The sequence below is a fragment of the Pseudomonas sp. BR20 genome (genome assembly GCF_050780135.1).
Lineage (GTDB): Bacteria > Pseudomonadota > Gammaproteobacteria > Pseudomonadales > Pseudomonadaceae > Aquipseudomonas.
The window spans coordinates 5,155,092-5,212,636 of sequence record NZ_CP172012.1 but is presented as its reverse complement, the minus strand read 5'-3'; the positions used below and the strand labels follow the sequence as shown (position 1 = coordinate 5,212,636).

General features: G+C 60.7%; 46 protein-coding genes, 1 other RNA gene and 1 pseudogene (1 of these 48 only partly in view). 29 read left to right on the top strand and 19 right to left on the bottom strand.

Translation table 11 applies throughout. From position 1 onward, the window contains the following. From acnD to prpD, 3 genes are all read left to right on the top strand, one after another. Positions 1-33, top strand: the end of a protein-coding gene (gene acnD, locus ACHPFG_RS23955; protein WP_431700606.1) for a Fe/S-dependent 2-methylisocitrate dehydratase AcnD. It extends 2,562 nt beyond the left edge of the window; only the last 33 of its 2,595 coding nucleotides appear in the window; its start codon lies beyond the left edge, outside the window; it ends in the stop codon at positions 31-33. An 11-nt stretch (positions 34-44) separates the two neighbouring features. Continuing rightward, entirely contained in the window at positions 45-1,235 is a 1,191-nt protein-coding gene (gene prpF, locus ACHPFG_RS23950; RefSeq protein WP_431700605.1) for a 2-methylaconitate cis-trans isomerase PrpF, read from the top strand. A 130-nt stretch (positions 1,236-1,365) separates the two neighbouring features. Next, positions 1,366-2,850 (top strand): 2-methylcitrate dehydratase, encoded by a 1,485-nt coding sequence (gene prpD / locus ACHPFG_RS23945; RefSeq protein WP_431700604.1) that lies wholly within the window; start codon positions 1,366-1,368, stop codon positions 2,848-2,850. Between the two features lie 62 nt (positions 2,851-2,912). Here prpD and ACHPFG_RS23940 read toward each other — a convergent pair whose 3' ends face one another. From ACHPFG_RS23940 to ACHPFG_RS23920, 5 genes are read right to left on the bottom strand one after another with little or no spacing between them, the layout of a single operon-like run. After that, positions 2,913-3,641 (bottom strand): alanyl-tRNA editing protein, encoded by a 729-nt coding sequence (locus ACHPFG_RS23940; RefSeq protein ID WP_431700603.1) that lies wholly within the window; start codon positions 3,639-3,641, stop codon positions 2,913-2,915. Between the two features lie 2 nt (positions 3,642-3,643). Then, on the bottom strand, positions 3,644-4,636 hold the full coding sequence (locus tag ACHPFG_RS23935) for a serine O-acetyltransferase (protein WP_259193745.1): 993 nt from the start codon (positions 4,634-4,636) through the stop codon (positions 3,644-3,646). A 37-nt stretch (positions 4,637-4,673) separates the two neighbouring features. Beyond that, positions 4,674-5,588, bottom strand: a complete 915-nt coding sequence (locus ACHPFG_RS23930; protein WP_431700602.1) for a PLP-dependent cysteine synthase family protein — start codon at positions 5,586-5,588, stop codon at positions 4,674-4,676. Between the two features lie 15 nt (positions 5,589-5,603). Continuing rightward, positions 5,604-7,466, bottom strand: coding sequence for a molybdopterin-synthase adenylyltransferase MoeB (gene moeB / locus ACHPFG_RS23925; protein WP_431700601.1), 1,863 nt, complete (start codon positions 7,464-7,466; stop codon positions 5,604-5,606). Positions 7,467-7,489: 23 nt separating this feature from the next. Continuing rightward, positions 7,490-8,383 (bottom strand): DMT family transporter, encoded by an 894-nt coding sequence (locus tag ACHPFG_RS23920; RefSeq protein WP_167361139.1) that lies wholly within the window; start codon positions 8,381-8,383, stop codon positions 7,490-7,492. A 160-nt stretch (positions 8,384-8,543) separates the two neighbouring features. On the opposite strand from ACHPFG_RS23920, the gene ACHPFG_RS23915 reads away from it, so the two are divergent. Beyond that, entirely contained in the window at positions 8,544-9,968 is a 1,425-nt protein-coding gene (locus ACHPFG_RS23915) for a PLP-dependent aminotransferase family protein (RefSeq protein ID WP_431700600.1), read from the top strand. 129 nt (positions 9,969-10,097) lie between these two features. On the opposite strand, the gene ppsR is transcribed toward ACHPFG_RS23915, so the two are convergent. After that, the gene (gene ppsR / locus ACHPFG_RS23910; RefSeq protein WP_003175525.1) at positions 10,098-10,916 is read right to left on the bottom strand and encodes a posphoenolpyruvate synthetase regulatory kinase/phosphorylase PpsR; all 819 of its coding nucleotides are present in this window, start codon (positions 10,914-10,916) and stop codon (positions 10,098-10,100) included. A gap of 177 nt (positions 10,917-11,093) precedes the next feature. Between ppsR and ppsA the strand changes: the two genes are divergently transcribed. The 8 genes from ppsA (at position 11,094) to ACHPFG_RS23870 (ending at position 19,193) form a co-directional block, all read left to right on the top strand. Then, the gene (gene ppsA / locus ACHPFG_RS23905; RefSeq protein ID WP_131699689.1) at positions 11,094-13,469 is read left to right on the top strand and encodes a phosphoenolpyruvate synthase; all 2,376 of its coding nucleotides are present in this window, start codon (positions 11,094-11,096) and stop codon (positions 13,467-13,469) included. A 107-nt stretch (positions 13,470-13,576) separates the two neighbouring features. After that, a complete protein-coding gene (locus ACHPFG_RS23900) occupies positions 13,577-14,566 on the top strand; it encodes an alpha/beta fold hydrolase (RefSeq protein WP_431700599.1) in 990 nt (329 codons plus the stop codon). Between the two features lie 189 nt (positions 14,567-14,755). Further along, positions 14,756-15,247, top strand: coding sequence for a ribonuclease E activity regulator RraA (rraA, locus tag ACHPFG_RS23895; protein WP_431700598.1), 492 nt, complete (start codon positions 14,756-14,758; stop codon positions 15,245-15,247). A 25-nt stretch (positions 15,248-15,272) separates the two neighbouring features. Beyond that, complete coding sequence (locus ACHPFG_RS23890; RefSeq protein WP_027603685.1) at positions 15,273-16,268, top strand: zinc transporter ZntB; 996 nt, start codon at positions 15,273-15,275, stop codon at positions 16,266-16,268. Positions 16,269-16,354: 86 nt separating this feature from the next. Beyond that, entirely contained in the window at positions 16,355-16,600 is a 246-nt protein-coding gene (locus ACHPFG_RS23885; protein ID WP_015885347.1) for a hypothetical protein, read from the top strand. A gap of 2 nt (positions 16,601-16,602) precedes the next feature. Beyond that, complete coding sequence (locus ACHPFG_RS23880) at positions 16,603-17,427, top strand: mechanosensitive ion channel family protein (protein ID WP_431700597.1); 825 nt, start codon at positions 16,603-16,605, stop codon at positions 17,425-17,427. A gap of 87 nt (positions 17,428-17,514) precedes the next feature. Next, entirely contained in the window at positions 17,515-18,105 is a 591-nt protein-coding gene (gene sigX, locus ACHPFG_RS23875; protein WP_003175518.1) for an RNA polymerase sigma factor SigX, read from the top strand. A 107-nt stretch (positions 18,106-18,212) separates the two neighbouring features. Beyond that, entirely contained in the window at positions 18,213-19,193 is a 981-nt protein-coding gene (locus ACHPFG_RS23870) for an OmpA family protein (RefSeq protein ID WP_065873888.1), read from the top strand. 60 nt (positions 19,194-19,253) lie between these two features. Here ACHPFG_RS23870 and cobA read toward each other — a convergent pair whose 3' ends face one another. The 5 genes from cobA to ACHPFG_RS23845 form a co-directional block, all read right to left on the bottom strand. Beyond that, a complete protein-coding gene (cobA, locus tag ACHPFG_RS23865) occupies positions 19,254-19,997 on the bottom strand; it encodes a uroporphyrinogen-III C-methyltransferase (protein ID WP_431700596.1) in 744 nt (247 codons plus the stop codon). A gap of 27 nt (positions 19,998-20,024) precedes the next feature. Continuing rightward, positions 20,025-21,695 carry a protein kinase domain-containing protein gene (locus ACHPFG_RS23860; RefSeq protein ID WP_431700595.1) on the bottom strand — a complete coding sequence of 557 codons (1,671 nt, stop codon included), beginning with the start codon at positions 21,693-21,695 and terminating at the stop codon, positions 20,025-20,027. Continuing rightward, positions 21,695-22,906: a nitrate/nitrite transporter gene (locus ACHPFG_RS23855; RefSeq protein WP_053132785.1), complete on the bottom strand. Its 1,212-nt coding sequence runs from the start codon at positions 22,904-22,906 to the stop codon at positions 21,695-21,697. Before ACHPFG_RS23855 ends, ACHPFG_RS23860 begins: the two co-directional genes overlap by 1 nt. Positions 22,907-23,163: 257 nt before the next feature. Next, positions 23,164-23,739 (bottom strand): ANTAR domain-containing response regulator, encoded by a 576-nt coding sequence (locus ACHPFG_RS23850; RefSeq protein WP_027603690.1) that lies wholly within the window; start codon positions 23,737-23,739, stop codon positions 23,164-23,166. Positions 23,740-23,752: 13 nt separating this feature from the next. After that, positions 23,753-24,952 carry a CmpA/NrtA family ABC transporter substrate-binding protein gene (locus ACHPFG_RS23845; protein WP_431703515.1) on the bottom strand — a complete coding sequence of 400 codons (1,200 nt, stop codon included), beginning with the start codon at positions 24,950-24,952 and terminating at the stop codon, positions 23,753-23,755. Between the two features lie 333 nt (positions 24,953-25,285). Between ACHPFG_RS23845 and sctC the strand changes: the two genes are divergently transcribed. From sctC to ACHPFG_RS23820, 5 genes are all read left to right on the top strand, one after another. Beyond that, a complete protein-coding gene (gene sctC, locus ACHPFG_RS23840) occupies positions 25,286-26,680 on the top strand; it encodes a type III secretion system outer membrane ring subunit SctC (protein WP_431703514.1) in 1,395 nt (464 codons plus the stop codon). Positions 26,681-26,695: 15 nt separating this feature from the next. After that, positions 26,696-26,920 (top strand): FliM/FliN family flagellar motor switch protein, encoded by a 225-nt coding sequence (locus ACHPFG_RS23835; RefSeq protein WP_131699684.1) that lies wholly within the window; start codon positions 26,696-26,698, stop codon positions 26,918-26,920. A gap of 153 nt (positions 26,921-27,073) precedes the next feature. After that, entirely contained in the window at positions 27,074-27,472 is a 399-nt protein-coding gene (locus ACHPFG_RS23830; RefSeq protein ID WP_131699683.1) for a winged helix-turn-helix domain-containing protein, read from the top strand. Next, entirely contained in the window at positions 27,465-27,926 is a 462-nt protein-coding gene (locus tag ACHPFG_RS23825) for a transglycosylase SLT domain-containing protein (protein ID WP_259243360.1), read from the top strand. The genes ACHPFG_RS23830 and ACHPFG_RS23825 overlap by 8 nt, the downstream gene beginning before the upstream one ends. Before the next feature lie 86 nt (positions 27,927-28,012). Next, positions 28,013-29,062, top strand: a complete 1,050-nt coding sequence (locus ACHPFG_RS23820) for a quinone-dependent dihydroorotate dehydrogenase (RefSeq protein WP_431700594.1) — start codon at positions 28,013-28,015, stop codon at positions 29,060-29,062. Between the two features lie 217 nt (positions 29,063-29,279). Here ACHPFG_RS23820 and rmf read toward each other — a convergent pair whose 3' ends face one another. Continuing rightward, the gene (gene rmf, locus ACHPFG_RS23815; RefSeq protein WP_002553055.1) at positions 29,280-29,495 is read right to left on the bottom strand and encodes a ribosome modulation factor; all 216 of its coding nucleotides are present in this window, start codon (positions 29,493-29,495) and stop codon (positions 29,280-29,282) included. 532 nt (positions 29,496-30,027) lie between these two features. Between rmf and rlmKL the strand changes: the two genes are divergently transcribed. Further along, entirely contained in the window at positions 30,028-32,292 is a 2,265-nt protein-coding gene (gene rlmKL / locus ACHPFG_RS23810) for a bifunctional 23S rRNA (guanine(2069)-N(7))-methyltransferase RlmK/23S rRNA (guanine(2445)-N(2))-methyltransferase RlmL (protein WP_431700593.1), read from the top strand. 141 nt (positions 32,293-32,433) lie between these two features. After that, positions 32,434-34,833, top strand: coding sequence for a sensor domain-containing diguanylate cyclase (locus ACHPFG_RS23805; protein WP_431700592.1), 2,400 nt, complete (start codon positions 32,434-32,436; stop codon positions 34,831-34,833). A gap of 96 nt (positions 34,834-34,929) precedes the next feature. Here ACHPFG_RS23805 and dacB read toward each other — a convergent pair whose 3' ends face one another. Then, entirely contained in the window at positions 34,930-36,390 is a 1,461-nt protein-coding gene (gene dacB / locus ACHPFG_RS23800; RefSeq protein WP_131699678.1) for a D-alanyl-D-alanine carboxypeptidase/D-alanyl-D-alanine endopeptidase, read from the bottom strand. 237 nt (positions 36,391-36,627) lie between these two features. On the opposite strand from dacB, the gene ACHPFG_RS23795 reads away from it, so the two are divergent. Beyond that, positions 36,628-36,972, top strand: coding sequence for a YggL family protein (locus ACHPFG_RS23795; RefSeq protein ID WP_010208515.1), 345 nt, complete (start codon positions 36,628-36,630; stop codon positions 36,970-36,972). A 37-nt stretch (positions 36,973-37,009) separates the two neighbouring features. Here ACHPFG_RS23795 and ACHPFG_RS23790 read toward each other — a convergent pair whose 3' ends face one another. Next, positions 37,010-38,200 carry a benzoate/H(+) symporter BenE family transporter gene (locus ACHPFG_RS23790; protein ID WP_431700591.1) on the bottom strand — a complete coding sequence of 397 codons (1,191 nt, stop codon included), beginning with the start codon at positions 38,198-38,200 and terminating at the stop codon, positions 37,010-37,012. 245 nt (positions 38,201-38,445) lie between these two features. On the opposite strand from ACHPFG_RS23790, the gene ACHPFG_RS23785 reads away from it, so the two are divergent. Further along, positions 38,446-39,210 (top strand): GntR family transcriptional regulator, encoded by a 765-nt coding sequence (locus tag ACHPFG_RS23785; RefSeq protein WP_431700590.1) that lies wholly within the window; start codon positions 38,446-38,448, stop codon positions 39,208-39,210. A gap of 138 nt (positions 39,211-39,348) precedes the next feature. On the opposite strand, the gene guaD is transcribed toward ACHPFG_RS23785, so the two are convergent. The 4 genes from guaD to xdhA all read right to left on the bottom strand — a co-directional run bounded on the left by guaD (position 39,349) and on the right by xdhA (position 45,477). Next, the gene (gene guaD / locus ACHPFG_RS23780) at positions 39,349-40,653 is read right to left on the bottom strand and encodes a guanine deaminase (RefSeq protein ID WP_131699676.1); all 1,305 of its coding nucleotides are present in this window, start codon (positions 40,651-40,653) and stop codon (positions 39,349-39,351) included. A 7-nt stretch (positions 40,654-40,660) separates the two neighbouring features. Next, positions 40,661-41,518, bottom strand: coding sequence for a xanthine dehydrogenase accessory protein XdhC (xdhC, locus tag ACHPFG_RS23775; RefSeq protein WP_259243375.1), 858 nt, complete (start codon positions 41,516-41,518; stop codon positions 40,661-40,663). 118 nt (positions 41,519-41,636) lie between these two features. Next, positions 41,637-44,036, bottom strand: coding sequence for a xanthine dehydrogenase molybdopterin binding subunit (xdhB, locus tag ACHPFG_RS23770; protein ID WP_431700589.1), 2,400 nt, complete (start codon positions 44,034-44,036; stop codon positions 41,637-41,639). Further along, the gene (gene xdhA, locus ACHPFG_RS23765) at positions 44,029-45,477 is read right to left on the bottom strand and encodes a xanthine dehydrogenase small subunit (protein ID WP_431700588.1); all 1,449 of its coding nucleotides are present in this window, start codon (positions 45,475-45,477) and stop codon (positions 44,029-44,031) included. Before xdhA ends, xdhB begins: the two co-directional genes overlap by 8 nt. Positions 45,478-45,768: 291 nt before the next feature. On the opposite strand from xdhA, the gene ACHPFG_RS23760 reads away from it, so the two are divergent. From ACHPFG_RS23760 to ACHPFG_RS23730, 7 genes are all read left to right on the top strand, one after another. Further along, positions 45,769-46,428 (top strand): GntR family transcriptional regulator, encoded by a 660-nt coding sequence (locus ACHPFG_RS23760; protein ID WP_053132831.1) that lies wholly within the window; start codon positions 45,769-45,771, stop codon positions 46,426-46,428. A 2-nt stretch (positions 46,429-46,430) separates the two neighbouring features. Continuing rightward, complete coding sequence (smc, locus tag ACHPFG_RS23755) at positions 46,431-49,919, top strand: chromosome segregation protein SMC (RefSeq protein WP_431700587.1); 3,489 nt, start codon at positions 46,431-46,433, stop codon at positions 49,917-49,919. Between the two features lie 292 nt (positions 49,920-50,211). Beyond that, complete coding sequence (gene zipA / locus ACHPFG_RS23750; RefSeq protein ID WP_131699670.1) at positions 50,212-51,075, top strand: cell division protein ZipA; 864 nt, start codon at positions 50,212-50,214, stop codon at positions 51,073-51,075. Between the two features lie 86 nt (positions 51,076-51,161). Beyond that, on the top strand, positions 51,162-53,528 hold the full coding sequence (ligA, locus tag ACHPFG_RS23745; protein WP_431700586.1) for an NAD-dependent DNA ligase LigA: 2,367 nt from the start codon (positions 51,162-51,164) through the stop codon (positions 53,526-53,528). Between the two features lie 118 nt (positions 53,529-53,646). Continuing rightward, positions 53,647-54,813: a zinc-binding metallopeptidase family protein gene (locus ACHPFG_RS23740; protein WP_131699668.1), complete on the top strand. Its 1,167-nt coding sequence runs from the start codon at positions 53,647-53,649 to the stop codon at positions 54,811-54,813. A gap of 146 nt (positions 54,814-54,959) precedes the next feature. After that, positions 54,960-55,056: signal recognition particle sRNA small type (gene ffs, locus ACHPFG_RS23735), an RNA gene on the top strand. Between the two features lie 80 nt (positions 55,057-55,136). After that, entirely contained in the window at positions 55,137-56,543 is a 1,407-nt protein-coding gene (locus ACHPFG_RS23730) for a tyrosine-type recombinase/integrase (RefSeq protein ID WP_431700585.1), read from the top strand. A gap of 40 nt (positions 56,544-56,583) precedes the next feature. Here the strand turns inward: ACHPFG_RS23730 and ACHPFG_RS23725 are convergent, their stop codons facing one another. Next, complete coding sequence (locus ACHPFG_RS23725; protein WP_431700584.1) at positions 56,584-56,886, bottom strand: type II toxin-antitoxin system Phd/YefM family antitoxin; 303 nt, start codon at positions 56,884-56,886, stop codon at positions 56,584-56,586. A gap of 295 nt (positions 56,887-57,181) precedes the next feature. Here ACHPFG_RS23725 and ACHPFG_RS23720 point away from each other — a divergent pair. Next, positions 57,182-57,259: pseudogene (locus ACHPFG_RS23720) on the top strand (hypothetical protein); the annotation flags it as partial. Positions 57,260-57,545 lie beyond the last annotated feature (286 nt).

The window sequence follows — 57,545 nt, the reverse complement described above, 5'->3', positions numbered from 1 at the left end:
CAGGATTTCCTGGAATCGGCGACCACCGCCTGAAGAGGATGACCATGGCACACGCAGCGCAAATCAAGATCCCCGCCACCTATATGCGTGGCGGCACCAGCAAGGGCGTATTTTTCCGCCTCCAGGACCTGCCCGAGTCGGCGCAGGTGCCGGGAGCGGCGCGGGATGCCTTGCTGCTACGGGTGATCGGCAGCCCCGATCCCTACGACAAGCAAATCGACGGCATGGGCGGCGCCACATCGAGCACCAGCAAAACCGTAATTCTCGCCAAAAGCACCCGCGCCGATCACGACGTGGACTATCTGTTTGGCCAGGTCTCGATCGACAAACCCTTTGTCGACTGGAGTGGTAACTGCGGCAACCTGTCTGCGGCGGTGGGTTCGTTCGCCATCAGCGCCGGGCTGGTCGATGCGGCCCGCGTGCCCCGCAACGGTGTGGCCGTGGTGCGGGTGTGGCAGGCCAATATCGGCAAGACCATCATCGCCCACGTGCCGATCACCGACGGTGCGGTGCAGGAAACCGGCGACTTCGAACTGGACGGCGTGACCTTCCCGGCTGCCGAAGTGCAGCTGGAATTCATGGACCCGGCGGCGGAAGAAGAGGGCGGCGGCGGCTCGATGTTCCCCACTGGCAACCTGGTCGACGACCTCGAAGTGCCGGGTGTCGGCTCCTTCAAGGCCACGCTGATCAACGCTGGCATCCCGACGATTTTCATCAACGCCGAAGACCTCGGTTACACCGGCACCGAGTTGCAAGGCGCGATCAACAGCGACCCCAAGGCCCTGGCAATGTTCGAGACCGTACGGGCCCATGGCGCGTTGCGCATGGGGCTGATCAAACACCTCGACGAAGCCGCCCAGCGCCTGCACACGCCGAAGGTGGCGTTTGTGGCCAAGCCTGCGGATTACGTGGCGTCCAGCGGCAAGGCGATCAAGGCCGGCGATGTGGATTTGCTGGTGCGCGCCCTGTCCATGGGCAAGCTGCACCACGCGATGATGGGCACGGCGGCGGTGGCGATCGGCACGGCGGCGGCGATTTCCGGCACCTTGGTCAACCTCGCTGCAGGCGGCGTGGAGCGTAATGCCGTGCGCTTCGGGCATCCGTCCGGCACGTTGCGCGTGGGGGCTGAAGCCACCCAGGTGAACGGTGAATGGGTGGTGAAGAAAGCCATCATGAGCCGCAGTGCACGGGTGTTGATGGAGGGTTTCGTGCGCGTACCCGGCGACTCTTTCTAACGTCCAACACCAATCCCCTGTGGGAGGGGGCAAGCCCCCTCCCACAGTCATAAACAGGCATTCAGACCTGCGAAACGATCAACCCTGACCCTGAGGATGCAGCAACCCTAACTCACTTTGGAGATCTGCCATGAGCACCAACGTCGACCAGAACGACCGCCCCGACTACGACCAGGTCCTGCAGGACATTGCCGACTACGTCCTCAACTACCACATCGACTCCCAAGCCGCCCTCGACACCGCCCGCAACTGCCTGATGGACACCCTCGGTTGCGGCCTGCTGGCCCTGCGTTTTCCCGAGTGCACCAAGCACCTGGGGCCGATTGTCGAGGGCACGGTGGTGCCGTTCGGTGCGCGGGTGCCGGGCACGTCGTTGCGCCTGGATCCGGTCAAGGCGGCCTGGGACATTGGCTGCATCGTGCGCTGGCTCGACTACAACGACACGTGGCTCGCTGCCGAATGGGGTCATCCTTCGGATAACCTTGGCGGCATCCTTGCCGTGGCGGATCACCTGTCGCAAAAGCGCGTGGCCAATGGCGATGCGCCGCTGACCGTGCGCGCGGTGTTGGAGGCAATGATCATGGCCCACGAAATCCAGGGGGTGATTGCCCTGGAAAACTCGTTCAACCGCGTCGGCCTCGACCATGTGCTGTTGGTGAAAGTCGCCTCCACGGCGGTCACTGCCAAGTTGATGGGCGCCAACCGCGAACAGCTGCTGTCGGCGCTGTCTCACGCCTTCGTCGATGGCCAGGCCTTGCGCACTTACCGGCACGCGCCGAATGCCGGCTCGCGCAAATCCTGGGCGGCGGGGGATGCGTCGAGTCGCGGCGTACGCCTGGCGGACATCGCCCTGCGCGGCGAAATGGGCATCCCCGGTGTGCTGAGCGCGCCGCAATGGGGCTTCTACCATGTGCTGTTCAGCCACACCAATAACGACCTGGCGCTCAAGCCCGAGGACAAGCGTGCGTTCAGCCTGTCCCAGCCTTACGGCACCTATGTGATGGAAAACGTGCTGTTCAAGATCAGCTTCCCCGCTGAGTTCCATGCGCAAACCGCCTGTGAAGCCGCGGTGACTTTGCATCCGTTGGTCAAGGATCGCCTGCACGACATCGAGCGCATCGTGATCACTACCCATGAGTCGGCGATTCGCATCATCTCCAAGGTCGGGCCACTGGCCAACGCTGCCGACCGCGACCATTGCCTGCAATACATGACCGCCGTGCCCCTGGCATTCGGCAACCTGGTGGCCGAGCAGTACGAGGATGAGTTTCACGCCGCTCACCCGATCCTCGATGAACTGCGCGACAAGATGGTCATCGTCGAGGACCCGCGTTACAGCCGTGAATACCTGGAAGCCGACAAGCGTTCCATCGCCAATGCGGTGCAGGTGTTCTTCAAGGATGGCTCCAGTACCGGGCAAGTGGCGGTGGAATACCCGATCGGCCATCGCCGTCGTCGGGTGGAGGGCATTCCGATGCTGGAAGACAAGTTCAAGGCCAACCTGGCCACGCGGTTTACCGCGCAACGCAGTGCCGAGATCTTTGCGTTGTGCAAGGACCAGGCGCGGCTTGAAGCCACACCTGTAAACCGTTTCATGGACCTGTTCGTGATCTAGCAGGATGCGCCGAGCTTAACCTGTGGGAGGGAGCTTGCCCCCTCCCACAGTTGGAACCCCGCTCACTCAAACCGCAGGATCACCCGGCGGTTGTGCTTGCTCTTCTTCTCGATCTTCTCGCAGAACACCCGGCCGATTTCCTCGGTGTTGAGCACATGGGTACCACCGCATGGCTGGATATCGATCCCGCCGATTTCAATCACCCGTACCGAACCCTGGATCACCGGCGGCGCAACTGCCTGGGTACGGGTGATCTGCAACAGGGTGGCGTACTCCGAAGCGGGCATCGACAGGGTTTTGACCTCATGGGCCTGTTCGATCAGCGCATTGAGGTCACGGGTGATGCTGTCCTTGTCGAGGGTCATTTCCGGCAGGTCGAAATCCAGGCGACCTTTGTCGGCACTGATGCTGCAACCGGTCACTGGTGCGTCGATGAGCGAGCACAGCAGGTGCAGGCAGGTGTGCATTTTCATGTGCTGGTAGCGTCGCTCCCAATCCAGGTCGGCGTCCACCAGTACCCCGGCGATCAGTTGCTCGGGGCAGTGTTCTACCTGGTGCCAGATGATCGAACGCAGCACCGGGTCGCGCACCGTGCCGGTCACTTCGACCCGCGTACCGTCCGCCAGGGTCAAGTGGCCGGTATCGCCTGGTTGGCCGCCACCCGTGGGGTAGAACAGGGTGTGCTCCAGGGCGATGCCGTGTTCGCTGACGGCAATCACCCGGGCGCTGAATGCGTTCTGATAGGGCGCGCTGTCAAACAGCGCCAGGGTTTCCATGGTGTGCACGGACATGTTCAACCTCCGACGATCAGTGGGCTGGCTTGCAGCAGGTGGCGCACCATCGCGCTCAAGCCAGGGGGGGAGAGCAGGGTGATTTCGAATTCCGGCCCGCAGACTTTCAGGTTCAGCGGCAGGCGCGGCAGGTGGTTGCCGGATTCGAGGCGGTGCAGCCTGAATTGCAGGTGGTGACGCTCCTTTACCGTCGGCTCCAGCATCAAGCCTTGCAACGGGTGAAAGTCGGCGTCCAGCACCGTGACCTTATGGCTGGCATTGACCTCGCCGACCACGTGCAGGCGCTCATCGAGGGCGAAGGCGCCGAGGTAGTTGCTGTGGTCCGATTCATCGTTTTTTTGCAGTTGGATCTGGTTCACCACCTTCACCTTGGTGCCGGCGGGTACGTCCTGGGTGATCACACAGGAAGGGCTGATAAACACGTTGTCGCCGATCAGCACATAGCCCAGCACACGGGCGCCGGAGCCTACCTCGACGTTGTTGCCCAGGCGCGGATGGCGCTTGCCATCGGGGTTGTTGGCGATACCCCGGGCGCCCAGGGTCACGCCACAGAGGATGTAGCAATCGTTGCCGATCTCGCAGGTTTCACCGATCACCGTGCCGTAGCCGTGGTCGAGCACAAAACGCCGGCCGATACGCGCCGCCGGGTGGATTTCGGCCCCGGACAGGACCTTGCCCTGGTTGCTCAGCTTGAGGGCGATGCGTGAAAACACGCCGTTGGTCTGGTCGGGGAAATTCCACACCAGGTGCGCAAGCCGGTAATAGAGCACCGCCTTGAACGAAGCGTAGGACTCCAGGATCAGTTCGCCGCGCCCACGGGACGCCGGGTCGCGATAGGCGTAGGCGATCAAGTCCTCGGCCACCGCCTGGGCAGCATTCTGGATCAGTGGCGCGAGGTGCGGCTCCAGTTGTTTCATCTGCATGGGGGTGAGGGTCTTGATGAGCTGGGTGAGCAACTCATCGTGCAACTGTTGCATGTCGATAAAGCCGCCCATGGAGGCACCCCCGCATTCAGGCTGGTTGGAAGACCCGTTATTCGAAACTGGGCAGGTAGCTGTCGGCATTGTCGTAGACCATGGTCAATACCACCGTTTCGGGCGGCAATTCGGGGGCGAGCCTGGCGATGGCGACCATGTTGGCGGCGGAGGACAGGCCCAGGCTGATGGCGTCGGTGCGCATGATGCGTTTCATCATGTCGATGCACTCCTGGCGCGAGACCTTGAGCATGCCGTCGATCACCTCCAGGTTGAGGATGCTCGGGATCAGGCCGATCGACAGGCCCTGGATATGGTGCGGCGCGTGCTGGTTTTTCAGCAGGTCGCATTCTTCCGGCTCTACGCCCATCACGCGAAGGGCGGGCCAGGCGGCTTTCAGGGTCTCGCCGATGCCGGTGATGTGGCCACCCGTGCCGATGCCGCTGACGAAATAGTCAACACGGCGATCACCAAAGGCGCGGAGGATTTCCGGCGCGGTGGTTTCACGGTGGGTTTGCGGGTTGGCGCCGTTGCGTTGCTGGTTGAGCATCACATAGCTGGGGTTTTCCAGCTGCAGCTCCATGCATTTTTCGCCATGGGAGTTGTTGCCCAGGCGGCTGTCGGAGAGCACCACCTTGGCGCCGTACAGGCGCAGCAGCTTCTGTTTTTCGGGGCTGTAGTTGTCCGGGATCACCAGCACCACCTTGTAGCCAAGCACGTTGCCGGCCATCACCAGGCCGATGCCGGTATTGCCGCCGCTGGGTTCGATGATGGTTTGCCCGGAATCACGGATCAGCACGCCGCGCCGCTCGGCGTCGAGGATCATGCCCAGGGCGATGCGTGCCTTGTGGCTGCCGCCAGGGTTGAGGGATTCGAGCTTGGCGTAGACCTCGATGCCGAGGTCTTCGGAAAACTGCGCCAGGCGGACGATCGGCGTGTGGCCGATGGCGTCGAGAATAGAGTTATGCAACATCATTCAGTCCTCGGCTCAATACAGCGGCATGTCGGGTTCGACGTCGCGAACCCAGTGCTTCATGCCGCCCTGCAGAACTTTGGTGTTGGCGAATCCGGCTGCCAGCAATGTGCTGGCCGCCTGCTCGGCGCGGGTGCCGGCGTAGCAGATCAGGTAATGGGTGTTGTCACGGCTGAGGCGCCCGAGTTGGCCATCCAGCTCGGCCAGGGGGATATGCACCACCCCCGGTAATTTGCACACCTCCAGTTCGCTGGCGTCGCGCACATCCAGCAGCACGTCGGCGCTGCTGGGGTGTTCGAGTACCTGCTTGAGTACGCGCGGCTTGATGTAGCGCTCTTCGGCCAGGGACGGTTGGCTGGGCACGGCATCTGCGCACACGGTCGGTGCCTGGGTTTGGCTGTGGCGCAGGTCGGAGCAGCACGGGCAGTTGGCACGGCGCTTGAAACGGATTTCGCTGAACTTCATCGCCAGCGCATCGAAGCGCATCAGCCGGCCGGACAGGGGCTCGCCAATACCGATCAACAGTTTGATCGCCTCGGTGGCCTGGATCATCCCGACTACCCCGGGAAGCACGCCGATCACACCACCGGCGCTGCAATTAGGCGCCAGCTCTGCGGGCGGTGCGCTGGGGAACAGGCAGCGGTAGCACGGCCCGCCTTGGTAGTTGAGCACGCTGATCTGCCCGTCGAAACGGTAGATGGCGCCGTACACCAGGGGTTTGCCCAGTTGCACGCAGGCGTCGTTGACCAAGTAGCGCGTATCGAAATTGTCGGTGCCGTCGATCACCAGGTCATAGGCGCCCACCAGTTCCAGGGCGTTATCGGCGTTCAACGCGGTGTTGTGGGCGTTGATCTGGATATGGCGGTTGAGGTCCTGCAAGCGCTGCTTGGCGGACTCGACCTTGGGCATGCCCAGGGTGCTGTTGCCGTGGACGATCTGGCGTTGCAGGTTGCTGCTTTCCACTACGTCGAAATCCACCAGCCCCAGGGTACCGACACCGGCCGCCGCCAGGTACAGGCTGATGGGCGAGCCCAGGCCGCCGGTGCCGATGATCAACACCTTGGCGTTCTTGAGGTTCAACTGGCCTTCGCGGCCGACGCCGGGCAGGGTGATATGGCGCACATAACGTTGCACTTCTTCGTTGCTGAGGCTGTCGACGTCCATACCGCCGGAGGTGGCGAGCAGCACTTCGATGCGGGCTTTTTCCGGCAGCCGGTCGTCGGCGCTGATCAGCTCTTCCTCGGCGGTGAACAGGAAGTGTTCCTTGAGCTGGTTGTTCTTTTCGTGAAACAGATGGGCGCGCAACTGCGGGTGGCTGCTGCAGAGGTTTTCAATGACTTCGCGCAATGTCGATCCGGCGCCCTCGAGGGTCGATTCCGGCAGCTTGGCCACGCGAACCAGAATGTCGGGGAAAGAGACAGCGTTCATGGACAACTCCGTGTGCAGGTCGTTGAAGGGGGTTAGGGCGAAATGCTTGCCATCCCAGGCAAACAGTTTTGAACCCAGGGCCTGGCCCTGGCGAACGTCGACCACCAGGTAACTGACGGGGTAGATCGGCTCGCCCATGAACAGGGCCTTGTCCTGGTCTTCATCGCTGAAATAGGCGCCGACATCCGGGTGGGAGTGGTAGATCACCACCACCGGGTTGTCGCTGCGAAACGCCTTGTTCAGCAGCAGGGTGTCGGCCACCGAGAAGGTGTAGCCATTGGCCGCGCTGCGCGGGTACATCTCGGGGTTCTTGCGGTGCAGTTCGTTCTGGATGTTTTTGCCCAGGTATACGCTGCCGTCGGCGAAGACGAAGCCGCAGCATTCCTCGGGGTAGCTGCGGCTGGCGTGGGCGTAGATCTGTTCCAGGGCTTTGGGGCGGAGGACGTCCATGTTTCTCTCGCGTTGATGGAGGGTCAATTTTTCTTGGCCAGGAGTTTTTCAACGGGCAACTTGGTGATCGCAAAGCCGGCCAGCAGGATGGCCGAATACAGCATCAGGTCGCGGGAAATCGCCACGCCTTCGTACCAGGCACCGATGATCACCGCGAACACCGGGAAAATGATGAACACGAATGACAGGATGATCGGGCTCAAGCGCTTGAGCAGCATGAAATACACGATGAACCCTCCCACCGAAGCCACCAGCCCCAGGTAGAACAGCGCGCTCCAGGACCGCAGGGTGATGTTTTCGAAGGTCGGCGTTTCAAACCACAACCCGGCCACGAACAGCATCAGCCCGGCAATGCCGATGGGCAGGGTGTTGTAGGTGATCACGCTGATGGCGCTGCCTTTCTGCTTGGTAATCACGTAGCACAAGGCATGCATGATCGCGGCAGTCAGAATTGCGAGCACCCCGAAGAACTCGGCGTGGTCCAGGTGCAGGCCTTGGCTCCTGATGATCATGTAGAGGCTGCCGAAACCGATACCGATGCCGACCACCTGTGAAAAGTAGATGCGCTCGCGCAGGAACAACGCGGAGAAAATCAGGATAAACACCGGCATGCAACTGAACAGCAGGGCGGTGAGGCCGGATGACACATGCATCTCGCCGTAGTTGAGCAGGTAGTAGGGCACGCTGAAGTAGGACAGGGTCACGAACACGAAGAACCAGCGGCTCTCGCGCGGAAACAGGATGGGTTCACGGCGCACCATGGCGAAACACAGGAACAGCGGGAAGGCGATCAGGAAGCGCAGGCCGGCGGACGTCAGCGGCGGCACGCTCTCAACGGCGATTTTGATCCCCAGCCACGTGGTGCCCCAGCTCAGGCATACGATCAGGAACATCACACTGGTCACCAGCCCGGCCAGCCACTGTTTTTGCGTTTTGGTTTTGGCGGTGTTTTCGAGAACGGCGGACATTGGCATCGTTTATTGCTTCCCTGAGCCTGAATTGAACTCTATATTGAGCTTGTAATGAGTTGTAAAATTCGGCGATTGAACCCGTAAAAGCACACTATTAGGGCGAAAGATGGCTGTCAAAACAAATATTGACATGGTGTCAATTATGCGTGAGGGGTTGTCCAACGGGCAGGGCGTGAAGTACAAGCGCCTGTCCGACGTCATGGAACGGGGCATCCTCGAAGGCTTGATTGAGCCGGGACGAAAACTGCCGCCTCATCGGGTGCTTTCCGACAATCTGGGGGTGACCATCGGCACCATCAGCCGGGCCTATGGTGAGCTAGAGCGTCTGGGTTTGGTGGTAGCGCGAGTGGGTGACGGCACGTTCGTACGCAAGCGTGGGATGGAGCGCCAGCGTGATGAAGGCTTTCGTAACTTCAGCGAGGAGCCGCGCCAGTACTTCGACATGAGCCGCAACATGCATATCCCGGGTCAGGAAACCACCTTCCTGGCACAAAGCTTCCAAACCCTCTCGACCAACGCCAAGTTCCTCCAGGACATCAGTGCCTACACCCCGGACGCCGGCCTGCCGCGTTATCGCGATGCGGGCGCGCAGTGGCTGGTGCAGCGTGATTTTCATCCGATCCCCGAGCAGGTGATCTGCGTCAACGGCGGCCAGCATGGCCTGCTGTGCGCGATGATGGCCCTGCTGCGCGCTGGCGATACGGTGGTCACCGAACAATTGACTTACCCGGGGCTGATCACTGCCGCACGCATGCTGGGTATCCGCTTGATCGGCCTGGAGATGGACGAAGAAGGCGTGCTGCCGAGCGCGCTGGATGAAGTCTGTCGTAATCACCGGGTTTCAGCGTTGTATTGCACGCCGACCATCCAGAACCCGACCACGGCGGTGTTATCGGTGCTGCGCCGCGAAGCCCTGGTGAAGGTGTGCCGGGAACATAATCTGCTGATTCTTGAGGACGAAGCCCACGGCGTATTGGTTGAAGACCGTCCACCGCCCCTCAGCCATTTCGCTCCCGAACGTACGATTTTGATCAGCAGCCTGAGCAAGGCCGTGTCTGCCGGGCTGCGTGTGGGGTATGTGCATGCGCCCCCGGCGCTGGTCAGCCGTATCTCGGCGGCCTTGCGCTCCACCTGCTGGATGGCCACGCCGGTGACCCTGGAACTGGCGACGCAGTGGATTGAAAACGGCACGGCTGAATACCTGCTGCGCCAGCAGATCAACGAGATCAGCCGACGCAAAACCCTGGTGCAGGACTTGTTGATCGGCCTGGCGTACCGCACTCACCTGAACAGCCCTCACTTCTGGATCGAAGTGCCGGAGCCCTGGCGCGCGTCGGAAATCGAGGCGGAGCTCAAGCAGAATAATTACCTGATCGCCACCGCCGAGGCGTTTGCCGTAGGGCAGACGGCGGTGCCGCAGTTCATTCGGGCCAGTATCTGCAATACGTCGGGGGATGATCATTTGTTGCGGGCGGGGTTTGATGCGTTGGCGACGGCGTTGGGGCAGGGGGGAGGGCGGTTTCACCTATAGCGAGTGGACGTCCATGCTGTGAGCAGGCTTGTTGTGGCAAGCCCGAAAGCAAGCCAGTTAAGGAGGAGCACTGTAACTGTGGCGAGCGGGACAAGCCCGCTCGTCACAGTAAAACAGAGTATCAAGGTGTTATTTGAAGCGCCGTTCCACACCTTTCTCCACCAGAATCTTCGCCGAAATCTCTTCCACCGAAAAATGCGTGGAATTGATGTGCGCAATATTCTCGCGACGAAACAGATTTTCTACTTCGCGCACTTCGAATTCGCACTGGGCATAGCTGGAGTAGCGGCTGTTGGGCTTGCGCTCGTTGCGGATGGCGGTGAGACGGTCCGGGTCGATGGTCAGGCCGAACAGCTTGTGCGAATGGGCGCGCAGCGCCGCAGGCAGCGTCAGGTGCTCCATGTCGTCTTCGGTCAGCGGGTAGTTGGCCGCACGGATGCCGAATTGCATGGCCATGTACAGACAGGTGGGCGTTTTGCCGCAGCGTGACACGCCGACCAGGATCAAGTCGGCCTTGTCGTAGTAGTGGGTGCGAGCGCCGTCGTCGTTGTCGAGGGCGAAGTTCACCGCCTCGATACGCTCCATATAATTGGAGTTATGCCCGATGGAATGGGACTTTCCGACCGAATAGGAGGAGTGTTCGCTCAACTCCTGCTCCAGCGGCGCCAGGAACGTCGAGAAAATGTCGATCATGAAACCATTCGACGTTGCGAGAATCTCACGGATGTCTTGATTGACGATGGTGTCAAAAATGATCGGCCGAAAGCCGTCTTTTTCAGCCGCCAGATTGATTTGTTGTACCATAGCCCGCGCTTTATCCACGCTGTCGATATAGGGCCGTGTGAATTTTGCGAACGTAACGTTTTCGAACTGAGCGAGCAGGCTTTGACCCAGGGTTTCGGCTGTAATGCCGGTGCCGTCGGAGATAAAGAAAGCAGATCGTTTCATTTGAGCCCTGGGCCTTAAGCTGATGACGAATCTTGGATATGATAGGCGCGATTTTGCCGCCCCATAGTGGGCCGCATTCTCACTTATTTTCCAGGTCCAGGCCACAAACGCGGGTAATCGCTCCTACGAGCAGCCGGCGTCCTGAGCTTTTCCAACACAGTTAGTGGAGAGATCACCTTGGTAGAGTACGTAGTTTCCCTCGATAAGCTCGGCGTCCATGATGTAGAGCACGTAGGGGGCAAGAACGCATCCCTCGGCGAGATGATCAGTAATCTTGCAGGCGCAGGTGTGTCGGTGCCCGGTGGTTTCGCCACCACGGCACAGGCCTACCGCGATTTCCTCGAACTGAGCGGCCTCAACGCTCAGATCCACGCCGCGCTGGATGCCCTGGACGTCGATGACGTCAACGCCCTGGCCAAAACCGGCGCCCAGATCCGCCAATGGATCATGGAAGCCGAGTTCCCTGAAAAACTCAACGAAGAAATCCGCACCGCCTTCGCCACATTGTCGGCGGGCAACCCTGACATGGCCGTTGCCGTGCGCTCCTCGGCCACCGCCGAAGACTTGCCGGATGCTTCTTTCGCGGGTCAGCAAGAAACCTTCCTGAACATCCGCGGCGTGGAAAACGTGATCCGCGCAGCCAAGGAAGTGTTTGCCTCGCTGTTCAATGACCGCGCCATTTCCTACCGCGTGCACCAGGGTTTCGACCACAAGCTGGTGGCCCTGTCTGCCGGTGTGCAGCGCATGGTGCGTTCGGAAACCGGCACCGCCGGCGTGATGTTCACCCTGGACACCGAGTCGGGCTTCCGTGACGTGGTGTTTATCACCGGCGCCTACGGCCTGGGCGAAACCGTTGTACAAGGCGCGGTCAACCCCGACGAATTCTACGTACACAAACACACCCTTGAAGCCGGCCGCCCGGCCATCCTGCGCCGCAACCTGGGCAGCAAGGCGATCAAGATGATCTACGGCGACGAGGCCAAGGCCGGTCGTTCGGTGAAAACCGTGGACGTCGACAAGGCCGAGCGCGCGCGCTTCTGCCTGAGCGACGCGGAAGTCAGCGAATTGGCCAAGCAAGCGATGATCATCGAAAAGCACTACAAGTGCCCGATGGACATCGAATGGGCCAAGGACGGGGACGACGGCAAGCTGTACATCGTGCAGGCCCGTCCGGAAACCGTGAAAAGCCGTACCTCGGCCAATGTCATGGAACGCTACCTGCTCAAGGAAACCGGCACCGTGCTGGTGGAAGGCCGTGCCATCGGCCAGCGCATCGGCGCCGGCAAGGTGCGGATCATCAAGGACGTGTCCGAGATGGACAAAGTCCAGCCTGGTGACGTGCTGGTTTCCGACATGACCGACCCGGACTGGGAACCGGTGATGAAGCGTGCCAGCGCCATCGTCACCAACCGTGGCGGGCGTACCTGCCACGCGGCGATCATCGCCCGCGAACTGGGGATCCCGGCAGTGGTCGGTTGCGGCAACGCCACCCAACTGCTCAAGGACGGCCAGGGCGTGACTGTGTCCTGCGCCGAAGGCGACACCGGCTTCATCTTTGAAGGCGAGCTGGGCTTCGACATCAAGCAAAACTCCATCGACGCAATGCCCGACCTGCCGTTCAAGATCATGATGAACGTCGGCAACCCGGACCGTGCCTTCGACTTCGCGCAGTTGCCGAACGCCGGTGTGGGCCTGGCCCGTCTGGAGTTCATCATCAACCGCATGATCGGCGTGCACCCCAAGGCCCTGTTGAACTACGACGGCCTGCCGCTGGACATCAAGGAAAGCGTGGACAAGCGCATCGCCGGCTACAACGACCCAGTGGGCTTCTACGTCGAGAAGCTGGTGGAAGGCATCAGCACCCTGGCGGCGGCGTTCTACCCGAAAAAGGTCATCGTGCGCCTGTCGGACTTCAAGTCCAACGAATACGCCAACCTGATCGGCGGCAAGCTCTACGAGCCGGAAGAAGAAAACCCGATGCTGGGCTTCCGTGGCGCTTCGCGTTACATCAGCGAAGCGTTCCGTGACTGTTTCGAGCTCGAATGCCGCGCCCTCAAGCGTGTGCGCAACGAGATGGGCCTGACCAACGTCGAGATCATGGTGCCGTTCGTACGTACCCTGGGCGAGGCGAGCCAAGTGGTCGACCTGCTGGCCGAAAACGGCCTGTCCCGCGGCGAAAACGGCCTGCGCGTGATCATGATGTGCGAACTCCCGTCCAACGCCATCCTGGCCGAGGAGTTCCTGGAGTTCTTCGACGGTTTCTCCATCGGTTCCAACGACCTGACCCAGCTCACCCTGGGCCTGGACCGCGACTCCGGGATCATCGCTCACCTGTTCGACGAGCGTAACCCTGCGGTCAAGAAGCTGCTGGCCAACGCCATCCAGGCGTGCAACAAGGCCGGCAAGTACATCGGTATCTGCGGCCAAGGCCCTTCCGATCACCCGGACCTGGCCAAATGGCTGATGGAGCAGGGTATCGAAAGCGTCTCGCTTAACCCCGATTCCGTGCTGGAAACCTGGTTCTTCCTGGCGGAAGGCCAAGCGTCCGCCTAAGGTCGTGATGTCAAAAGTGCCGGTCCCCCCGTCGAGGGTGACCGGCATTCTTATCTGTGCGGGGCGGAAATCCTTCCGGACGCCGCCCTTTTTTGTGCAAGAGCATTATGCAAAGCAGCAGCAACCTGTTTCCCGTCGCCCTGATCAGTGCTGAACGTCGTGGCGACCTGAGTGAAGATGTGTACCGCCTCAAGCCCGGTAACAGCCCCGACGGTACCGTCGAGCTGGCCGTTACCCGTTTGGGCCTGGCCGATGTCCCTGAGAGCCGGGGCATCCCGGTTATTTTGTTGCACGGCAGTTTTTCCAATCGGCGCTTCTGGTACTCGCCCAAGGGTATCGGCCTTGGCGCCTACCTGGCACGCCAGGGGTTCGATGTGTGGATCCCGGAAATGCGTGGCCACGGGCTGTCCCGGCGCAATCAGGACTACGCCCGGAACCGGGTCGCCGACTACGCGCGCTACGACTTGCCGGCCATTGGCGCGTTTGTGCGTGAGCAAAGTGCGCAGATTCCCCATTGGATTGGTCACTCTCTGGGCGGCACAACCCTGGCGGCGGCCCTGGGTGGGCAGCATCTTGGCGCGCCGGCGGTGGCCTCGGTGGCCTTGTTTGGCTGTCAGGTCAGTCGCAGCCACTGGCCGTTGAAGCTTCCGCCGGTGGAGTGGACCGGCCGTCTGCTTTTAAAGCGCTTCGGCGGAGTGTCCGGCTCGCGGCTCAAGCGAGGACCGGAGGACGAACCGGCGGGCGTGCTGATCGAAGCCATGCGCTGGAATGGCCTGTTCGGTCGCTTTGGCGAAGGTAAGCGGGATTGGTGGAAAGGCCTGGCGGATGTCGACGTGCCGCTGTTGGCTGTGAGCGCGGCGGGCGATCAGCAAGATCCGGACTGGGCTTGCCGCAAGCTGTTCGAGCAGATCGGCTCCGAGCACCGTCAGTACCTGTGCCTGGGGCGTCAGCAAGGCTTTACCGAGGATTTCGGGCATGTGGAAATGCTGGTCAGCAAAGCCGCCCAGGCCGAGGTCTGGCCGCTGGTAAAACAATGGTTAAACGATCCACTGACACCTTTGTTGGGTGCCAAGCCTGAGGCATTGGTCGTAGTTTGACGCAGGGCTCTGCCAAGGGCGTTTCGCTCGTGTGTGGTTGCGGCTAAGATATGACGCGTTAAACGCTTCTGGTCATATTCAGTCGCTCACTGGTTATTGCGTTGCGACGAAGCGGATGGGATGTTGCGCACCGGCTCCGGCTGGCGCTTCTTTCGAAAGACACTTCTTTGACGGAAAGGAATTTTTTCAATGAACCATTACGTGACCCCCGACCTGTGCGACGCCTACCCTGACCTGGTGCAGGTGGTCGAGCCGATGTTCAGCAACTTCGGCGGCCGAGATTCCTTTGGCGGCGAGATCGTCACCATCAAATGCTTCGAAGATAACTCCCTCGTCAAGGAACAGGCCGACCAGCCGGGCGCCGGCAAGGTGCTGGTGGTCGACGGTGGCGGTTCCCTGCGCCGCGCGTTGCTGGGCGACATGATCGCCGAGAAAGCCGCTAAAAACGGCTGGGAAGGCCTGATGATCTACGGCTGCATCCGTGACGTCGATGTCATCGCCCAGACTGACCTGGGCGTACAGGCGTTGGCCAGCCATCCGATGAAAACCGACAAGCGCGGCATCGGTGACCTGAACGTCGTGGTGACATTTGCGGGTGTGACGTTCCGTCCAGGTGAGTACATCTACGCCGACAACAATGGCGTGATCGTCTCGCCAAGCCCGCTGCAAATGCCTGAATAAACCGCAATAACCAACAGGGGTGAGGATGTTCGAGGAAGAAAACGCGCAGTGGGGGCTGGTGCATGCCCTGGTGCTGGACGGTAAAGGCGGTGCGCGTTCGATTGCCCGGACTGAGCTCGACGACTTGCAACTGCAGCCCCAGGAAAGCCTGTGGCTGCACTGGGATCGCAGCCATCCCCAGACCCAGACCTGGCTGCGCAAATCCAGTGGCTTGAGCGAATTCGCCTGTGACCTGCTGCTGGAGGAGAACACCCGCCCACGCCTGTTGCCGCTGCCGGATGCCGAGTTGCTGCTGTTCCTGCGCGGGGTCAACCTCAATCCGGGGGCCGAGCCGGAAGACATGGTCTCGGTACGTATCTTCGCCGCTGCCAGCCGCGTGATTTCCCTGCGTCTGCGCCCGCTGCGCGCCACCGATGAGCTGCTGGTGCAGTTGGCGGATGGCAAGGGGCCGAAAACCGCCTCGGAGCTCATCCTTTATATGGCTCAGTACCTGACCAACAAGGTTCAGGATCTGGTCACGGATTTGTCGGAAATCGTCGATGCTGAGGAAGAAAAACTCGATACCGACGAACGGTACACACCTGAACATGGCAGTGTTTTGCAGATCCGTCGCCGAGCGGCCGGGCTCAAGCGTTTCCTGTCGCCGCAGCGGGATATTTTTGCCCAGCTCACGCGGATAAAATTGCCGTGGTTCTGTGACGACGATGCCGACTACTGGAACGAATTGAACAACAGTCTGACCCGCTACCTGGAAGAGCTCGAATTGACCCGGGAGCGCGTGGGGCTTGTGCTTGAGGCCGAAGACCGGCGCTTGAGCGTGCGCATGAACCGCACCATGTACCGCTTCGGGATCATCACGGGGATCTTTCTGCCGATGAGTTTCCTGACCGGTTTGCTGGGTATAAATGTGGGTGGCATACCGTTCTCTGCCAGCCCTTACGGATTCGTGATTGCATGCCTGTTGATGGTGTCGGTGGCGCTGGGGCAATGGTGGTTGTTTCGACGATTGCGCTGGGTTTGAGCTGAATATGACCTGAACGTAGGAAGGGTCCTATGTGACCCCAGGAATTTTACCCTCGTCTTTTAAATCACTTGCGAGAGGTCTTTATGCACGATCCGTTCGAACAGTCTTTGCGTGACATGCTCAATGCCTCGCCGTCCAACCGCGACGACGATGCCTGCCTGGGCCGTGTGCTGAAAACGGCTAATCGCCAGGTGGGCGCGGGTGACCTGTTCGGCCTGCTCGGCCGCTGGATGCCGGCGTTGATGATGGCCCTGAACAACGGTTCGGCCCACGTATCGCCGGTTTCCCGTCGTAAACCTCTTGCTCGCACTGCTGATAAGGCTGATTGAATATGGAACTTGATCTCTGGACCCAGAGCCTGGTCACCGCGATGACCGCATTGTGGACCAAGGTGGCGAATTTCATTCCCAACCTGTTTGGTGCCCTGGTCCTGGTGTTGCTGGGCTTTGTCGTGGCCAAGCTGCTCGACACCCTGCTGTCCAAGTTGCTCGCAAAACTGGGCCTTGACCGCCTGATGGCAGGCACCGGCCTGACCAAGCTGCTGGGGCGCGCCGGGCTGCAGGTGCCGATCTCCACGTTGATCGGCAAGATCGTCTATTGGTTTGTTTTGCTGATTTTTCTGGTTTCCGCGGCGCAATCCCTTGGACTTGAGCGAGTTTCAGCTACGCTCGACATGCTGGCGCTGTATTTGCCGAAGGTTTTCGGCGGCGCGCTGGTGCTCCTCGTAGGCGTTTTACTCGCACAATTGGCCAATGGGCTGGTGCGCGGTGCCGCCGAAGGTGTGGGATTGGACTATGCCGCTGGCCTGGGGCGAATCGCCCAGGGGCTGGTGATCATCATCAGTATTTCGGTCGCGATCAGCCAGTTGGAGGTCAAGACTGACCTGCTTAACCACGTGATTGTGATCGTTTTGATTACCGTTGGTCTGGCCGTTGCGCTGGCCATGGGGTTGGGAAGCCGGGAAATTGCCGGCCAGATTCTTGCGGGAATCTATGTGCGTGAGTTGTATCAGGTTGGGCAACAGGTGCGTGTGGGCGAGGTCGAAGGGCAAATCGAGGAGATCGGCACAGTCAAGACGACGGTGCTGACCGATGACGGCGACCTGGTGTCGCTGTCCAATCGGATTCTCCTCGAGCAGCATGTCAGTAGCCGCTAACCCGGTAAACCCTGCTAATGTACGCCGCCGCAAGCCCGGCTGACCGGGCTGTAGTGGACATTGACCTGACTGTCGGCACGACTTGTTTTGAATAAAGCCCAAACGCTGTCCACGCGCTATGACCCCCGTGAGCTCTCTGATGAGGAGTTGGTCGCGCGCGCACACACGGAGCTGTTTCACGTAACTCGCGCGTATGAAGAATTGATGCGCAGATATCAACGCACTCTGTTCAACGTTTGTTCAAGGTATTTAGGGAACGATAGAGATGCGGATGATGTCTGTCAGGAAGTGATGCTCAAGGTGCTGTACGGCCTGAAGAACTTCGAGGGCAAATCGAAGTTCAAGACATGGCTATACAGCATCACCTACAACGAGTGCATCACGCAGTATCGGAAGGAACGGCGAAAGCGTCGCTTGATGGACGCCTTGAGTCTGGACCCCCTTGAGGAGGCGTCTGAAGAAAAGGCGCCGGCACCCGAGGAGAAGGGCGGACTTGATCGCTGGCTGGTGTATGTGAACCCGATTGACCGGGAAATTCTGGTGCTACGATTTGTCGCAGAGCTGGAATTCCAGGAAATCGCTGACATCATGCACATGGGTTTGAGTGCTACAAAAATGCGTTACAAACGTGCTCTAGATAAATTACGTGAGAAATTTGCGGGCGAGACTGAAACTTAGTGCGTGGCAAATATCTCTTACGTGTAGGCAAGTTCTGTTAGACTTGTCGCCGAGTTGTCCCCCGGTTTGTGGGACTGCTTTACAATCACCAGATGGGGATTTAACGGATGAAACTGAAAAACACCTTGGGCTTGGCCATTGGTTCTCTTATTGCCGCTACTTCTTTCGGCGTTCTGGCACAAGGCCAAGGCGCAGTTGAAGGCGAGCTGTTCTACAAGAAGCAGTACAACGATAGCGTCAAGCACATCGAAGACGGCTTCAATCCTGGCGCTCGCATCGGTTACTTCCTGACCGACGACCTGTCCTTGAACCTGTCCTACGACAAGACCAACCACACCCGTTCGAACGACGGTACTGGTAACCAGAAGATCAAAGGCGATACCGGCAGCCTGGTTGCCCAGTATCACTTCGGTCAAGCTGGCGTAGACAGCCTGCGTCCATACGTAGAAGGCGGCTTCGGTCACCAGAGCCGTACCAACGTTCAGGCTGACGGCCACAGCGGTCGCGACCAGACTACCTTCGCTACCGTTGGTACCGGCGTGAAGTACTACTTCACCAACAACCTGTACGCTCGTGCCGGTGTTGAAGCTGACTACGGTCTGGACAACGGCAAGTGGGACTACTCCGCACTGGTTGGCCTGGGCGTGAACTTCGGCGGTAACGCTGGCGCAGCTGCTCCAGCTCCTACCCCAGCACCAGCTCCAGAGCCAACTCCAGAGCCAGAAGCTCCAGTTGCTCAGGTTGTTCGTGTTGAGCTGGACGTTAAGTTCGACTTCGACAAGGCCGTTGTTAAGCCTAACAGCTATGGCGACGTGAAAAACCTGGCCGACTTCATGGCTCAGTACCCAGCTACCAACGTAGAAGTTGCTGGTCACACTGACTCCGTAGGTCCAGACGCTTACAACCAGAAGCTGTCCCAGCGTCGTGCTGACGCTGTTAAGCAAGTCCTGGTTAAAGACGGCGTGGCTCCTAGCCGTGTAACTGCTGTAGGTTACGGCGAATCCCGCCCAGTTGCTGACAACGCAACTGAAGCTGGTCGTGCTGTTAACCGTCGCGTAGAAGCGTCGGTTGAAGCTACCGCTCAGTAATTACTGAGATGTAGAAAAAAACCCGGCTTCGGCCGGGTTTTTTTTCGCCTGGAGTTTGTCTCAGGCGCTGACTGCGGTAGCGACGTAAGCCGTCTGCTCGGTGGCTGCAACATGGCCGATCACCAGAATCGCCGGGCTCTTCAAGGCAAATGCCTGGGCGTCTTCATGCATCCGCGACAGCTGGCTGCGGCATTCGCGCTGTTGGGGCAGTGATGCATTCTCGATCATCGCCACCGGCATATCTGCCGCCATCCCACCTTCCAGCAATTGCTGGCGAATCTCCTCCAGCTTGGCCACTCCCATATACACCACCAATGTCGTGCCGCCTTCCGCCAGCGCGCGCCAATTAAGGCTGCTGTCGTCCTGGGTATGGGCCGTGACCAGGGTCACACCGCGGCTGACGCCACGCAACGTCAGTGGAATCGCGCAATTCGTTGCGCCCGCCAGCCCGGCGGTAATCCCGTTGACCAACTCTACTTCGACGCCGCGTTCGCGCAGCCACATGGCTTCTTCGCCACCGCGCCCGAAAATGCATGGGTCACCCCCCTTTAGCCGCACCACGCATTTGCCTTGGCGGGCGTAACGCAGCATCAGGCGGTGGATGAAGTCCTGCGGGGTCGAGCGGCAGCCGCCGCGTTTGCCAACCGTGATCACTCGCGCCTTGGCGCAATGCTCCAGCACCGCCGGGTTGACCAAGTCATCGATCAGTACCACATCGGCTTCGTGCATGGCCCGTACAGCCTTGAGGGTCAACAACTCCGGGTCGCCAGGGCCCGCGCCCACCAGCCAGACTTTTGCGTTCATGGGTTTTTTCCTCGTCTAGAGCTGACGTCAGCTGTGAAAGAGTGAATACAGAAGAATCAGATTGATCAGCATCGAGACCAGGCCCAAGGTGCGCCACACCTTCAACGGTTCGCGCTCCAGCAGAGGCCTGGGACGGATGCTCAGTTCCTGGCGGTCAGCCTGTTCCAGCACCAGCAGCCATTCCTCGGCGGTTTCGTAGCGATGCGCCGGCTGTGCGGCCACGGCCCGTTCAAGGCTCAGGGGCAGCCAATCCGGGAGGTCCGAGCGATAGCGGTTGGCGCTGACAGCCTGGGCAAATCGAGGCCGTTGGAAGGCTTCGATTTCCCCGTAGGGATAGTGCCCGGTCAGCAGGTAATACAGGGTGACGCCAACGCTGTATAAATCCTGTTGAGGCGTCGGACGCTCGCCATTGAAGGCTTCGGGCGCGATAAAACTCGGGGTCCCGGGCAGCACATGGGCTCGGTCCTCTGAAAGACCGGGACAGTAGGCCAGACCGAAATCCAGCACGCGCAATTCACCGTCATCCCCCAACAGCAGGTTTTCCGGCTTGATGTCGCGGTGCAGGATCTGCCGTCGATGCAGCATGCCCACTGCGCGCAGCAAACGCTCGGCCACGGACTGCCATTGCGCCAGGGGCAATGGGCCCTGGTGCTGAAACAGATCGGCCAGGGTTTGCCCTGGGTATTCACGCATGACGTAGTACAAGTGCTGGCGCCCGCTCGCGGCATGCACTTCAGGAAATGCGCGCCCGGCTACCCGCCGCAGAAACCACTCTTCCGAGAGCAATGCCTGGCCGGCGTCGCTGTCGTCGTCGCGGCTCAGTGGCAGGGTTTTCAGCAACCAGGGTTGCTGTTGGGCATCGTGCACCCGGTACAGCAATGACTGCCTGCTCTGCGCCAACACGGCGTCCACTTGCCAGCCTTCGAAGTGTTGCCCGGGTTTCAGCAGCGGTGGCAAGGGCCATTGCTGCAGTTGCACCAAGGCATCGCCGAGCGTAGCGGCGCCGAGCGTGTCGACACGCACCAGCAAGGCGCTGGCATTGTCCTGGCTGCCCGCCAAGTGTGCGGCATTGACCAGCGTGGTTACCGCCAGGTCCAGGTCGGCTTGTTCGCGCAGGATCGCGCTGATGCTGTGATCGCCCAGGGTGGCCCATACGCCGTCGCTGAGCAGCAGGAAGCACTCACCTTCGCGCAATTGACCGTCGAGAAAATCCAGCACCAGATGTTGATCCAGGCCGAGGGCACGCTTGAGCACGTGCTGCATGCCCGGTTGTTCCCACACATGGTCTTCGCTGATGCGCTGCAACTCACCGTCCAGCCAGCGATACGCACGGCAATCGCCGACATGGGCCAGGGTGAAACGCTGGCCGCGAAAGACCAAGGCGCTGAGGGTGGTCAGCAACGGCTGGCCGCCGCCATTGGCCTGCAACCAGCGGTTTTGCGCCAGCAGCAGGCGCTCCAATGCCTGCGCCACGCCCCAGGTTTGCGGTGTGGCGTAGTAATCCAGGGCCAGGGCCTGCAAAGTCGAGCGTGCGGCCAGGCCGCCGTCGGCGCACTGGCTCACACCGTCGGCCATGGCGCACAGGTAACCTTTGCTCGCCGCCAGTTCCGCTGCGGGGGTGACAACCCGAAGCGCATCCTGGTTTTCCGCCCGTGGGCCGATGGCGCTGGCATGGGCGACGCTCAGTTGCAGGCTCATCAGACGCGCGCAGCGGTCACTGCGGCCGAACCCCAAGTGGTTCTCCAGCGACGCTTGACGCCATGCAGGCCGAACCAGGCCAGTACGCCCAGGCTGGCGAACAGCCACAAGGCCAGTTGATAGCTACCGGTGCTTTGCTTGATCGCGCCCATGCCCGCCGCCAGGGCGAAACCGCCGATGCCGCCGGCCATGCCGATCAAGCCGGTCATTACGCCGATCTCACGCCGGAAACGCTGTGGCACCAACTGGAACACGGCGCCATTGCCCGCGCCCAGACCGAGCATGGTGCAGACGAAGAGCGCCAGTGCCGCGTAGGAGCTGGGCAGGTTGAAACCCACTGCCGCAATGCAGATCGCTGCAACGCTGTACATGCCGAGCAGGGTGCGGATCCCGCCGAAACGGTCGGCCAGGGCGCCGCCCAGTGGGCGCATCAGGCTGCCACCGAACACACAGGCGGCGGTGTAGTAGCCGGCAGTCATGGGGCTCAGGCCATATTGGTCGTTGAAATAGCCGGGCAGAGCACTCGCCAGGCCGATAAAACCGCCGAAGGTCACGCTGTAGAAAAACATGAACCACCAGCTGTCGCGGTCGCCCAGGGCCTTGAAGTAATCGGCCATGGACTTGGCTTTCGGCCGCTCGGGTGCGTTGCGTGCCAGCCAGGCGAAGACGATCAGCGTCAGGATCAGCGGAATCAGCGCGAAGCCGAACACATTGCTCCAGCCAAATGCGGCCGCCAGCACGGGGGCCAGCAGGGCAGCGAACACCGTGCCCGAGTTACCGGCACCGGCGATGCCCATGGCCTTGCCCTGGTGTTCGGCCGGGTACCACTGGGATGCCAGCGGCAGCGCCACCGCAAAGGATGCGCCGGCCATGCCGAGGAACAGTCCCAGCAACAAGGCTTGTTCGTAGCTGTGGATCCCCAGTTTCCAAGCGCCGAACAATGCGACGATCACAATCACCTGGCCGATCAGCCCAGCGGTCTTGGGCGACAGCTTGTCCGCCAGCATGCCCATCAGAAAGCGCAGCACCGCGCCGGCCAGGATCGGCGTCGCCACCATCAGGCCGCGTTGCTGGGTGGTCAGGTGCAGGTCGGCGGCAATCTGCACCGCCAGGGGGCCCAACAAATACCAGACCATGAAGCTCAGGTCGAAATACAGGAACGCGGCAAACAGGGTCGGGGTGTGCCCGGATTTCCAGAAGCTTGATTTCATCACGCACCTCAACGGTTGGGAGTCTTGTAAGAAGGCCTGGTGATGGAGCCGCCGGCTGAGGCCGCCCCACCGGCCCCGTGCTACGGGGGCCAAAACAAAAAAAACGCCGCCACCGGGTTCGCGAGGGCAAACCGGGTGTGCGACGTCTTTGTCGTGAAGGGGCAACCGCCGTTGGTTACCTGTGATTATTACTTAGCAAGTCCTGCGCCAACATGCTGGCCGTAGTTACCGTCTTATCCAACACATGCTACGAATGTTTAACCGAGCAGTTCGCTCATGGCGATAATCTGCTCCGCCACCTGGATCAGTTTCTGCTGGCGGCTCATGGCCTGGCGGCGCATCAGGGTGTAGGCCTCTTCCTCATTGCAGGCCTTCATTTTCATCAACATGCCCTTGGCCAATTCGATGCGCTTGCGCTCGGCCAACTGCTGGTCCCGCGCCTGGAGCTGGGCGCGCAAGGCCTGGTCGCTCTCGAAGCGGGCCATGGCCACATCGAGGATCGGTTGCAGGCGCTGGGCCTGAATGCCTTCGACGATGTAGGCGCTGACCCCGGACTTGATCGCCTGGCGCATCACGTCGGGGTCATGCTCGTCGGTAAACATCACAATGGGCCGGGGCTGGTCGCGGCTGACCAGCACCACTTGCTCCATCACGTCGCGGCCCGGTGACTCGGTATCGATCAGGATGACGTCCGGGCGCACCGTTTCGACGCGCGCGGGCAGGTCGATGGTCAGGCCGGATTCATCGATCACCTCGAAGCCGGCCTCGATCAGCGCCGTGCGCAGGCGGCCGACCTTGCGCGGGGTGTCGTTGATTAACAGGATTCGCAGCATGGATGTCCTCCTGTCAGCGCAAGGCTTGGCGGCTGGTAGGATCGACCATGGCATGCAGGCGGAAGCTGCGCGCGTAGCCGGCGGGGTCCGAGCCGTCCCAGGTTTTGCCGTCGATCAGTTGGCTGCTGCGCATGTCCTGGCCGTTGTTGCCGAGGCCCAGTGCCTCGGCTGCCTGACGATACAGCGCCAGCTGTTGCACTTGGCGAGCAACGCCCAGGTAATCAGGGTCTTCGCGTAGCAGGCCCCAGCGTCGAAACTGGGTCATGAACCACATGCCATCGGAGAGGTAGGGCAAGTTGACCTCGCCATCGGCAAAAAAACGCAGGGCATGGGGGTCCTGCCACTGGTTGCCCAGGCCGTCGTCATAGGCGCCCAGCAAGCGCGGCTCAATGCAGTCGAGCGGGGCATCGAGGTACTCGCGGCCGCTGAGCAGTTGTGCGGTGGAGCGACGGTTTTCGGTGTTTTGCTCGATAAAGCGGCTGGCCTCCAGGATCGCCATCACCAGCACGCGGGCGGTGTTGGGATACTGGTCGACAAAGGCCTGGGTGCAGCCGAGCACCTTTTCCGGATGGTTCGGCCAGATCGCCTGGGTGGTCGCCAGGGTAAAGCCCTGGTTTTGCTTTACGGCACTGGCGCACCAGGGCTCCCCGACACAAAAGCCATCGATACGCCCGGCCTGCAGGTGCGCGACCATTTGCGGGGGCGGTACCACGACGCTGTCCACATCCTGTAGCGGATGAATGCCTTGGCTCGCCAGCCAGTAGTACAACCACATGGCGTGAGTGCCTGTGGGAAAGGTCTGGGCGAAAGTCAGTTTTGTTCGGCTTTGGTGCACGTGGCGGTCCAGTGCTTCAGGAGTGATCACTCCCTGCTGTTGCAGGCTGTGGGACAGGTTGATGCTTTGACCGTTCTGGTTCAGCCCCATCAGTACTGCCATGTCGGTAGGCGCGACGCCGCCGATGCCCAAGTGCACTGCGTACACCAACCCGTACAGGCTGTGGGCGGCATCCAGTTCGCCGCTGACCAGTTTGTCCCGCAGGTTGGCCCATGAAGGTTGGCGCTTGAGGTTCAAGGTCAAGCCATAAGGCTGTGCGAAGCCCTGGGTCGCCGCCACCACCAGGGATGCGCAATCGCTCAAGGCCATGAAGCCCAGGTCAAGGCTGCTCTTCTCCGGGGCATCACTGCCGTTGACCCAGGCCAGCGGGTCGTTCATCGGGCTGTTGCCAACCGAATCGTTCATCAACACCTACCTTTTCTTTCAAAAAAAAGCGTCGTTCCCTCAGATGGCGATGCAAGGCCATTGCGGGTAACGACGCCTTTGTCCGTAAGCCCGCTCCGCCGTTGGTGCGCGCTCTGATACAGAGTCCATAGCAAGGCACATGCCACGGGCCAATGGGCGCCGCCAGCCGTCAACTTTCCATCAAGATTGAAAATCGGCTGCCTTTCAGTATGGCCGCTTCTTACTGCCAGGCCGCCCAGGAAATCCAAGGTGTACGCTCACTTTTCCGTAACGACTCCCTGTCTCTGGCTGCTGTTTGCTGCGCTGATGCTGGGAAGTGTCGATGCCCAGGGCGAAACCTACCAAGCGCAGGACGAGAGCCTGCACACCGTTTTTACCGCCTTGTCCGTGCCTATGGGCCTGCCCATCGTCGTGAGCAGTGAAGTGGCGCGCATACGCATCAGCGAGGTCATTGACCTCGATACGCCGCAACACGCCCTGGAGACGCTTTCACAGCAATACGGCTTGATCTGGTACAGCGATGGGCAGGCGCTCTACCTCTACGCCGTCAGCGAGGCAAAAAGCCTGGCGGTGGTGTTGCGGCATATATCGGTCGACAGGTTTCGTGGCTTCATGCGCCGCTCGGGACTTGATGAAACACGTTACCCCCTGCGCGTGAGCGGGACGCGGACATTCCATGTGTCCGGGCCGCCCCATTATGTCGACCAGGTCTTGCGTCTGGCCCAGTTGATGGATCGCGAGCGGGCTGAATTGCACGTAGGTAACCAGGTGTTTGCTGTCGTTCAGGTACTCAACACCCATGTGGCGGACCGAGGGTATGCCATGGGCGACGAAAACGTCACGGTGCCGGGCATCGCATCGACGATCGACACCCTGTTGGGTTCTGAACAGAAGGGAGCGCTGGCCGACAAGAGCCTGGTAGTGATCGCCTATCCGGATACCAACAGCCTGCTGATCAAGGGCAAGCCTGCGCAACTGGCTCTTATCGAACGCCTGGTGGCGGAGTTGGACACACCCAAGCGTTCTATCGAAGTCTCGCTGTGGATGGTGGACGTGGACCGTGATGAACTGAAAAAGCTGGGCTTTGACTGGCACAAGGGCGCGAAGGCCCAGGCCACGCGAATTCTGGAGCCGATGGACGATAACCGCTTGATGGCGCAAATAGCCACGCTGGAGCGCCGGCGGCGAGCAAGGGTGATGACGTTGCCGGTAATTCTCACCCAGGAGAATGTGCCGGCCGTGTTTCAGGATAACCATACCTTCTACCTGCCGGCTCCCGGAGCTGACCATGCTGATTGGAAGCCCGTGCAATATGGCTCCCAGGTCAGCGTGCTGCCGCGTTTTGCCGAAGCGAATCAGATCGAGATGCTTCTCCATGTCGAGGATGGTCGACAACTGAGCCAGGCGGGGCGGCGTGGCAAACCGACAGCGGTCGGGCGGGTGAGTGTCAGCAGTGTGGTAAGGGTGCCGCAGGGCAAGCGCCTGTGGCTGGGAGCGTTCAGCCGTGAGGCACATGAGTCGGGACGCAGCGCCGATTCAACTGGCCCGGCCAAGGTTCGCCTGTTTGTGATTCAGGCCCGGGCCGTAGGGAGCGAGTTGAAAGCGTTGGCGACAGGCGTCGGCGCACCACCGTTGAGTGCGGCGCAATACGAGCGCGTGAAACGTGCGTTTGTACGCCCGGGTCGTGATAGCTCTCCGTGAATAAGGCGTTGACCCATGCATTTGGAAATTCTTCTACAGGAACAACTGATCAGCCGCAGGCGCCTGGCAGCCTTTGCTCCTGGAAAGGTGCTGCCATTGTCGCCAGGCATTATCCACTGCGTGGAGGTTCGGGTTAATGGCCGGTTGCTCGCATTGGGCGAGTTGGTGCAACTGGAGGACCGGTTGGGGGTTGAATTGCACGAGGTCTATAAAAGGGGAGCGTCTGGTGTGTGTGGGTGAAGAGTCTTACAGGGGGGGGCTAAAAAGCGTTGGTTGTATGGGTTTTTTCCTAGCGTGGGCTGCAAGGCGGTTTTTTATAGTCGTGATGTGGGCGAAAGAGCCAGTACTGGAAAATAAGGACTTCAATGTCAGTAGTCGGATGTCGAGGTAGATATGGCCGTCGTGAATGATGAATTGACGGCGACTTCCCTGCTCTTTTCCCAGTGGACGCTGCATGGCGACGGTCGCCTGACCGGCGACGGCAGCGATGTCCAGTTGCCACCCAAGGAGCTGCATGTTTTGCGGCTGCTGCTGGTCTCTGGCGGTGTGCTGATGAGCAAGGACCGTTTGCTGGAGTTGGCCTGGCCCCAGGGGGAGGTCGCCGAGGAGTCGCTGACCCGTTGCATTTACTCGCTGCGCAAGCATCTTGGCGCTGACAAGGGGTTTATCAAGACCATCTATGGTCGGGGGTATCGCTTTACATGCCCGGTGAAGGCTGAGCAGCATGGACACGGGCCTATGGATACCGTGCAGTATGTGTGTTCGGCCTGTGGCCAAGTCAGTCATGGCTGAGTTCTGGCGCAGGTTGCTGTTGCTTGGCCTGGTGACGAGCGGCAACCAGGCACTGGCCTATTGCTGGGAGGAAACCGCCCATCGCTACGATATCGAGCCGGAATTGCTACAGGCTATCGCCGCCGTGGAGTCGGATTTTCGCCCGGATGCGATGAACTACGCGAACGGTAATGGCACACGGGATATCGGCCTGATGCAGATCAACAGTATCCATTTGCCTCGCCTGCTCAAGCTGGGTATCACCGAGGAAAGGCTGTTGAGTGAACCCTGTCTGTCGGTGGAAGTCGGGGCCTCCATACTCGCCGAGTTTATCCAGCGTTTTGGCTACAACTGGACGGCTGTGGGTTCCTACAATGTCGGGCCCGGCTCCGGCCCTCAGCGCGACGCGTTGCGCATGCGCTATGCAGAAAAAATCTGGGCACGTTATGAGACCCTGGTACAGCAGCGCTACTGACGTTTGGGCGGCTCGCCTCGCGTGTACCCCGTCACCCCGGCTATAATCGCGGCCACCTTTCGCCGCCATCCGAGTCTAGCCCGCCCATGTATACCCTGGCCCGCCAGCTGTTGTTCAAACTCTCCCCGGAAACCTCCCACGATCTGTCCCTGGACCTGATCGGCGCCGGTGGCCGCCTGGGGCTCAATGGCCTGGTATGCAAGGCACCGGCAAAAATGCCGGTGTCAGTGATGGGGCTCGACTTTCCCAACCCGGTCGGATTGGCCGCCGGCCTGGACAAGAACGGCGCGGCCATCGATGGCTTCGCGCAACTGGGTTTCGGTTTTGTGGAGATCGGCACCGTGACGCCGCGCCCGCAGCCGGGTAACCCCAAGCCACGGATCTTCCGCCTGCCGGAAGCCGAGGCGATCATCAATCGCATGGGTTTCAACAACCTGGGCGTCGATCACCTGCTTTCGCGTGTCGAGGCCGCGAAGTACACGGGCATCCTGGGCATCAACATCGGCAAGAATTTCGACACCCCGGTCGAGCGTGCGGTGGATGACTACCTGATCTGCCTGGACAAGGTCTACGCCCACGCCAGTTATGTCACCGTCAACGTCAGTTCCCCCAACACCCCGGGCCTGCGCAGCCTGCAGTTCGGCGATTCGCTCAAGCAATTGCTCGAAGCCCTGCGCCAGCGCCAGGAAGACCTGGCCGTGCGCCATGGCAAGCGCGTGCCGCTGGCAATCAAGATTGCCCCGGACATGAGCGACGAAGAAACCGTGCTGGTGGCCCAGGCCCTGGTGGATTCGGGCATGGACGCGGTGATTGCGACCAACACCACCCTCAGCCGTGTCGGCGTCGAGGGCTTGGCCCATGGCGATGAAGCGGGTGGCCTGTCGGGCGCGCCGGTGCGGGACAAGAGCACCCATATCGTCAAGGTGCTGGCCGCTGAGCTGGCCGGGCGTTTGCCGATCATCGCGGTGGGCGGCATCACCGAAGGCAAGCATGCAGCCGAGAAGATCGCTGCGGGTGCCAGCCTGGTGCAGTTGTACTCGGGTTTTATTTACAAAGGCCCGGCGTTGATTCGCCAGTCGGTGGATGCGATTGCGGCCAGCGGGCTTGCCCCGCGTGGGGCTGCGCAGCGGCCCTGAAACCAGGCAGCGCATTTCTATCTGAAAGACTGAGTGGATCTTATTGGGGCTGCTTCGCAGCCCAACGCGGGGCAAGCCCGCTCGCCACAATAAAAGGACAATCACAATAAAAAGGGCTCCATAAAGGAGCCCCCTGGGCCGAAGCCCGCCGCCTGGATAGGGCGTGCGTGGTTAAGTCGTTACATATTCGTGGTGGTGTCGGAATTAATGCCCTTGATTAGCCGACGGCGTGAAGTTCGTTGAGTCTGTGGATGCCCGCAGTGCCAGTCATACCGTCCCAGTTGTCGCCGCGTCCTTCTCGCCAGCCGTTGATCCAGGCTTGGCGTACCGACGGTAGAGTAAATGGGCAAAGCTCACGGGATTTGCCATGAACGCCATATTGATATCCGCGTAAAAATGCTCTTTCCAACGGATCACGCTTAAGTCTTCTCATAGGGTGTTTCCCTCACTTGTTGACTGTCTTGATATCCTTCGGCCTCGTCTGAGGCCGGGCAGAGTTTTTCTGCCGTTGGTGGGCTCGCTGCCGGCGTGGCGAGCCTAGGTGTCGGCGTCGTTACGGCGCCAACCTGTGTTGAGTTCTAACCAATAGGTCACATGGATTCAATGATCGTTTTGTCATAAGCACGTAACGATAACGATGCTATAGCCATAAGCTGGGATGGCTTTTCGCCCCATTTGTTGGGCAAAGCCAGCTATGATGCACCCTGCAAAGAGGATGGGTTTAAACCTTTAGTGAGAATGCCCACTGGTTGCAGTCGGTTATTATTCGACGAAGGGTCGGAATATTTCTTTTTGTTGCGTCAAATTCTCTCCCTGCTCTGTCAATAAAGGCCCCAGGGCCCGTCAGACGGGGTGGAACGGCACATTCGTGCCACGCGAGCACTCTTCAAGAAAAGTGCTTGCTTGAAAACCGAGCCGGCGATGCGTCGCCCGTTCATTTATTGCTGAAAAGCCTGGAATGCCCCATGTCGGACCGTTTTGAACTCTTCCTCACCTGCCCCAAGGGCCTCGAAGGCCTGCTGATCGAGGAAGCCGTCGGGCTTGGCCTTGAGGAAGCCCGCGAGCACACTTCGGCCGTGCGCGGCATGGCCGACATGGAAACCGCCTATCGCCTGTGCCTCTGGTCGCGCCTGGCCAACCGTGTGTTGCTGGTGCTCAAGCGCTTTCCCATGAAGGACGCCGAAGACCTCTACCACGGCGTGCTGGATATTGAATGGGCCGATCACATGGTCTCTGACGGTACCCTGGCAGTGGAATTCAGCGGTCACGGCTCAGGCATCGACAACACCCACTTCGGCGCGCTGAAGGTCAAGGATGCGATCGTCGACAAGCTGCGCACCCCGACCGGCGAACGCCCGTCCATCGACAAGATCAACCCGGACCTGCGCATCCACCTGCGCCTGGACCGTGGCGAAGCCATCCTGTCCCTCGACCTGTCCGGCCACAGCCTGCACCAGCGCGGCTACCGCCTGCAGCAGGGCGCCGCGCCGTTGAAGGAAAACCTGGCGGCGGCGATCCTGATTCGTGCCGGCTGGCCGCGCATTGCTGCCGAAGGCGGCGCGCTGACTGACCCGATGTGCGGCGTGGGTACCTTCCTGGTGGAAGGCGCGATGATCGCCGCCGACATGGCGCCCAACCTGAATCGCGAATTGTGGGGCTTCACCACCTGGCTGGGTCACGTCCCGGCGTTGTGGAAGAAGCTGCACACCGAGGCCACTGAACGCGCAGCCATCGGTATGAACAAGCCGCCGTTGTGGGTGCGTGGCTATGAAGCCGACCCGCGCCTGATCCAGCCTGCACGCAACAACATTGAGCGCGCCGGTCTGAGCCATTGGATCAAGGTGTACCAGGGCGAAGTGGGCACCTTCGAGCCGCGCCCGGACCAGAACCAGAAAGGCCTGGTGATCTGCAACCCGCCCTACGGCGAGCGTTTGGGTGACGAAGCCAGCCTGTTGTATCTCTACCAGAACCTTGGCGAGCGTTTGCGCCAGGCGTGCATGGGCTGGGAAGCGGCGGTGTTCACCGGCGCGCCGGACCTGGGCAAGCGCATGGGCATCCGCAGCCACAAGCAGTATTCGTTCTGGAACGGCGCATTGCCGTGCAAATTGCTGCTGATCAAGGTCAACCCGGATCAGTTCGTCACCGGCGAGCGTCGTACCCCGGAACAGCGCCAGGCTGAACGTGAGCAGGCCGTTTACGACCAAGCCCCGGTCGAGCCACAAGAGCGCCAGTACAACAAGAACGGCAACCCGATCAAGCCAGCCCCGGCCCCTGTGGTCGAGCAGGCGCGCCTGAGCGAAGGCGGGCAGATGTTCGCCAACCGCCTGCAAAAGAACCTCAAGCTGCTGGGCAAGTGGGCCAAGCGTGAAGGCGTGGATTGCTACCGCGTATACGATGCCGATATGCCCGAATACTCCATGGCTATCGACCTGTACCACGATTGGGTTCACGTGCAGGAATACGCCGCGCCCAAATCCATTGATCCGGAAAAAGCCTCGGCCCGCATGTTCGATGCCCTGGCCGCCATTCCCCAGGCACTGAACATCGACAAGAGCCGCGTGGTGGTCAAGCGTCGCGAGCGCCAGAGCGGTACCAAGCAGTACGAGCGCCAGAGTGCCCAGGGCAAGTTCACCGAGGTCAGCGAAGGCGGCGTCAAGCTGCTGGTCAACCTCACCGACTACCTGGACACCGGTCTGTTTCTCGATCACCGTCCGATGCGCATGCGTATTCAGAAGGAAGCGGCCGGCAAGCGTTTCCTCAACCTGTATTGCTACACCGCCACCGCCAGTGTGCACGCAGCCAAGGGCGGCGCGCGCAGCACCACCAGTGTCGACCTGTCCAAGACCTACCTGGACTGGGCCCGCCGCAACTTCTCCCTCAACGGTTTCTCCGACAAGAACCGCCTGGAGCAGGGTGACGTGATGGCCTGGCTGGACGCCAGCCGCGATGAGTTCGACATGATCTTCATCGACCCGCCGACCTTCTCCAACTCCAAGCGCATGGAAGGCATCTTCGACGTCCAGCGCGACCACGTGCAGTTGCTCGACCTGGCCATGGCGCGCCTGGCACCGGGCGGCGTGCTGTATTTCTCGAACAACTTCCGCAAGTTCCAGCTGGAGGACAACCTCAGCGAACGCTATGCGGTCGAGGAAATCAGCGACAAGACCATCGATCCGGACTTTGCGCGTAATGCGAAGATCCACCGGGCATGGAAAATCATGGCTCGCTGATCGGCGCTAAGAAAAAGCCGCAAGCCTGGATTATTCCGGGCTTGCGGCTTTTTTACGCTGGTCAAAGCCTGGGCCGATAGCTATAACTTAGGGCCTAGCCAAAGTGACACCTCCCGCAGGCTGGCGTTGTGAGTGCTGCCTATGCCGTTGCAAGCCGTTCGCCCGAAAATTCTAGGCTTTATCAGTGAGCAGGCGTCCGCTTGGCTGGTGGCATTGGTGGTGTTATTGGCAGGTTTCGCGCTGACGGCAGTCATCGCCTGGGCCGCCTCCGACCTCTATCAGCAACAGGTGCGCCAACGCTTTCAGTTGCTGGTCAACGAGCGTTACACCCGCTTGCAGGAACGCTTCGAGGATCAGGAACAACGCCTGAACAGCCTGCGGCGGTTCTTCGTCAATTCCGATGACGTGTCCCGCGAAGAGTTCGATGGGTTTGCCCAGCCGTTGTTATTGCGCGCCCGTGCCTACTCCTGGGCGCCCCGCGTGTTTCGCGAACAGCGCAGACAGTTTGAGCAAGAGGTGAGCCGCCAGCAGGGCACGCCTTTTGTGATCCGTGAATTGAATTCGGCGGGTGAATTGGCTCCTGCGCCCGAGCATGATGAATACGTGCCGGTGCTCTACAGCCAGACCCAAAGCCTGCTGGGCACACCCCTGGGCTTTGACCTGTTGGCCCAGCCCTTGCGACGCTCGGCCCTTGAACGTGCGCAAAAGAGCGGCAAGCTGGCGGTGTCCCAACCGATGCAATTGGTGGGGGTCGAGCCGGCTTATGCCACGGGTGTATTACTGGTCGCGCCGGTTAGCCACCTGCCCATGTCCGAGCTGTCCAAAAATGAGCCCTACGGTTATGTGATGGCGGTGATCAGCATGCGCCAACTGGTCGCCGATGGATTGCCCAAAGCGGAGCGGGACAACCTGGTGATGCAGATCGTCGACACCTCCGACCTGCAATCGCGTGTGCTCTTCGAGTCCGGCAATGCCGTGGCCAACAGCGACCTCGCTGGCGCGCGCCGCCTGACCCTGGGCGACCATGTGTACGCCCTGAGCCTGCGCCCGAGCCAGGTATTCGAGCAGACCAATCATTCCTCGCTGTCCACGATCCTGACCATGGGTGGCCTACTCAGCCTGCTGCTCAGCGCCTTGCTCTATGTGTTGGTAAGCCAACGCCAGCGCGCGTTGAAACTGGTGGAGCAACGCACTGTGCAGTTGCGTTTGCGTGAGCAGGAACTGCGCGGTGCCCACGGCCAGTTGCGCAGTGTGCTGAATGCCGCTACCCAAGTGGCGATCATCGCCACTGACCTGCGGGGTGTCATCAATACTTTCAACGCCGGTGCCGAGCAGATGCTGGGGTTCCCGGCCGAGCAGGTGGTGGGCAGGCTGACCCTGGAAAGCCTGCACTTGGCGGTCGAGCTGGAGGCACGCTCGGCCAGCCTGAGCGTGACCCTGGGCAAGCGTATCCCGGCGAGCCAGGCCATGCTGGTTGAAAGCCCCGACAACCTGCACGAAGCCCGGGAGTGGACCTTGGTCCGCCAGGATGGCAGCCAGTTGATCGTGAACATGTTGGCCACCGTATTGCTGGATGACCATGGTCTGTGGATCGGTCACCTGGCCATTTACCTGGATGTTACCGAGCAGAAACGCGCCTACGAGGCCCTGTCGGCACGGGACCGCCTGCTCAAGAAACTCAGCGCCCACGTGCCCGGCGGTATTTTCCAATTCACCCTTGAGCCCCAGGACAACTGGCGTTTCATCTACGCCAGCGATGGTATGCGCGACATCTATGAAATCGAGGTCAACGCGTTGCAACGAGATGCGACGAAGGTCTTCGAACGGATCCATCCGCTGGATGCGGAGCGGGTACGGGCGTCGATTCGTTTGTCGGCGTTGCAGTTGAGCCATTGGCGCGAAGAGTATCGGGTGCTGTTGCCGCAACGTGGCCTGCGCTGGATTCGTGGCGAGGCCACGCCGGAAGAATTACCGGGGGGCGGTACGCTGTGGCATGGCTACGTGTCGGATATTTCCGATCTCAAGCGTGTAGAAGAAGAACTGCGGGCGCTGTCCATTACCGATTCCCTGACCGGCATTCACAACCGCCGCTATTTCCAGGATCGCCTCAGGGTCGAGATGGCCAGGCTCAACCGGACCTCGGGGACGCTGTCGGTGATCATGCTCGATATCGATCACTTCAAGCGTATCAACGACCAGCACGGGCACGCAGTCGGCGACGGGGTGTTACAGGAGTTGTGCAAGCGCATCGGTCAACGTCTGCGCCGCACCGATGTATTCTGCCGCCTGGGGGGCGAGGAGTTTATGGTGCTGTGCCCCAACACCGGCGGCGAGCAGGCATATGGCCTGGCCATGGAGTTGTGGCAATCGCTGCGCAGCCTGCCGATTGAGCCGGTGGGCATCGTCACCGCCAGCTTTGGGGTGGCCAGCTGGCGGGTGGATGAAGGCATCGATGGGCTGTTATTGCGTGCCGACTCGGCGGTGTATGTGGCCAAGCAGGCGGGCAGGGATCGGGTGGAGCCGGAGAGGGTACGGGCTTGAAAGGTATGTGGGAGGAGGGCTCCCGATGGCGCAGTGTCAGTCAACCTGGCTGTGACTGCTCCATCGCCATCGGGGCAAGCTCCCTCCCATAGTGTCCTAGAGCACCGGTGAAGGCGCCGCCAGCTTCGGCTGGCGGTACAGATCCAGCAGCACCTGGTCCAGCACCGACGAAGCGCCCCACGGTTTCGGGTCGTTGAGGATCGCCACCACCGCCCAAGTGTTGCCGTTGTTGTCGCGGCTGAACCCGGCAATGGCACGCACAGTGTTCAACGTACCGGTCTTGACGTGGGCTTCGCCGCGCATGGCGGTGGTCTTCAGGCGTTTGCGCATGGTGCCGTCGGTGCCGGCGATCGGCATCGAGCTGATGTATTCCGCAGCGTAGGGGCTTTTCCAGGCGGCTTGCAGCATGGCGGCCATCTCGCGGGCGCTGACCCGTTCGGCACGGGACAGGCCCGAACCGTTCTCCATCACCAGGTGTGGCGCGGTGATGCCTTTCTTCGCCAGCCACTGGCGCACCACACGTTGCGCGGCCTTGGCATCGTCGCCGTCGGCATCGTTGCGGAACTGTGCACCCAGGCTCAGGAACAACTGCTGAGCCATTGTGTTGTTACTGTATTTGTTGATGTCGCGGATGATTTCCGCCAGGTCCGGCGAAAACGCGCGGGCCAGCACCTTGGCATCCTTGGGCACCGGCGCCTGGATGTCACGGCCCTGGATGCTGCCGCCCAGTTCCTGCCAGATCGCCCGCACTGCACCCGCGGTGTAAGTGGCGTGGTCCAGCAGCGACAAGTAGGTCTGCGAGCTGCAGCCATCGGCCAGTTGGCCGCTGACGGTGACCGTCATACTGCCATCGGCGCCTGTGACCGGGTTGTAGCGTACGTCGCCGGTGCACTGCTTGGCGTTGGAGGCCTTGACCTGGTTGTCGATGCGGATGCTGGCAATCGGCGGCTCGACCGAGACGAGCACGCGGCCCGAATCGTTACGGGTCACAAAGCGCAGGGCCTTGAGGTTGACCAGCAGGGCGTCGGGCTTGACCAGGAACGGTTTGTTCTCGTCGTTGCCGTCATCATTGAATTCCGGCAACTGCGGTTGGTTGAAGAAACTGCGGTCCAGCACCAGGTCTCCGGTGACTTGCTGTACGCCATTGGCCCGCAGGTCGCGCATCAGCAGCCAGAGTTTTTCCATATTCAGCTTGGGGTCGCCGCCGCCCTTGAGGTACAGGTTGCCGTGCAACACGCCACCGCTGAGGGTGCCGTCGGTGTAGAACTCGGTTTTCCACTGGTGGTTGGGGCCGAGCATTTCCAGGGCCGCATAGGTGGTGACCAGCTTCATGGTCGAGGCCGGGTTCACCGAGACGTCGGCGTTGAAAACCGTGGGGGTGCCGGGGCCGTTCAGGGGGATCATCACCAGGGACAGCGCGGTGTTTTGCAGCTTGGCTTTGGCAAGTGCCTGCTGGACGTTCGGCGGCAGGGTGTTATTGATCGGGGCAGCGGAGGTGGAAAAGGCCAGTGGCAGGAGAAAACCGGCGAGTAGCAATGGACGCAAAGATTTGATCATAAGAAGTAAAACCCTACTGCTGAGGAGGGTGAAAAAGGCGAGGGGTAAATAGGAAAATTCCCTCAATGGTCATGAAAGTGTCGGCATTATGCCCCAAGGTGAACGCACTTGTAGCTGAACGATAGCTGGTAATCGGCGTTTTTTTAACAGCAAAGTGCCGCCTGTCCCAGAGAGTCGGGCAATCGTCGTCTTAAACTGCTAAAGTGCCGCCCGTTATTACTTATGAGGATTGTTCCAATGGCGACTAACCGTTCCCAGCGTCTGCGCAAAAAACTGTGCGTTGATGAATTTCAAGAGCTGGGTTTCGAACTGAACCTGGACTTCAAAGAAGGCCTGAGTGAAGAAGCTATCGACGCTTTCCTCGAAGCGTTCATCAAAGAAGCCATGGAAGCCAATGGTCTGGGCTATGTCGGCGGCGATGACTACGGTCTGGTTTGCCTGCAGAAGCGTGGCTCGGTCTCCGAAGAGCAGCGCGCTGCCGTCGAAGCCTGGTTGAAAACCCGTTCCGAGCTGACCAAGGCTGAAGTCAGCCCGCTGCTGGACGTGTGGTATCCGGAAAAGCCGATCAACGCGGCCAAGTGATACTGAAAAAAACGGCGACCTGAGGGTCGCCGTTTTTTTATGCCTTGCGCCAGTTCAGAATCAGCAGCGTCAACACCCCCGCCACAATCCCCCAGAACGCCGACCCGATGGAAAACAACGTCAAGCCTGACGCGGTAACCATAAAGGTGATCAGCGCCGCTTCCCGTTCCTTCGGCTCATTCATGGCGATGCTCAAGCCATTGATGATCGAGCCAAACAAGGCCAAGGCCGCAATCGACAGCACCAGCTCCTTGGGCAAGGCCGCGAACAATGCAGCCAGCGTCGCTCCGAACACCCCGGCGATGCCGTAGAACACCCCGCACCATACGGCGGCGGTGTAGCGTTTGTTGCGGTCTTCATGGGCATGGGGCCCGGTGCAGATCGCTGCGCTGATCGCCGCCAGGTTGATACCGTGGGAGCCGAACGGCGCCAGCACCAGCGAGGCCAGGCCGGTGGTGGTGATCAGCGGCGAGGCCGGCACGTTATAGCCATCGGCCCGCAGTACGGCGACGCCGGGCATGTTCTGCGAGGTCATCGCCACCACGAACAGCGGAATCCCGATGCTGATGGTCGCCGCCAGCGAGAAGTGCGGCGGCGTCCACACCGGCGTCGCCACTTCCAGGTGGAAGCCGCTGAAGTCCAGCAAGCCCATCAGCCCCGACAACAGGGTGCCGAGCACCAGCGCGGCCAGCACCGCATAGCGTGGCGACAGGCGCTTGATGATCAGGTAGGTGAAAAACATCCCCAGTACCAGGCCGGTGCGATGCTGCGCGGCAACGAAAATCTCGCTGCCGATCTTGAACAGGATCCCCGCCAGCAACGCTGCCGCCAACGACGCAGGGATACGCTTGACCAGTTTTTCAAAGCTGCCGGTGAGCCCGCAGAGCGTCACCAGCACCGCGCAGGTGATGTAGGCACCGATGGCCTCGCCATAACTCACACCGCCCAGGCTGGTGATCAACAGCGCCGCGCCAGGGGTGGACCAGGCAATGGTGATCGGCGTGCGATAGCGCAGGGACAGGCCGATGCTGCACACAGCCATGCCGATGGAAATCGCCCAGATCCACGAAGAAATCTGCGCCGTGGTCAAGCCGGCAGCCTGGCCGGCCTGGAACATCAGGACCAGGGAGCTGGTGTAGCCGGTCATCATGGCGATAAAGCCGGCGACGACGGCGGACGCAGAAGTGTCGGCCAGCGGGCGCAAAGGCGCTTGGGTGGCGTCGGTCATGGAGAGGTGTTCCTTTTACCTGGTTTTTTGCCGGTGGCGGCGCAGATTCAAGCCTAAACTCAAACGTAACGACTCATTGCAATACAGACGGCACCGCAAACAGCCGTACAGTGTGTTGGCGCAGTGGGTTGTGTACAATGTGCCGTGTTTTTAGGTGGTACTTGCCAGCGACCCAGTGTTGCCGTATTACCTTAAAGTTGCCGTATTACCGTTAATTCGCCGCCGTTCTCCCGACCCGAGTGCCCATGAACGAACAGTTGCAACCTCTCAAGAAACAACCGCGAGCCGGTAAGACCGGTCGCAGCGGAACCCAGGACGATATCGTCTATGCGCATATCTTCGAGGCGATCCTCGAGCAGCGCCTGGCACCCGGTACCAAATTGAGCGAAGAGGCACTGGGCGAAATCTTCGGCGTGAGCCGCACCATCATTCGCCGCGCCCTGTCGCGCCTGGCCCATGAAGGCGTGGTGTTGCTGCGGCCCAATCGTGGCGCGGTGGTGGCGAGCCCAAGCGTGGAAGAAGCGCGCCAGGTGTTCCTGGCCCGGCGCCTCGTAGAGCGAGCGATCACCGAGTTGGCGGTACAGCACGCCACCGCCGAGCAACTGGCCGAGTTGCGCCAGATGGTCAACGACGAGCGCGACAGCTTCTCCCGCGGCGATCGCGGTGCCGGCATCCGCCTCTCCGGCGAATTCCACCTCAAGCTGGCCGAAGCGGCGAAAAACGCGCCGCTGATCAGCTTCCAGCGCAGCCTGGTGTCCCAGACTTCGTTGATCATCGCCCAATATGAAAGCGGCAACCGCTCGCACTGCTCTTACGATGAACATACACAGCTGATCGATGCGATCGAAGCACGGGACGCGGCGCTGGCGGTGAATTTGATGATGCATCACATGGATCACATCGACAGCAAGCTCAACCTCGACGAGGAAAGTGCGTCGGATGATTTGCATGCGGTGTTCTCGCATTTGTTGCAGACCAAGAAGCCGGGGCGTTCCTCGATAAAGCTGTAATTTCCCCGGCTCACCCGGGACAAAATGTGGGAGGGGGCTTGCTCCCGATAGCGGTGGATCAGTTAACACATTACTAACTGAGCCACTGCCATCGGGAGCAAGCCCCCTCCCGCATTTGGTTTTGTGTGGCGGTTGAGATCAGCGTTGGTGCACGAGTTGGCCGGCCGCATAGGTCTGCAACACCGTCCGATCATCCCCCAGCGTCATCAACACAAACAACGTCTCGGCAATGTTATTGGCCTGCTTCAAGCGATAGCTCAGCAGGGGCGTGGCGTTGTAATCCAGCACCAGGAAGTCTGCATCGGTGCCCGGCTGCAACGTGCCGATCTTGTCTTCCAGGCGCAGCGCCCGCGCACCACCAAGGGTGGCCAGGTACAACGACTTGAACGGGCTCAACCGCGCGCCCTGCAATTGCATGACCTTGTAGGCTTCGTTGAGGGTTTGCAGCAGTGAGAAACTGGTGCCGCCGCCCACGTCCGTGCCCAGGCCAACGTTGAGTGTGTGTTTCTCGGCCATCGGCAGGTTGAACAGGCCGCTGCCGAGGAAGAGGTTCGAGGTCGGACAGAACGCCACCGCCGACCCCGTCTCCGCCAACCGCGCGCATTCGTCATCACACAGGTGCACGCCGTGGGCAAACACCGAACGCTCGCCCAGCAGCTTGTAGTGGTCGTACACGTCCAGATAGCCGTTTCGCTCGGGGAATAGTGCCTTTACCCACTCGACTTCCTGCTTGTTCTCACTGATGTGCGTCTGCATGTACAAGTCCGGGTACTCGCCCAACAGTTGCCCGGCCAGCGCCAATTGCTCCGGCGTGCTGGTCGGCGCAAAACGCGGTGTGACCGCATAGTGCAGGCGACCCTTGCCGTGCCAGCGTTCAATCAGCGCCTTGCTTTCCCGGTAGCCGGATTCGGCGGTGTCGGTGAGGTAATCCGGGGCGTTGCGGTCCATCATCACTTTGCCTGCGATCATGCGCAGGTCGAGTTTTTCCGCCGCTTCAAAAAAAGCGTTCACCGACTGCGGATGCACGCTGCCGAACACCAGTGCGGTGGTGGTGCCGTTGCGCAGCAGTTCCTTGATAAAAATGTCTGCGACTTCTTCGGCATGGGCCTTGTCGGCGAACTGGCTTTCGCACGGGAAGGTGTAGGTGTTGAGCCAGTCCAGCAACTGCTCGCCATACGCGCCGACCATGCCGGTTTGCGGCAGGTGGATATGGGTGTCGATCAGGCCCGGGGTGATCAGCGCATCCTGGTAATGGGTGATGTCGATGTCGGCAGGCAAGGTCGGCAGCAGGTCGCCAGCATGGCCAACGGCGCTGATCCGGCCGTTTTCGATCACCAGCAAGCCGTCTTCGAAATACTCGTAGGAGGCTTCGATCCCAACGATGGCGGGGTCGGCGATGCTATGCAGGATGGCGGCACGGTAGGCTTTGCGAGTCAAAGGCATGGTGATCTCAATTCTTGGCAAAAGAAGGAATTGCTTGGCTGCGGCGCGAGGCCGGGAGCAATTTGGCAATGGGTTCGGCGCTCGCGGTGTGCTGGCCGAAATTGGCGTTATAGGTGGCGATGATTTCGCCGGCGATGGAGATGGCGATCTCCACCGGCAACTTGCCCTTCACCTCGGTGAGGCCCATGGGGCAGCGCATGCGTTGCAACTGCGCGGCGTCGAAGCCGCGATCGCGCAGGCGATGTTCGAACTTGACGCGTTTGGTCTTGGAACCGATCAGGCCGAAGTAGGCAAAGTCATTGCGCTTGAGCAGGGCGGCGGTCAGTTCCAGATCCAGCGCGTGATTGTGGGTCATGACGATGCAGTAACTGCCCACCGGCAGGTCGGCGATTTCGTCCACCGGCTCTTCGCTGACGATTTTACGCACGCCGTGGGGGATATGATCCGGAAACTCCTGCTCGCGCGAATCGATCCAGCGCACCCGGCACGGCAGGGTCGCCAGCAACGGCACCAGCGCGCGGCCGACATGGCCGGCGCCAAATACGGCGATCTGCGCCTGGACCTGGCCCATGGGTTCGAACAGCAACACGGTGACGCCACCGCAGCACTGGCCCAGGCTCGCGCCGAGGCTGAAGCGCTCCAGGTGGGTGTTCTGCTGGCCACGCATGAGCATATCGCGGGCGATCTGCATCGCTTTGTACTCAAGGTGCCCGCCGCCGATGGTGTCGAAGGTCTGCGCGGCGCTGATCACCATCTTTGAACCGGCATTGCGCGGCGTGGAGCCGAGCTCTTCGATGATGGTCACCAGTACACAGGGTTCGCCTTGGTTTTGCAGGTCGGCGAGGGCGCTGATCCAGTTGTTCATAGTCACCTCTTGTGGTGTCTGTCAGGCCGTCATCGGGGGCAAGCCCCACTCCCACATTTTGATCTGTGAATACCTTCAAGTGTGGGAGGGGGCTTGCCCCCGATGGCAGCGCCTCGGTCTAGAGCGAAGCCATTTCAGTTTCAGTCTCGACAGCTGTCGCCGTCTGCACCTTGCGCATCTGCTCACACCCCCACAACACCCGCTCCGGTGTCGCCGGCGCATCAATCTTCGGCTGATGGCGATAGTCACCCAGGCTCGCCACCGCATCCTTGATCGCGCACCACGAGGCTATCCCGAGCATGAACGGTGGCTCGCCCACGGCCTTGGAGTGGAACACCGTGTCTTCCGGATTCTTACGGTTTTCCACCAGCTTCACGCGCAAATCCAAAGGCATGTCGGCCACCGCCGGGATCTTGTAGCTGGCCGGGCCGCAGGTCTCTAGCTTGCCCTTGTTGTTCCACACCAACTCTTCCATGGTCAGCCAGCCCATGCCCTGGATAAAGCCGCCTTCCACCTGGCCGATGTCGATGGCCGGGTTCAGTGAGGCGCCCACATCGTGAAGGATGTCGGTGCGCAGCATCTTGTATTCGCCGGTCAGGGTGTCGACGATCACTTCGCAGCAGGCAGCGCCAAACGCGTAGTAATAGAACGGCCGACCGCGCGCCTGGCTGCGGTCGTAGAAGATTTTCGGGGTCTTGTAGAAGCCGGTACTCGACAGCGAGACCTGGGCGAAATACGCCTGCTGGATCAACGCCTCGAAGGTAAGGATCTGGTCGCGCACGCGCACATGGCCGTTGTGGAATTCCACATCCGCTTCGCTCACGTCGTACTTGCGTGCGGCGAATTCCACCAAGCGTTGCTTGATGGTTTCGGCGGCATTCTGCGCGGCCTTGCCGTTCAGGTCCGTACCGCTGGAGGCAGCGGTCGGCGAGGTGTTGGGTACCTTGTCGGTGTTGGTGGCGGTGATCTGCACGCGGTCGATGTCCACCTGGAACACTTCGGCCACCACTTGCGCGACCTTGGTGTTCAAGCCCTGGCCCATCTCTGTGCCGCCGTGGTTCAGGTGGATGCTGCCGTCGGTGTAGATATGGATCAGCGCGCCCGCCTGATTCAGGAAACTCGCCGTGAACGAGATACCGAACTTGACCGGCGTCAGCGCCAGGCCTTTTTTCAGGATCGGGCTGTGGGCGTTGTACAGGCGAACCGCTTCGCGGCGCTCGGCGTATTGGCTGCTGGCTTCAAGTTCGGCGGTCATCTCTTCGAGCATGTTGTGCTCGACGGTCTGGTAGTAGTGGGTGACGTTGCGCTCGGTCTTGCCGTAGTAGTTGGCCTTGCGCACCGCCAGCGGGTCCAGCGCCAAATGACGGGCGATGGCGTCCATCACTTCCTCGATGGCGACCATGCCTTGCGGGCCACCGAAGCCGCGATAGGCGGTGTTGGACGCGGTGTTGGTCTTGCAGCGATGGCCGTTCACCGTGGCATCGCCCAGGTAATAAGAGTTGTCGGCATGGAACATCGCGCGGTCGACGATCGAGTTGGACAGGTCCGGCGAGCAGCCGCAGTTACCGGCCAGCTCCAGATTGATCCCGTGCAGGCGACCGCTGTCGTCGAAGCCCACGTCGTATTCGATATAGAAGGGGTGGCGTTTGCCGGTCATCAGCATGTCTTCGACGCGCGGCAGGCGCATCTTGGTCGGTTGGCCGGTGAGGCGCGCCACCACCGCGCACAGGCACGCCGGGCTGGCGGCCTGGGTTTCCTTGCCGCCAAAACCGCCGCCCATGCGGCGCATATCGACGACGATCTTGTTCATCGACACGTCCAGCACTTCGGCCACCAGCTTCTGCACTTCGGTGGGGTTCTGCGTGGAGCAGTAGACGATCATGCCGCCGTCTTCGGTGGGCATCACCGATGAGATCTGGGTTTCCAGGTAGAAGTGTTCCTGGCCGCCGATATGCAGCGTGCCCTGGATACGGTTTTTCGCTGTGGCCAGCGCGCCCGCCGAATCGCCCCGTTGGTGGGTGTGACTGTCGAGTACGAAATGCTTGTTGCGAAACGCCTCGACCACATCCAGCACGGGCTCCAGGTCTTCGTATTCGATCACCGCGGCCATCGCGGCCTTGCGTGCGGTGTCCAGGTCGCGGGCAGCCACGGCCAAAACGACCTGGCCGACGAACTGCACCGTATCGATGGCCAGCAACGGGTCGCCGGGCATGAGCGGGCCGATGTCCTTGAGGCCCGGCACGTCTTCATGGGTGATGACGATGCGCACGCCGTCAAAGGCATAGCAGGGCGCGGTGTCGATGCTGATGATCCGGGCGTGGGCGCGGTCGGACATGCGCGCATACAGGTGCAGCTGGTTGGGGAATTCCAGGCGGTCATCGATGTACTGCGCTTCACCGGATACGTGCTTGGCGGCACTGTCATGCTTGACGCTGCGGCCGACCCCGGAGGTCAGGTCCTGGGCAAACAGCGCGGCCAGTTCGGCCTGGGTTTTTTCCACGGCGTGATGGTTAGACATAAGCGGTCACCCGAGTCTCGATGTGCGGCGTTTGCAGTTCGATGAAGTATTTGCGCAGCAGGTTCTGCGCGCTGAGCAGGCGGTATTCCTTACTGGCGCGGAAGTCCGACAGCGGGGTGAAATCCTCGGCCAGGGCGGCGCAGGCTTTCTCGACGGTGGCGGCGTTCCAGGTGGCGCCGACCAACACGGCTTCGCAGCTTTTCGCGCGTTTTGGCGTGGCGGCCATGCCGCCAAAGGCGACGCGGGCCTCATTGATCACACCGTTGTCGATCTTCAGATTGAATGCAGCGCAGACGGCGGAAATATCATCGTCCAGGCGCTTGGAAACCTTGTAGGCACGGAACAACGCGTGGCCTTTAGGAACGATAATTTTCTCGATGAACTCGCTGTCCTGGCGCGCCGTCACACGGTAGTCGATGAAGTAGTCTTCCAGCGCCAACGTACGGCGCACGTTGCCTTTGCACAGCACGATCTGCGCGCCGAGGGCGATCAGCAGCGGCGGCGAATCGCCAATCGGTGAAGCGTTGCCGATATTGCCACCGAGGGTGCCCTGGTTGCGGATTTGCAGGGAGGCGAAGCGGTGCAGCAGGTCGCCGAAATCCGGGTATTCGTGGTGCAGCGCGGTGTAGCAGTCGGAGAGGGCGGTGGCAGCGCCGATTTCCAGGCGGTCGTCGAAGCGCTCGATGCGCTTCATCTCTTCAATATTGCCGACATAGATCATCACCGGCAGGGTGCGGTGGAACTGGGTGACTTCCAGGGCCAGGTCGGTGCCGCCGGCCAACAGGCGGGCTTGGGGGTAGGCATCGTAGAGGTCGGCCAGGTCGGCAACGGTGAGTGGCACCAGGCAGCGTTTGTCGCCGCTGTTGAGTTCACCGGTTTGGGTCGGCGCGATAGCTTTGAGGCGGGCGATGGTCTCGGCCTGGCGGCTGTCGAACTGGTCCACCGGTTTATTGCAGCAGGCCTGTTCGGCGGCGGCGAGGATCGGCCGATAACCGGTGCAGCGGCACAGGTTGCCGGCCAGGGCTTCGTGGGCTTTTTGGCTGTCGGGAGCGTCGCTGTTCTTTTGCAGGGCGAACAGCGACATCACAAAACCCGGGGTGCAAAAGCCGCATTGCGAACCGTGGCACTCCACCATGGCCTGTTGCACGCTGTGCAGTTGACCCTGGTGCTTGAGGTCTTCGACGCTGATCAGTTGTTTGCCGTGCAGCGACGAGACAAATGTCAGGCAGGAATTGAGGCTGCGATAACGGATCTGCTCAACGCCCTGAGGGTCGGTGTGCAACTCGCCGACCACCACGGTGCACGCGCCGCAGTCGCCGCTGGCGCAGCCTTCCTTGGTACCGGGTTTACCCACATGCTCGCGAAGATAGTTGAGCACGGTGAGGTTGGGGTCCAGGGCGTGCTCGCTACGGAGTTCCTGGTTAAGTAAAAACTGGATCACGGAAGGCCTCGCAGACTCATTATTGTTGTTAACCGCTTTGCGCCGAATCTAGTCATGTCTGACTTTTCGGTCAACGATTTTCTGACTTTAAGGTCAAGAAATTGCGATCGCAACACATTCAATTATGGTCCAGTCTTCTGGAACCGGCGTTTTTGGCGGCTTATGGGTTTCGCCTGATGCGTAAAAGTTGCTTATTTCATGCCAAATTCGCCACGGTGGGCGTAGCGCCATCAGCGGGCCAATGCGCTACACTGCCGCGCTTGTACCGATAGAAGATTTTGAAGGGAAAACATGACGTTCAAGGCGCCGGACAGTCTCGCCGAGCAGATCGCTCACCACCTCGCCGAACGTATCATTCGCGGCGATCTCAAGCCTGGGGAGCGGATCCAGGAACAGAAAGTCACGCTGGCGCTCAATGTCAGCCGTGGTTCCGTGCGTGAAGCTTTACTGATCCTCGAACGTCGCCACCTGATCGCGATCCTGCCGCGCCGTGGCGCCCACGTGACCGAGCTCACGGCGCACAAGGTGCAGAGTCTGTGCACGCTGATGAGTGAGCTGTATATCCTGCTTGGCAATGCGGTCGCCCAGGGCTGGCAGACCCAGGCCGACATGGCGCCGTTCGTACAGATCCAGCAGCGCCTGGTGAGCAATTTCGAGCGCCAGGACATCCGCGCCTTTGTCGAAGAATGCTTCAATGTGATGCGCGCCGCATACCCCTTTGCCAACAACCCGTATTTGCAGGAAACCGTCGAGAACCTGCAGCCAGCGATGAACCGCGCCTATTACCTGGCCCTGGATCAGCGCAAGGCGTCCATGAGTGAGTACCTGGCGCTGTTCGAGCAACTGCTCGCCGCCGTGCTCGCCCGTGACCTGCTGCAGATTCGCCAGGTGCTGTCGGCCTACTGCGAGCGCAGCAGCTCGCTGGTCATCGCTGCGTTGGCGGACGCCTAAACGTGCGGCTCAAGTGCATCAAACTGGCGGGGTTCAAATCCTTCGTCGACCCGACCACGGTGAACTTCCCCAGTAACATGGCGGCAGTGGTCGGGCCCAATGGCTGCGGCAAGTCGAACATCATCGACGCCGTACGCTGGGTGATGGGCGAGAGCTCGGCAAAAAACCTGCGTGGCGAGTCGATGACCGACGTCATCTTCAACGGCTCCACCAGCCGCAAGCCAGTGAGCCAGGCCAGCATCGAACTGGTGTTCGACAACTCCGACGGCACCCTGATCGGCGAATACGCGGCCTACGCGGAAATCTCCATCCGCCGCAAGGTGACGCGCGACAGCCAGAACAGTTACTTCCTCAACGGCACCAAGTGCCGACGCCGGGACATTACCGACATCTTCCTCGGCACCGGCCTGGGCCCGCGCAGCTATTCGATCATCGAACAGGGCATGATCTCCAAGCTGATCGAAGCCAAGCCCGAAGACCTGCGCAACTTTATTGAGGAGGCGGCCGGTATCTCCAAGTACAAGGAGCGCCGCCGCGAGACCGAAAACCGTATCCGCCGCACCCATGAAAACCTTGCCCGCCTCACCGACCTGCGCGAAGAGCTGGAGCGCCAGTTGGAGCGCCTGCACCGCCAGGCCCAGGCTGCCGAGAAGTATCAGGAATACAAGGGCGAAGAGCGCCAGCTCAAGGCGCAACTGTCGGCCCTGCGCTGGCAGGCGCTGAATGACCAGGTGGGCCAGCGCGAAGCGATCATCGGCACCCAGGAAATCAGCTTCGAGGCCCTGGTGGCCGAGCAGCGCAATGCCGACGCCGCCATCGAGCGCCTGCGCGACGGGCACCATGACCTGTCCGAACGCTTCAATCTGGTGCAGGGCCGCTTCTATTCGGTGGGCGGCGATATCGCCCGGGTCGAGCAAAGCATCCAGCACGGCCAGCAGCGCCTGCGTCAGTTGCAGGACGATTTGAAGGAAGCCGAACGCGCGCGCCTGGAAACCGAATCGCACCTGGGCCACGACCGCACCTTGCTGCTGACGTTGGGCGAAGAGCTGGACATGCTCACCCCCGAGCAGGAGATCACCAACGCCGCCGCCGAAGAGGCCGCCGCTGCGCTGGAAGAATCCGAAACCACCATGCACGGTTGGCAGGAGCAGTGGGACGCCTTCAACCTGCAATCTGCCGAACCGCGGCGCCAGGCCGAGGTGCAGCAGTCGCGCATCCAGCAACTGGAAACCAGCATGGAACGCCTGGCCGAACGCCAGCGTCGTCTGCAGGAAGAGCGGGTGCTGCTTGCCGCCGACCCGGAAGACGCGGCGATCATGGAACTCAGCGAGCAACTGGCCGAAAGCGAAATGACGCTGGAGGAGCTGGAAGCCAGCGAAGAACAACAAGTGGAGCGCCTGGAGCAACTGCGTCAGCAGCTGCAACAGGCGACCCAGGCCCAGCAGCAGGCCCAGGGCGATTTGCAGCGGCTCAATGGCCGGCTGGCGTCCCTTGAAGCCTTGCAGCAAGCGGCGTTGGACCCAGGCACCGGCACCGCCGAATGGCTGCGTGATCAGCACCTGGCCGAGCGTCCGCGTTTGGCCGAAGGCTTGAAGGTCGAAGCCGGTTGGGAGCTGGCGGTAGAGACCGTTTTAGGCGCCGACCTGCAAGCCGTGCTGGTGGATGATTTTGGCGGCTTCGACCTGGCCGGTTTTACCCAGGGTGACCTGCGTTTGCTCAGCCCCGCCGCTGATGGCACGCGGGTGCCGGGCAGCCTGCTGGACAAGGTCGAGGCGGCAATTGACCTGTCGCCGTGGCTGGGCCAGGTCAAACCGGTGGAGTCCCTGGAGCAGGCCCTGGCCCAGCGCGGTCAACTGGCTGCCGGCGAAAGCCTGATCAGCCGCGACGGTTACTGGGTCGGCCGCCACTTCCTGCGAGTGCGCCGTGCCAGTGAAGCGGAAAGCGGCGTTCTGGCCCGTGGCCAGGAAATCGTCAACCTGATCGCCGAGCGTGAAGAGCGCGAAGCCACCCTGGAAAGCCTCGAAACCGAACTGCAAACCCTGCGCGCCACCCAGCGCCAGCAAGAGACCGGCCGCGAACACCTGCGCCGCCTGTTGCAGGACGAAGCGCGCCAGCAAGGCGAATTAAAAGCGCAGCTCTCCGCGAGCAAAGCCAAGGCCGAGCAACTGACCCTGCGCCGCACCCGCCTCGACGAAGAAGTGGCGGAGATGGGCGAGCAGCGCGCCCTCGAACACGAACAGATCGGCGAAGCGCGCCTGCAATTGCAGGAAGCCCTCGACAGCATGGCCCTGGACACCGAGCAGCGCGAACTGCTGCTGGCCCAGCGTGACAGCCTGCGCGAGCGCCTTGATCGTGTGCGCCAGGAAGCCCGCCAGCACAAGGACCACGCCCATCAGTTGGCAGTGCGCCTGGGTTCGCTCAAGGCCCAGCACAATTCCACGGCCCAGGCCCTTGAGCGCCTGGAGATGCAGTCCGAACGCCTGACCGAAAAGCGCGAGCAACTGAGTCTCAACCTGGAGGAGGGCGAAGCGCCGCTGGAAGAGTTGCGCCTCAAGCTTGAAGAGTTGCTCGACAAACGCATGACCGTCGACGAAGAACTCAAGACCGCGCAGATCGCCCTGGAAGATGCCGATCGCGAACTGCGCGATGCGGAAAAACGCAGGACCCAGGCCGAGCAGCAATCCCAGCTGATTCGCGGCCAGCTCGAACAACAGCGCATGGAATGGCAAGCTTTGACCGTGCGCCGCAAGACCCTGCAAGACCAATTGCTCGAAGACGGCTACGACTTGCATGGCGTGCTCAACACCTTGACCGCCCAGGCCAACGAGAAAGAGGCCGAAGAAGAACTTGAACGGATTGCCGCACGTATCCAGCGACTCGGCGCGATCAACCTCGCCGCCATCGATGAATACCAACAGCAGTCCGAGCGTAAACGTTATCTGGATGCCCAGGACGCCGACCTGGTGGAAGCCCTGGACACCCTGGAAAACGTGATCCGCAAGATCGACAAGGAAACCCGTAACCGCTTCAAAGATACCTTTGATCAGATTAATGGCGGTTTACAGGCGTTATTCCCGAAAGTTTTCGGTGGTGGCAGCGCTTACTTGGAACTGACGGGCGAAGATCTACTCGATACAGGGGTAACGATCATGGCGCGGCCTCCGGGCAAGAAGAACAGCACCATCCATTTGTTGTCCGGCGGCGAAAAAGCCCTGACCGCATTGGCCCTGGTGTTTGCCATCTTCAAGTTGAACCCGGCGCCGTTCTGCATGCTCGACGAAGTTGACGCACCACTGGATGACGCTAACGTTGGACGCTATGCGCGACTGGTCAAGGAGATGTCCCAGACGGTGCAGTTCATCTATATCACCCACAACAAGATCGCCATGGAAATGGCTGATCAGTTGATGGGGGTGACAATGCATGAACCGGGCTGTTCACGTTTGGTCGCGGTGGATGTCGAAGAAGCGATGGCGATGGTGGACGCCTAACGGCAAGCTTCAAGCGGCAAGTGAGTTGGCTTGAAGCTTGTAGCTCAGGGCTTGTAGCTCACAGTCGGCGCCTGCTGTAAGAGATTGCCTACTATGCCTGAAAGCTGGCAATTCGACACATTTCGCGTCAACTGTGTAAAGTTATCTTTGGTCGTGCTAGTTTAATGTCAATTTTTCGTATGCGTGGGCAAAACGTCAGTCAGAACATAGAGTTGGCGCCACGTTTTAAAGCGGTTTACACGGTGCTAAACCCCTTATTTTTCAGCATTTTTTATTAGAGGCACGGGATTACATGGAAATCGGTCTGCGCGAGTGGCTGATCGTCATCGGCATCATTGTCATTGCCGGTATTCTTTTTGATGGCTGGCGCCGCATGCGCGGTGGCAAGGGCAAGCTCAAATTCCGTCTGGACCGCAACCTGTCCAACTTGCCCGACGACGACGGCAGCGCCGAGCTGCTGGGGCCGCCCCGTGTGCTGGATACCCATAAGGAACCGCAACTGGACGAGCATGACTTGCCGTCGATGAGCGCGCCGGTGCGTGAAGCCCGCGAGCCATCCTCCAAGCGTGGCAAGCGTGGCAGCGCCAGCGTTGCCGAACCGCATCAGGGCGACCTGAACCTCGATGTCGATGAAGGCCCGAGCTTCAGCAGCCGCGACGATGACTTCCCGGACGAAAACGCCGGCAAGAATGCGCCGCGTCAATCGGTCAACGATCAGCCTGCCGCTGAAGAAGTGCTGGTGATCAGCGTGATCTGCCGCGACGCGGCCGGCTTCAAGGGCCCGGCGCTGTTGCAGAACATCCTCGAAAGCGGCCTGCGCTTTGGCGAGATGGATATTTTCCACCGCCACGAAAGCATGGCCGGCAACGGCGAAGTGCTGTTCTCCATGGCTAACGCAGTCAAGCCAGGCACCTTCGACCTGGACGACATTGACCTGTTCAGCACCCCTGCGGTGAGCTTCTTCCTCGGCCTGCCGGGCCCGCGTCACCCGAAACAAGCGTTCGACGTGATGGTGGCCGCTGCCCGCAAGCTGTCCCAGGAACTCAACGGCGAGCTCAAGGACGACCAACGCAGCGTCCTGACCGCCCAGACCATCGAACACTACCGTCAGCGCATCGTCGAGTTCGAGCGTCGCGCCCTGACACAGAAACGCTGAGGATTGGTTTCCAGCGTTGTCATTAGAATAAGCGCACCAACATTTGAGCAGCTTCGGCTGCTCTTTTGCTTTATGAGAGAACACCCATGACCGCCGCCCACACCCGCATCCTCGAACTGCGCGCTGAACTGGATCAGCACAACTACCGTTACCACGTCCTCGACGAGCCGAGCATTCCGGATGCCGAGTACGACCGGTTGTTTCACGAGCTCAAGGCCCTGGAGGCCGAGCATCCGGACCTGGTGACGCGTGATTCACCGACGCAGCGGGTCGGCAGTGCGGCGTTGTCCGCCTTTACTCAGGTACGCCATGAGATCCCGATGCTCAGCCTGGGCAACGCGTTTGATGAAACCACCATGCTTGAGTTCGATCGCCGGGTCACCGAGGGTCTCGACCTGCCCGTGGGCGATCTGTTCGGCGGTGGCGCGGCGGTGGAATACAGCTGTGAGCCGAAGCTCGATGGCCTCGCGGTCAGCCTGCTTTACCAGGATGGCGAATTGGTACGCGGCGCCACCCGAGGCGACGGCACCACCGGCGAAGACATCAGCGTCAACGTGCGCACCGTGCGCAATATCCCGTTGAAACTGCATGGCAGCGGCTGGCCGGCGACCCTGGAAGTGCGCGGCGAAGTGTTCATGTCCAAGGCCGGTTTCGAGCGGCTCAACGCTTCGCAGATGGAAGTCGGCGGCAAGACCTTCGCTAACCCGCGCAACGCTGCAGCGGGCAGCCTGCGCCAGTTGGATTCGAAGATCACCGCCAGTCGTCCGCTGGAATTCTGCTGCTATGGCCTCGGCCAGGTGACCGCGGATATCAGCGACACCCATATCGGCAACCTGAAGCAGTTGCAGCGGTGGGGCATGCCCATCAGCCATGAGCTGAAGTTGGCCAAGGGTATCCAGGAGTGCCTCGATTACTATCGCGATATCGGCGAGCGGCGTAACAGCCTCCCCTATGAAATCGACGGCGTGGTGTTCAAGGTCAACAGCATTGCCTCGCAGCGTGAGCTGGGCTTTCGCGCCCGCGAGCCACGCTGGGCCATCGCGCACAAATTCCCGGCCATGGAAGAACTCACCGAGCTGCTCGACGTGGAATTCCAGGTCGGCCGCACGGGTGCCGTGACGCCAGTGGCGCGCTTGAAACCGGTCAAGGTCGCGGGTGTCACCGTGTCCAACGCCACCCTGCACAACATGGATGAAGTCGCGCGTCTGGGCGTGAAAATCGGCGATACCGTGATCATCCGCCGTGCTGGTGATGTAATCCCGCAGGTGGTATCGGTGGTCCTCGAACGCCGCCCGGAAAACGCCCGTGCGGTGCCGATCCCTGAGCGCTGCCCCGTGTGCGGCTCCCATGTGGAGCGCACCCAGCTGGTCAAGCGCAGCAAGGGCAAGGAAACCGTCAGTGAAGGTGCGGTGTACCGCTGCGTCGGGCGCCTGGCCTGTGGTGCGCAGCTCAAGCAGGCAATTATCCATTTCGTCTCGCGCCGGGCCATGGACATCGACGGGCTCGGTGACAAAACCATCGAGCAACTGGTGGATGAAAAACTCATCGGTTCGCCTGCCGACCTCTACAAACTCAAGTACGAGCAGATCATCGACCTGGAAGGCTTTGCCGATATCTCCAGCAAGAAGCTGATCACCGCCATCGAAAACAGCAAGACCCCGACCCTGGCGCGGTTTATCTACGCCCTGGGCATTCCCGACGTGGGCGAAGAGACGGCCAAGGTGCTGGCGCGCTCCCTGGCTTCCCTTGAGCGTGTGCAGAAGGCCTTGCCGGAAGTGCTGACGTACCTGCCGGATGTGGGCCTGGAAGTGGCCCATGAGATCCACAGCTTCTTCGAAGACAGCCACAACCAGGACGTGATCGGCGCGCTGTTGTCGCCTGATGAATGCGGCCTGCAATTGCAGGATCAGGGGGAACTGAGCGCCGAGTTCGCCGCCAGTACCACTTTGGGCGGCTTCCTGGACAAGCTGCATGTACCCTCGGTGGGCCCCGGCGCTGCGCAGAAACTTGCGGATAAGTTCGGCAGCCTGGAAGGCGTGATCAAGGCGGACTGGCTCGACATGCGCCAGGCGCTGCCGGAGAAGCAGGCCAAGGCCGTGCGGGAGTTTTTCGATAACCCGGACAACGCTCGCCACGCCCTGGCCATCGAGCAACAGCTCAAGGACTTCGGCATGCACTGGCAGAGCGAGAAGAAGGTGGTCGAAGGCCTGCCCGAAGCGGGGCATACCTGGGTGCTCACCGGCTCCCTGGAGCTGATGAGTCGCGACGTGGCCAAGGACAAGCTTGAAAGCCTTGGCGCCAAGGTGGCCGGTTCCGTGTCGGCGAAGACCCATTGCGTGGTGGCCGGGCCGGGTGCCGGCTCCAAATTGGCCAAGGCCAGCGAGCTGGGCTTGAAGGTGCTGGACGAAGAGGCCTTTGTCGCGTTCCTTGCCAAACACAACATTTCGGTCTGACGCGGCGCCTGTGGTGAGCGGGCTTGCCCCGCGCCGGGCTGCGAAGCAGCCCCTGAAGAAAGTGGAACGATCCTGAGTCCTAAATGATCTAGTCTCAGTCACCCAGGGAGAGATCGCCATGTTCCGCTACTTCGAGCAACTCAGTTCGCGCATCGCTGCACCGTTCATGGCCGAAACCTCGCGCAACAGCAAGGTGTGGCAGTGTCGGTGCGGGCAAGCGCTGTTCTTTCGCAACAGCCAATGCCTGGCCTGCCAGGCGCTGCTGGGCTATCAGCCGCAGCAAAGCCGCTTGTCCTCCCTGCAGCCCGGGCCCGTGGAAGGCACCTGGCTGCAAGACGACAACCTCGACGCCGGCGCTTTTCGCCGTTGTGCCAACCTCGACACCGCGGCGGCCTGCAACTGGCTGATTCCCGCCCACAGCACTGCGCCGCTGTGTGTGGCGTGCAGCCTCAACCGCACCATCCCCGACCTGTCGATCCCGGAGAACCCCGAGCGCTGGAGCAAGGTGGAGACCGCCAAGCGCCGGCTGGTGGCGCAGTTGATCAGCCTGGGCCTGCAAGTAGTGCCCAAGAGCGTCGACGAGGATAGCGGCCTGGCGTTCGACTTCGTCGGCATCGACCTGGAAGGCAACGCGCCCATGACCGGGCATGCCAACGGCCTGGTCACCCTTGACATCAAGGAGGCCGACGACGCCCACCGCGAAAAAATCCGGGTGCAGATGCGCGAACCCTACCGCACCTTGCTGGGCCATTTCCGCCATGAGGTCGGCCACTATTACTGGGACCGCCTGATCGCCAACAGCCACTGGCTGGAGCCTTTTCGCCAGTTGTTCGGCGACGAGCGCGCCAGTTACGCCGACGCCCTCGACCAGCACTACCAGAACGGCCCGCGCCCCGACTGGCAGCAAACCAGCGTCAGTGCCTACGCCACCATGCACCCCTGGGAAGACTGGGCGGAGACCTGGGCCCACTACCTGCACATGATGGACGCCGTCGACACCGCCCTGGGCTTTGGCATGAGCGCCCGTGAGATGGACCTGGATTACCAGCCATTCCCCCTCACCACGCTCTACGACCCCGAACATCCCGGCGGCGTTGCATTCCTGTCCTTCGTCAACGCCTGGATCGAACTGGCCGGCATGCTCAATGAACTCTCCCGCGCCATGGGCCAGCCGGATTTCTACCCGTTTGTACTGCCACCGGCGGTGATCGCCAAGCTGCACTTCATTCACCTGGTGATCCAGGAAGAGGGCGGTCGGGCGGATGAGGTGTTGCAGGCACAATGATCAGCCATTGTGGAAGGGGAAGCCGATGGCCATGGCAAGTGCTTGAACCCCTTCATATTTTTAATCCGTCACCAACGGTTGTAACTTCCGATGAGATCGGTACAATGGCCCCGCTTGCCGAGAGGCCAGCGTCATTATGGTGACCCCATCGGTCCCCCCGCAACGATTACCCGTGAACCTGGTCAGAGCCGGAAGGCAGCAGCCACAGCGGGAACATTGTGTGCCGGGGTGTGGCTGGTGGGGTTGCCTCCAATCATCCAAGTGATTGATTCTTAACGGTTTTTCACCCTTTGCCACGCGGTGGTACAAGGAGTGATACATCCGTGTCGACCATCCCGTCCTACCTTTTGCTGTCCCGCCACTCGGTCTACTACTTCCGAATCGTGGTGCCGGATGTCATTCGCCCGTTGTTCCCCCAAAGAGAAATTCGTCGCTCCCTGCAAACTCGTTGCAAGCGGGAGGCGCTGATTCGTGGGCGTGACATTCTGGCCCAGGTCCAAGGTCTGTTCACGCAAGCGTTCCAGGGGAATAGACCCTGTGTTGAGCTTCTGCGCGGTGCCTGGGAGGCTGGGGGGAAGCGCCTTGCTTGTTGGGCGTCGTGGCTGCGTCAGCAGCAGTTGCTTGGCGTCGCCATGCCTTCGCCTGAGGTCTTACGGGAAACGCCCTCAGTCGCCGTACATGCACCCACAGCCGCGCCTTCCGTGATAGCAAAGGGGCCTGTGCAGCAATCACCTGGCTTCCTTGCTGTGGTGGATGAACAACTGGTCCAGCAACGCCGGGAGGGAGTTGCGGTGAAGTCGCTGGACGACAAGCGTGCGGTCGCCGTGCTGCTGACCCGAATCATTGGCGACATGCCCATCGACCAGATAACCCGGAAGGATGCACACCTGTTCCGGGAGACTGCTTTGAAGCTTCCGCCGCGACTTCATCAGTTGCCCGACCAGCCCCTTGAGCAATCAATTGCGGAGGCGACCACGACCATCAGCGTTACGACGTTCAACAACTACGTGAAGAACCTTACGACCTTCTTTTCGTATGCGGTCAGAGAGGGATATTGCAGTCGCAATCCGTTCGATGGTCTGCGTGTGCGTGTTCGGCGCAAGGTCAGCGAGGAGCGAAGTGCATTCAGTGCTGAGGACCTGAAGGCGCTGTTTCACACAGCCACGTATGCGCCGGGGCTTGGTGGTAAGCCAAATCAATACTGGCTTCCCCTCCTGGGGCTCTACACTGGGGCCAGGCTTAACGAACTGTGTCAGCTTTACACTGACGACGTGGTGACCATCGACGGTATTGCCTGCATCCACATACGGGCTACGAGGCCGGACCAGAAGCTAAAAACGGCGTCATCCGAACGACTTGTGCCGATCCATTCCAAGCTTTTGGCATTGGGCTTCCTAGAGTACGTGACGAAGGTGAAAGAGGTGGGCAACGAGCGTGTGTTCCCGGAGCTGACTTGCCACAAGAAGCACGGTTACAGTGCCGCGCCGTCGAAGTGGTTTACTCGGGTGCGTGAACAGTTGGGCTTCCGCGACGACGCTGCCAAGAAGGACTTTCACAGCTTCCGCCACACTTTGGCTGACCACCTAAAACAAAAGGGGGTCGCTGAGTCACTTGTCGGTGGGCTACTGGGGCATCAGACGGGGGGCATCACGTTTGGGCGTTATGGCAAGGACTTCAGGCCGGATGTACTGGCACCCGTAATGGAGCTGGTGACCCTTGAGTCTTTCTAGGGGGTTTGGATGAATACTGTCCAGGTGTTCCAGTGTGCTGTCAGGAACCCTTTTCGCCATCGCCTGACTTCGTCGGTGTAAGTCCTGCGGCGGTGCTACCTTCAGTGAGTGGATTGCCAGCATAAAAAAGGTCTTCGATTTCTTTATCCATCGCGTTGGATGCACTGGCGTCGAATGTGTATTGACCTTTCAAGGCTCCAATGCGTTGCAACACCGGTTGGAGCGCGACAAGTTTCACCAGCGGCTTTCCGTCACGAGTGATGACGACTTCCTCCCCGCTGTATGCGCGCTCGATGTACTGCTCGAAATTGGCCTCCAGCTCCGCGTAGTCGATGTAGTGCATACGTCCCCCCGGTCAGTGCATGTTGTTCGATGGTAGCAGGGAAGGTGTCGGCCGGCTTAGAGAACGACACCTTGGGATTCCCATCCCGAAGCTCTACACAGGCGTCAGGTCCAACGCACTATGTCCTTACACTTCGGTATTACCTTGCACCTCTGTTTGAGCTGAAACGGGACCAGAAGATGATGTGACCAAGGTAAAAGCAAAGGGGGACGAGCGTTTATTCCCGGCGTGGACTCGCTATAACAGACGCGAATTCATTACGGCGCCGTCGAAGCAGGTCACTCGGGTGTTGTTTCATGGCGGTTTGTCGGTTGTGTTTTCAAGATGCGCCCGGCTGGCTGCACTTTGGCTGACCTTTGCTGTTACCATGCGCAACATGCACTGACAGCCGTATTCGCGGCGCCGGTCTCCAACACTAGAGTGACAAGTTACGATCTAAAAACAGAAGGATTTTGCTGTTTGGCTTATTGCCAGGCACAAAAAACCCCGTCCCTTGAGGGGACAGGGTATCAGCGTTGCTGAAGGGGTAGGACTTGGCAGAATTAGCCCTTCAGCGACTCAACCAGTGCCATAGGCAAGGGCTGTGGGGGAAGTGTGGGCTATACGGTATGCTAATACAATACCGTATAATTTCTAGCGGATAGCTGGCGCACATTTCC

Bases quoted from the DNA above. Each gene is read 5' to 3' on its own strand.
- rlmKL (WP_431700593.1), top strand. From the start codon at position 30,028: ATGTCGGACCGTTTTGAACTCTTCCTCACCTGCCCCAAGGGCCTCGAA.
- zipA (WP_131699670.1), top strand. From the start codon at position 50,212: ATGGAAATCGGTCTGCGCGAGTGGCTGATCGTCATCGGCATCATTGTC.
- ACHPFG_RS23860 (WP_431700595.1), bottom strand. From the start codon at position 21,695: ATGAGCCTGCAACTGAGCGTCGCCCATGCCAGCGCCATCGGCCCACGG.
- rmf (WP_002553055.1), bottom strand. From the start codon at position 29,495: ATGAGAAGACTTAAGCGTGATCCGTTGGAAAGAGCATTTTTACGCGGA.
- ACHPFG_RS23885 (WP_015885347.1), top strand. From the start codon at position 16,355: ATGCACGATCCGTTCGAACAGTCTTTGCGTGACATGCTCAATGCCTCG.
- sctC (WP_431703514.1), top strand. From the start codon at position 25,286: ATGCTGGGAAGTGTCGATGCCCAGGGCGAAACCTACCAAGCGCAGGAC.
- dacB (WP_131699678.1), bottom strand. From the start codon at position 36,390: ATGATCAAATCTTTGCGTCCATTGCTACTCGCCGGTTTTCTCCTGCCA.
- ACHPFG_RS23825 (WP_259243360.1), top strand. From the start codon at position 27,465: ATGGCTGAGTTCTGGCGCAGGTTGCTGTTGCTTGGCCTGGTGACGAGC.
- ACHPFG_RS23740 (WP_131699668.1), top strand. From the start codon at position 53,647: ATGTTCCGCTACTTCGAGCAACTCAGTTCGCGCATCGCTGCACCGTTC.
- ACHPFG_RS23850 (WP_027603690.1), bottom strand. From the start codon at position 23,739: ATGCTGCGAATCCTGTTAATCAACGACACCCCGCGCAAGGTCGGCCGC.
- ligA (WP_431700586.1), top strand. From the start codon at position 51,162: ATGACCGCCGCCCACACCCGCATCCTCGAACTGCGCGCTGAACTGGAT.
- ACHPFG_RS23870 (WP_065873888.1), top strand. From the start codon at position 18,213: ATGAAACTGAAAAACACCTTGGGCTTGGCCATTGGTTCTCTTATTGCC.
- rraA (WP_431700598.1), top strand. From the start codon at position 14,756: ATGAACCATTACGTGACCCCCGACCTGTGCGACGCCTACCCTGACCTG.
- prpF (WP_431700605.1), top strand. From the start codon at position 45: ATGGCACACGCAGCGCAAATCAAGATCCCCGCCACCTATATGCGTGGC.
- moeB (WP_431700601.1), bottom strand. From the start codon at position 7,466: ATGGACGTCCTCCGCCCCAAAGCCCTGGAACAGATCTACGCCCACGCC.
- ACHPFG_RS23935 (WP_259193745.1), bottom strand. From the start codon at position 4,636: ATGGGCGGCTTTATCGACATGCAACAGTTGCACGATGAGTTGCTCACC.
- ACHPFG_RS23725 (WP_431700584.1), bottom strand. From the start codon at position 56,886: ATGCACTACATCGACTACGCGGAGCTGGAGGCCAATTTCGAGCAGTAC.
- ACHPFG_RS23785 (WP_431700590.1), top strand. From the start codon at position 38,446: ATGAACGAACAGTTGCAACCTCTCAAGAAACAACCGCGAGCCGGTAAG.
- guaD (WP_131699676.1), bottom strand. From the start codon at position 40,653: ATGCCTTTGACTCGCAAAGCCTACCGTGCCGCCATCCTGCATAGCATC.
- ACHPFG_RS23900 (WP_431700599.1), top strand. From the start codon at position 13,577: ATGCAAAGCAGCAGCAACCTGTTTCCCGTCGCCCTGATCAGTGCTGAA.
- ACHPFG_RS23940 (WP_431700603.1), bottom strand. From the start codon at position 3,641: ATGTCCGTGCACACCATGGAAACCCTGGCGCTGTTTGACAGCGCGCCC.
- ACHPFG_RS23845 (WP_431703515.1), bottom strand. From the start codon at position 24,952: ATGAACGACCCGCTGGCCTGGGTCAACGGCAGTGATGCCCCGGAGAAG.
- ACHPFG_RS23835 (WP_131699684.1), top strand. From the start codon at position 26,696: ATGCATTTGGAAATTCTTCTACAGGAACAACTGATCAGCCGCAGGCGC.
- cobA (WP_431700596.1), bottom strand. From the start codon at position 19,997: ATGAACGCAAAAGTCTGGCTGGTGGGCGCGGGCCCTGGCGACCCGGAG.
- ACHPFG_RS23880 (WP_431700597.1), top strand. From the start codon at position 16,603: ATGGAACTTGATCTCTGGACCCAGAGCCTGGTCACCGCGATGACCGCA.
- ACHPFG_RS23855 (WP_053132785.1), bottom strand. From the start codon at position 22,906: ATGAAATCAAGCTTCTGGAAATCCGGGCACACCCCGACCCTGTTTGCC.
- xdhC (WP_259243375.1), bottom strand. From the start codon at position 41,518: ATGAACAACTGGATCAGCGCCCTCGCCGACCTGCAAAACCAAGGCGAA.
- ppsR (WP_003175525.1), bottom strand. From the start codon at position 10,916: ATGAAACGATCTGCTTTCTTTATCTCCGACGGCACCGGCATTACAGCC.
- ACHPFG_RS23830 (WP_131699683.1), top strand. From the start codon at position 27,074: ATGGCCGTCGTGAATGATGAATTGACGGCGACTTCCCTGCTCTTTTCC.
- ACHPFG_RS23805 (WP_431700592.1), top strand. From the start codon at position 32,434: ATGCCGTTGCAAGCCGTTCGCCCGAAAATTCTAGGCTTTATCAGTGAG.
- prpD (WP_431700604.1), top strand. From the start codon at position 1,366: ATGAGCACCAACGTCGACCAGAACGACCGCCCCGACTACGACCAGGTC.
- xdhB (WP_431700589.1), bottom strand. From the start codon at position 44,036: ATGTCTAACCATCACGCCGTGGAAAAAACCCAGGCCGAACTGGCCGCG.
- ACHPFG_RS23820 (WP_431700594.1), top strand. From the start codon at position 28,013: ATGTATACCCTGGCCCGCCAGCTGTTGTTCAAACTCTCCCCGGAAACC.
- ACHPFG_RS23790 (WP_431700591.1), bottom strand. From the start codon at position 38,200: ATGACCGACGCCACCCAAGCGCCTTTGCGCCCGCTGGCCGACACTTCT.
- ACHPFG_RS23930 (WP_431700602.1), bottom strand. From the start codon at position 5,588: ATGTTGCATAACTCTATTCTCGACGCCATCGGCCACACGCCGATCGTC.
- ACHPFG_RS23890 (WP_027603685.1), top strand. From the start codon at position 15,273: ATGTTCGAGGAAGAAAACGCGCAGTGGGGGCTGGTGCATGCCCTGGTG.
- ACHPFG_RS23795 (WP_010208515.1), top strand. From the start codon at position 36,628: ATGGCGACTAACCGTTCCCAGCGTCTGCGCAAAAAACTGTGCGTTGAT.
- ACHPFG_RS23915 (WP_431700600.1), top strand. From the start codon at position 8,544: ATGGCTGTCAAAACAAATATTGACATGGTGTCAATTATGCGTGAGGGG.
- ACHPFG_RS23760 (WP_053132831.1), top strand. From the start codon at position 45,769: ATGACGTTCAAGGCGCCGGACAGTCTCGCCGAGCAGATCGCTCACCAC.